Source organism: Kangiella koreensis DSM 16069 (assembly GCF_000024085.1).
Classification (GTDB): Bacteria; Pseudomonadota; Gammaproteobacteria; order Enterobacterales; family Kangiellaceae; genus Kangiella; species Kangiella koreensis.
Map to the genome: position 1 here is coordinate 2,363,244 of NC_013166.1, position 57,671 is coordinate 2,420,914.

The following is a 57,671-nucleotide window of genomic DNA, read 5'->3' on the forward strand; positions in this document are numbered from 1 at the left end:
TTTACCAAGAAGAACAAGTTCGCCTGACTGAAATCGTGACTGGCTTTTCTGACGGAGAAGAAGCAGAGTTTGTTCAGGAAGAGTCAGAAGCAGCCCAGATCGCAGCCAGTGCCAGCGAGGAATTGGACAGCGATGATGATGCTGACGACGATGACGACGACGAAGAAGAAACCGAAGTCGATACTGGCCCGGATCCAGAAGAAGCAGCTGCGCGTTTTGCCGAGTTGAAAAAGCAATACGACAAAACCGTTAAAGCAGTTGATAAGTACGGTCGCACACACAAATCAACCATCAAGCAGCTAGAAGCCATGAAAGAGTTGTTCATGCAACTTCGCCTGGCACCAAGAATGTTTGATTTTCTGGTTACTAACTTGCGCCAAAAAATGGACGGCATCCGTGAGCAAGAACGTTACATCATGATGTTGTCAGTTAACGGCGCTCGTATGCCGCGTAAAACCTTTATCTCAACCTTCTCAGGTTCAGAGACTGATCCAAGCTGGATCGAGCAACACGTTACAAAGAAAAGCAAATACTCAGAACCTTTGGCTGAACATGCCGAAGAAATTCTCAAAGCACAGCGCAAACTTCAAATAATTGAAGAAAGCTGTAGCTTAAGTGTGATGGAAATTAAAGAAGCTAACCGCGAAATGTCGATTGGTGAAGCTAAAGCCCGTCGCGCCAAGAAAGAAATGGTCGAGGCTAACCTACGTCTGGTTATCTCCATCGCCAAAAAATACACCAACCGTGGCCTACAGTTCCTCGATTTAATTCAGGAAGGTAACATCGGCTTGATGAAAGCAGTCGACAAGTTCGAATACCGTCGTGGTTATAAGTTCTCGACTTATGCAACCTGGTGGATTCGTCAGGCAATCACACGTTCGATTGCCGACCAGGCGCGCACCATCCGTATTCCGGTTCACATGATTGAGACCATCAATAAATTGAATCGTATTTCTCGTCAGATGCTACAGGAAATGGGCCGCGAGCCACAGCCTGAAGAATTGGCAGAACGCATGGAAATGCCAGAAGACAAAATCCGTAAAGTGCTTAAGATTGCCAAAGAGCCGATCTCAATGGAAACGCCGATTGGTGATGATGAAGATTCGCATTTAGGTGATTTTATCGAAGACAGCACTATCGACTCACCAGTAGACGCGGCAACAGGCGAAAGCTTGAAAGAAGTCACTGATGAAATTCTGGCTGGCCTAACGGCACGTGAAGCGAAAGTCTTGCGTATGCGTTTCGGTATCGACATGAACACTGACCACACTCTGGAAGAAGTCGGCAAACAGTTCGACGTCACCCGTGAGCGTATTCGTCAGATCGAAGCCAAGGCACTGCGTAAACTACGCCACCCAAGCCGTTCGGAAAAGCTTCGTACCTATCTTGATGAATAGGCTTGATGAATAAGCTAGACGAATAAAACCAAGCATAAATATTGCAAGCGCAGGAGATTTCTCGTAAACTCCTGCGCGTTCTTTCTCAAGAAACACATCCTAAATTTGTAGAACGATTAGGCACCGCCTGATTCACTACACATGGAAAAATGGGCCTTTAGCTCAGTTGGTTAGAGCACCCGACTCATAATCGGTAGGTCCCCAGTTCAAGTCTGGGAAGGCCCACCATTTTTCCTCAAAATTCTTTACCCCCTCTCACACATTTACTCAATACCAGAATCAGTAAAACTTGTTTTCGTACCCGCTAAACCCTTTTACTTAAACAATATAGACGCCCCTTCTAGGTTTGTTAGCAGAACTTATTTGAGCACAGATAATTTCGAACAAGCCGTAAAAAGTCAAACCAGACATTTCTTGTCCTATTTGTTGGTTTTAGCTACACACTAAAAAAGCATTGCAATTACAAAAGAGCTAATTACTATAAGGTCTGTAGGTCGTTGACCATGGTGTCTGTAAACTTAATATAATAAGAGATACCAGAACAGGAATGTCCGGTTTTATATGGTATTAGCCGTAAAAACGGACATTAAAAATAAATTACTTTAAATCAATAGGTTATCGGAGATGTCCGGTAATATAATGTTAAGTGTAAAAAACATGAGAGCAACGATTTGTGCATTGATAGATAATCCAGGCGAGGTGGAGCTGGCGGAATCCTGGATAGAAGAAAATCGAGATAAGCTAATGTTCATCTCTGACCAAAACGCATGTGGTTGTTGTGTTATGGGGTGGGATGTTGAAGGGCCGGACGAGGTTGTATCTACATTGCCACAACACATATCAGCGAGCAGCGAATGGGCGGACGGTTAATCACACTTAACAAGTTGCTGTTGTCGCCACTTCGTGGCTGGGACAGCCTACACGCCGCTACGCTCTGTTCCGGCTGCCCCAAAGCAAAGCGTTAGTCGCCAAGGAGAGAAAAGTGAATAATTTGGATTTTCATAAACAAACATTTAACAATGTCGGTTGGTTTATACCTCCATATGTCCAGCTAGAATTTCTTGGCAATATCGCCAAACAAATTAATGACAACAACGTATGTGAAAGCACGCTTGCCCCGTACCTTGCGCAAATTTATTCACCTGAAAATTTGTCAGCTATGGTTTCTGAACGTTACCACGCTGTTCCATATATCAATGAGTATCATGAAATTATTGCCGAGTCCGTAGAGGCTCATTTTCTCGGCCTTAATCACATTGCCGTTTCAGGTCTAATGCCTGTGATTGAGGGAGCTGGAAGAAAATTAGCAGATAGTCGTTCGGTTGCAGTTACAAGTATAAAGAGTGTTTTTCAAAACTTAGCTATTGACTGTAAGGACGATGTAACAACTAATAATATCGGAGCTGTGGGTGAAATTGTTTCAATAATGGATGCCTTCATCGAGTTCACAGACAATCATCTTTATATCAACTCAAACAATTATTCACTGAGTGATAATACCAACAGGCACGGGATTCTGCATGGTGCATTCGCAGATGCTGATTATGGTGAGCCCTTGAATTTTTATAAATCAATTGGTGCAATTGATTTTCTTTGCTTTGTTTCTGCATTAAGTGCTCCGATTTCTTGTTTTGCACCATCGCCAACCAGCGAGTCCCAAGCATTGGCAGCTTACTACCGGTTGTGCATTCAGTTAGGGCAAAAGAAACCAGCAGCGGCTAACAAGTCAAGCCAGCAGAGGCGTTAAAGTATATTACGCTATCAGAGTGAATTACAGATTATCCGACTAAAAATACTTACAGAAACTCAATTAGGGCTTACTCTAAGATTCGTCCCTAACCCATTCCCCCTCTTCCTTGTGATATTCATTTTTTACCGCGGACCAGGCGACTTTGTGGGCAACTTCTTCGCGACTGTCGTTTCCTCTTCGGTCCTCGGGATTCTTGTATTCATCCCAAGCAGAGTTAAAGGCTTTTCGGTAAATATCCTGGGCATGCTTGGGCAGGTTATTTCGGACGCTTTCAGGTAGTTCGTCATTTGATTGGTAAGGCATTTCAAACTCCATTTATAATATTAGATTAACCTAACCATTATTAATTACATTCTAATTTCAATGTGAGCCCATCTTTTTGAGCATAGTATTCAATACACTCTTGGCCGTTCTTTATAATGGTACGAACTGCAAAATTACTCACATAATCAATTTCTGATAATGAGACAAAACCGTCCTTATTGATATCAGTTTCTGTATAGGTTAATGGTGTCTTTGAAACCATGTAATAAATTACAGCTGAATAACTCGCAACAACTACAAGTATCAAAATCAGTATAATTGCGAGTTTTTTCATTATACATTCTCACTTATTACCCTTTCTCCAGTTTAGCTAGAGTTCTGCGGGCTTCTTTAATTCGTTCTTCTTTGGACATACTCTTTACAACTATCGGGTGGAATGCGTCACGATTGGTGATAGCAAATGAAATCATTCCCACATCTTTGGCATCTAATGACACGGGAAATCCGACACTATATACGGTATCTGGGTTAGTAATGCCCATTAATGACAACCATTGAGCGATTGATACTGGATGATCAGCGATCATTGGATCAATGATCATTTTATCAACGTTTCCACGGCTTCCTTTAACATAGACGATAGGTGCAACATGATAAGACCAGGGATTTTTATTTATTTTACTTTTGAGGTAACCGGAAGCCCACGCCTTATCAGCAATGATTCCCTCTTTTTCAAACATATCCACCATTAGCTCCGCACGGGCAAAAGCACCATCTTGAGTTTGTGACCAGGCCATATTTTTCATTGCCTTAGCTTTTTTTAAAAGATTTTTAGCCTTGCTTTCAGATATAGCCTTAACGGATCCCGGTTCAAATCTGGACATATCTTCCAAGGCTTCGTGCGTGAAATAGGAATTCCTATTGAGACGAATGCCGGCCGGTAGGAATGCCTTGTTTATGTACTGGCTGGTGATCTTCCCGTTTACTTTCTCAACCAGGTGAACATACGCTATTGCAGAGCGCTCTTCATTAGTCTGAGCACCAAGGGATATGATGTCATCTTTGAAACTTGATGGGCACTGTCCAATGATGTCCTTAAGATACTCGCTAAAGTCTGGATCCTGAAAAGTGAAGTAGGTAGTGACATTATTCTGTAGATTTTCAGGAACCTTACGAGCAGCAGTAAGACGAGAGTGCTTATACTCTTCGTTATATCGTATAAAAGTTGCATACAAGCCCCAAACCTTCATGGCTTCTGGGTCATTTTTAGTGAATTTTGCCTCTCCCTTACTGTTTCGGGTGTAGCTTATAGGCAGAAAGAGCTTTTTATTGCGATCAAATAAAAGATAATGGTTGTCACCACAGGACATAAAAGGACAGGTGCCGGGAGTAAGTTCTTCACACTCTTGATAACCATTTCCCTTCGAGAACAAATACATGGGTTCCCTTGGACCGGCAACCTCCCCTGTAAATTTTCGAGCATTATCAACAAGCAGCTCTTGTAATGCAGTCAGTTCATTGACTATCTCAGGCTGGTATTGCTTTGCCGAAACAATATTCTTGCTGAGACTATTATCCTGCTCCATGAGGCTCTTTATTATTGTTATGGGCGTTTCATATTCGGGAACCTTAACATCCTCGTCAATTTTCTCACTGAGCACATTGAAATAATTTGTTGTGCCATCTTCTGATAAGGGCTTAACAGAAAATGGTTTTGGAGTATTGTTACCAAGGACAATGCCTATTAGTTTACTTCTTTCATCAATCTGAATGATCGCTGTATCTTCGTCTTTTTTACAGTAAACAATAGGAACCTCTTTGGGTGTACTGCAATTGTCGAACTGCAATTCCTCAGAGTAAATGACGGAAGTCGCGTGTGCGTAGAATGGCAAAACCAAAAGAAGAGCTAGAAGGTATTTAGTTTTCATATTGTGTCCTGAATAATTATCCATAAAGCCTGTCAGGCTATATTTCTTCGAATTATTCAAGTCATACTAATCAGTGAATGCCACTTTTGCAAATAACCGGGCTGGCATGCTCCCAAGCTCTTCTTTCTAGAAACCGCAAATTCGTAATTTACTTCTACTGACACAACTCTTTATATACAGCCATGACTCCTTCGGGTGGTTCTGGTTGCCCATAAACTGATAATTCTTTCTTGAGTTGTTTTGCCCAGCGCATTAACCATGATGGGCCGTAGCGTTTGCTAGGAGCTGTTTCGATTTGATAGGCGGGAGCTTGCATAGCTTGTTCTAATGTTATGAATTCATAGCCTCTTGCTTTGAGAAGTTCCAGTTGCTGATCCATTGTTTCGGCATTGATGCTATTGGCGTGTATCAACCAGATTTGTGGGACCTGTCTTGCGAATAATTCATCGCTCATGGTTTGAAATGCATCTAGGGCATCGCTGAGATGCTGAAGATAGTCTTGTTTGATCTGGGCAATATCTTCTGATGCCCGTTTCTTTACAGAGAGTCTAGCTCTATCATAGGCACAGGAAAACAGGTAGTCGGTATGTTCAATGGTGAAGGGTGCAACTTCGAGTCCTTGCTTTTTTAAGAAGCTTTCAAACTCTGCTTTCTCTTCAACACTATTACCAGTCTGGGTGAAAGGATGTCTGAAATAACGGTAAGGTTTGTTATATTTTTCTGATAGCCATTCGCTGACCACTCGACCTTTTATGACGGATTCCTTCATGTCTTGCAATGAGGTTTGATGCATTCCGGAATGATCGAAAGTATGATTACCCAGTTCCATGTCTGCTTCGAGCCATTGTTTCAGAATGGCGATATGCCCATCCGCTTCACCCTCCACTAACAGTTTTTCCTCATTCACAAATCCTACAGCTTCGATATTATGTTTCTTCAGGCTTGCCAGTAACTTTTTAGTCAACTCGGTCTTTTCTTCCAGTGACTTATTGGTGCTTGCTGTGAATGGAAGGTCATCAATAGTGACTGCTATTTTTTTGCTTTCTTGGGATAGACTCTGAGCCGAGTTGAAAGCCATGCAACAACCCAATAACAAAAGACCGATTGTTTTAGTTTTTGTTTTAACTTTAGTTCTCATTGTTTTAATCTTCATTGCCTGCCTCTCTTCCTTATTCTCTTTCTACCGTTTTTCCTAACTGGCCTTCCAAACCTTTGCGTAATTCATGCGGTTGGTATGTGACGCCATTTTTAATGACTAGTTTTATATTGTTAATAGTGTGGGGAGCATTTTCTAAATCACCATCGACCAAAATCAAATCGGCACGATAGCCTTCTTTGACATAACCTCTATCAGCAAAGCCTAACGAGGTTGCGCCATTGGCACTCATGACTTGAATAGCTTCCTGAATGGTAAAGCCACCTTCGACAAGCAGTTTAAAATTACGTTGGTCGGCAAAACCGGGAATGCTGTGTAGCCCTGGATCAGGGCCTATAGTGAGCAGGCCTCCCCGCTGTAGAAACAATCGATCATGTTGCAGGGTTCTATCCAACCATTCGCGTTTAAAGTACCAACTGTCACCTGCTTTCTCTCTCCTTTGCAGATAGTTTTCAGCTCGCTCTAAAAGATGCGGAGCAAGGTACGTCTTAAAGGCTGGATTAATCGGTGTATTAGGTGTTTGCGCTTCAAAGATGGAAGGCGTGGAACTGATAGCCACTTTGTTCGCTATCAGTGTCTTGTGTAACTGTTCTAACTGTTTGCCCTGAATATCCAGAGAACTTCGATAGTTATTGCTGCCATCGCATTCGCCCGCTGTTTTGCCTTCGGCAAAATCATAGGCATGTATAAAGCCATGCTCAATCGCATCAATTCCCAGTTCAGCTGCCTGCTGCATGGTGATGCTACACAGATGACCAGTCACTTTTGCCCCACGTTTATGCACAGAGTTGATGATGGCTTTCAGTTGAGGCTCGGTGGTATGGCGATAAACCTTAAACCAGCTGACGCCTCTATCCACCCATTCTTCAATCTCCCTATCTATTGCCTGCTCATCGGTGATCCGTACCATGGCGTCGTTACCATCAGGGCCGGTAAAATAGGGGCCCGTTGTTACGATATCCGGTCCAGCAACTCTGCCCTGCTCAATGACTTGCTTCAGTTGCAACTCTTTTAAAGGCTCCGCAGCGCCAGTGGTTTGCATGGTGGTGACACCACCAGCCAGATAAAGCTTTGCCCCAGCCTTGCCGAGAAAAGTGGCGCCGGGCATGTGCAGGTGATTGTGAGTGGCTACAAAACCGGGAATCAGCGTTGAATCAGTACCATCTATAACTAAATGAACATCTTTATCATCAATATCGCGGGCTATCTTGCGAATGGCTCCATCGACTATTAGCAGATCAACATCAGTTTGTATTGTCTGGGAATCGATTATCTTAATATTCTTGATAAGAACACTAGATGTAGGATTGGCTAGCGCAGTTGATACACTCACTATAAACAAGATGGCTGTTATAATTCTAGGCATTGCTTATGATACTGTGGCGAAGTTTTTGACATAATGTCAGCTTCCGACAGTGACATCAATAACGGGTATCAGGACAATGAAGAAGTTTTTTTCTCATGGCTTTTAATTTGGAGCCGCGAGCCGAGCAATGGTAAAACATCATTGCCTGGTACCGGTTTAGATATTAAGTAACCCTGAATACGGTCACATTCTAAGTCTGATAACACTTGGTAGGTTTCTCTATCTTCAACTCCTTCGGCTACCACTACTAATCCTAGTGCATGCGCTAACTCTATGGTTGAACTCACAATTTTGTACGCACGATCGCTCTTATGAAGTGAAGCGATGAAACTCCGATCAAGTTTGACTTCATTAATGGATAATTCATTCAAATAGGACAAAGAAGAATATCCAGTTCCAAAGTCATCTGCAGCACAGCTAATGCCCAGCGACTCAAGCTCTAGCATGACCCACTTAGCTTTATCTTTTTCCTCTAACAATTCACTTTCTGTGACTTCGAAAATTAAACTATTAGTCTCTAAATCTTTCACAGCCTTTCTTACAAACTCTATAAAAGAGTCGTCAATCAAGTCTCTGGTAGTAATATTCACACTGAACTTGATGTTATCTGTCTGTGGTTTGTGACCATTTATAAATCTGATGACTTCCTGAATAACCCAGCGAGTGACTTTATTAATATTGCCAGACTCTTCGAGAAGAGGAATGAACAGATAAGGAGAGACCAATCCAAGCGTGGGATGCATCCACCTAATCAGTGCTTCAACATGCGTAATGATTTCCAAATCAACATCTATTTGAGCTTGATAATGCAAAACAAACTGATCGCATCCAACCTTATAAAAATCGCTAAGTAGTTGTAGGTTTCGTCTGTCAGGCTCTATATCAGGATTATAATCAGCAACGAGTATTCGCTTTCGTTCCGCATAGTTCATCGCTGTTATAGCTTTTCTAACCAGTTCAGATGATCTCGGTAAATTTCCATCTGGGGAACCCCCAAATTCAAAGACACCTATAACTGGTACTGGATAAATTTGATTAGAATCCAAGTCAGAATGATCACCTAAAACTTGTATAATACTGTCTACGTCTGACTGGTTTTTTGTAGAGACGATAAAGACGCCATCACCAAAATGTGCAGAAAGAGCCTGATCAAACTTCGAAAGTTTTTTTGCGACACTAACAACAATATCGATAGCTTTGCGATATCCAAACACACTAATGATTGAAACCACATTGGTAATCCTGATGGCAATCACAAATAACTCATCATGATGAATAAACGAATACTTAATCTTTTCATCAAGAAGTTCAAATAGTGCCTTTCGATTTAATAACTTTGTGGTGCTGTCATGGGTTGCATTAAAAACAAATTTCTTTTGAAGGTCTCGGCTACTCTTTAGCTCTCGCTCTAACTGTTTTGTCTTATGCATAACCTTGCGTCTTAGCAGGGTGTTCAACACAAAAACAACGGTAAGAATGACCAGTAAGAAGCCCATCAACCAGGAGAGTTGACCAAAGCTTTTCCAGAAGCTTTGTGGTTTCCATTCGATTTGAGAGTCCCATTTTTTATAAATATCACTGTAAGTTCCATCAACAATGATTTGGGCTAACTGATTTTGAAGCTCTTCTTGAAGTTTTGTATTACCTTTTTTCACACCAAAAGCATAGGGCCTTGGCCAAAAAGGAGGGCCGGCCAACTTCACGTTTAACTCGTATTTCTCAGTAAGCCTTTTCGTTGTAATGATCACCTCAACGCAAGCATAAACTTCCTTTGCAGAAACAAGCTCTAGGCATTCCAGCTCAGAATCAGCCAATACGAGCTCAACATCATAATTAGCATTTTCTATATTTGATTTAGCGTATGCACCTTTAACGACCGCAACCTTCTGGCCCTGCATATCTTCAAGTGAATCTACTTCTTTGGTATTTGTATGGATAAAAAGACCATGTGCCACATAATAGAACGGCTCAGTGAAATCATAATGTTCGCTACGCTCTTTTGAGGCGATTAGAGCAACTGCATCAGCTCTGCCGTTCTGAACTTCCTGCAGAGCATCTTCCCAGCGCATAAGTTTAACTTCTACATTCGTCCCATCTGCCTTACTCATTGCATATTGTATGTCGGTGATAAAACCTTCAGGCTGTTTGTCGGCAGATAAAGATTCAAAGGGCGGGTAATATTCAGAGCCAACAAAAATGATAGAGTCAGACATTACTGAACCATCAACTGATTCAGTAGCCTGGCTTCCTGTTGCCGTTAGGGCTAGATAGGCCAACAGCAAGAAGTGCAGTTTTTTAAAAGAGGTTCCCAATGCACAATCCATTCATATCCCTGTTCAGTTTTTGTACCACACCAGCCACTATTTAGCAATTTCACACTGCAATAGAATGTAACTACTTTTAACAGCTCATATCCATGCAACATAATATATACATGTACTTTTATAATTTTTTTGAAGGACAGCCAACCGTACTTAAATATTCCCCTTCTCTTATCATCCATGCTAGCATTCCTTTGCTTTCACAATTCAGGACTAATTATTCAAATAATTGAAGGAGAAACACATGAAAGCTATTATTGCTTTTTTTATTTCATTAGCTTTTTTTTCTACCACCACCCAAGCTGAAGATTACTACTTTGAAGTACCACACCCATCTGGAGGAGGCAGTCAATCTTATCCTGGGCTGGATCTAAGTAACGCCAAGAAAATAAAAATCAAAGCCTCTAATTCTTATTATGATCCCATGATGAAAATTGATGAGCTTGAAATTGTTTTCGAAAACGCTTCCAACTTTAAAGCTAGCAACTTTAAGTACACCAATGGTTCTTTCAGAGCAATTGTTGAGGATGTCTGGATTTATCGTAAGGTATTTGTTGAAGTCATGGCTCCTGAGCCATTAGCTTCAAACGAAGATATTTATGTGTCACTCAACGTTGTAGAGTTTGAGGGGGTATTAGATGACGTCAATATGAGTCATGGCCAACCGATTTATGATGCTCACGGCTTTCTGGAGGATGTAACACCTGACGTGCTAGTCGATCAAGAGACTATCGTTCTTGATGGTAAGAACATGACCATTCAGTTGTTCAAACGCGCCAAATCGGGCATGGAAGGAGAAGGATTCAAACTGGTTACCAACTGGCACGGCTATGGCCAAAGAACCGTCTACTTGCCAGCTCCATTCCCAACCTCTGAGGCCCATATGTTCAATGCGATTGGAATAGAAATAGAATCTAACCAAATGCCTGATGGATTTATTGATCACCTTATTGCCATTAAATACGAAGATGCGTTCGGTGGCTACAGCCAGACGACACCAATGGAGCCTTTAGCTCCACTTATTGATCAGGCCTACGGTTACTACCCCTGGCCTTAATTTAAACCACCTTTTTTCAACCACCTTAAATTGTGAAAGCAGGCTGAGCACTAACCGGTGCTCAGCTCCCTCCCCTAACTCGAATCTATCAATTATGTAACGCTCATTTTGTCGTTCTTGGCATAAATGTCCCTATTTTGGACTTTTTAACTTTAACGACTTTTAACAACCTGCACTAAAATCCCTATCCAAGATTGGTCCCAAGCGCAATCGATAGCGGTTAGCGTAAGCAAAATCATTCATTTGTATAAATCTTCCACTTCCATGGATTAACTATGAAAACACTGCTCACTTTACTTGTGATAGCCATTTCAATTCAGGCCTATTTTATATTTGAATTAAGCCAAGAAATCAAAAATATCGACATGCATGTTCATGAGAATATCAGTCAATATGAACTGACAAACACCTCAGCAAGCAGTGCTTATAAGCACGCTGTTGGGCCCCCCCTAGTAACACGTAGTCAATCAACTACTCAAGAAACAAAAAAGGAGGATGTACAGCACCCTGTAGAGAATACAACAGCAGAACTGATCACAAATGAAGCGGAGGCTTTGGGAAGACTAGAACTCTCTGAAAAAGCGACCGACACGTTTAATCAATTTCTTGGTCTTTCTGAAAGCAGCTCACTTGAACAGATACAAGAAGTGAGTGGTAAATTGCGCCACCTTAGTCGCGAAGACTATCAGGCAGTTATGCGAAAGCTCATTATTGAATCTAACAAAGGCAATATCAATTTCGATATCGCATTTATCCATTAAATCATAGGACAAACACCATGAAGAAAATTCTAATATCAATATCACTATTACTATCATCATTTGGAGCATTTGCTAATGGTGGGGTTTATATTTATGACTATTACCTTAGCGGTACCAAATGGACCACTGCGAAAGGCTCAATAACAGATATAGCTCAGAGAAAACAAGGCGCTTACCTTACATGTAAAAGTAATTTATATGATGGTGGTATATCTTGTTATGCCAGAGACTCTTATGGAAAAAGAATCTCCTGCTATGCTGCTCTAGATTACGCGAAAGTATCACGTATATTAGGGACTATTAACGCGGCTAGCTCTGTCAGTTTCGATGTAAGCCCAGGTGGTGCCTGTTATAACATCACGGTAACCAATGGTTCATCCTATCTAAACGGTTTTTTCCGTTAATACATCTAACTTAAACTTTTGACTCTCTAAACTCGGCCTTGTTTGTTTGATCAACGATAGGGCCGCGTTTTCCTCTACGTTTTGAAAAACTCCATAGTTTACTATTTATCCAAGGTGATGCAGATGACTAAAAAATTCTTGATACTTCTTTATGCAATAGGAGGTTACCTTGCTGGCATAGCAAGTCTTTTATATTTAATGGGATTTATTATTAATATCGGCGTTCCCAAGGGTAGTGATGATGGAGAATCCTTTTCATTATTGTGGTCGATTGTAATCAATGCCACCCTTATTACTTTATTTGGTTTACATCATTCTCTGACTGCCCGGGCCTCGTTTAAAAAATGGATTAGTACCTATATTCCAGTTCCAGCACAAAGAGCAACCTATCTTTACCTTACAGGCCTGATGACTGCTGTATTGGTTTTCTTCTGGCAGCCAATAGACTTCACCATTTGGCAAGTTGAGAATCCAGTCATTACAAAGACTATTCTCTCTTTATATCTTTTATTTTGGGTAATCATGGTACTCAGCTCCTTTCCTATTGGTCATTTCCACTTGTTAGGTTTGGCGCAGGCCTGGGACAATTTTCTTAATAAGCGCAATGCCGAGCCACCCTTTTCACGGAAATTCCTATATGGGCTTGTCAGACATCCTATATCAAGCTGCTGGATCTTAATTGCCTGGTGCACTCCAGTGATGACTCTTGGACACCTTATTTTCTCTTTAGGTGTTACAGCCTACATTCTTTTAGCAACACCACATGAAGAGAATGATCTGGTTAAAGCTATCGGTCCCCAGTATGTAAAATATCAGAAAGAAGTGCCACCTTTTCTACCCTCATTATCGCGTTCCGCCAAAACAAATCATCAGGATAAAAGATAATGAAAGGTTTATCTCTTACACTTATTTTTGGCATAAGTAGTTCTGTAATTAACGTTAACAATTATGCGAAAGAATTATCACTGGAAGTATCTTTTAGCTCTGAAGATGCAATCAATAAAGTCATCGATTTAGAGGTATCAGGTGTACGTCGTCAGTATCAGCTGTATACCCCAGAAGGACTGAGCTCTCCCAAAGCACTAGTGTTTGACTTTCATGGTTCAGGAAGCAACCCACAGCAACAATTGGCTATCAGCAACTCACAACAGATCGCCAATCATTTGCAAGCCGTGCTGGTTGCTCCCAAGGCCGTACGCCCTTTTGCTAGAGGCGGATTTACCTGGAACACCCCTTATCACAAAAACTTTGCTGATGACGTCATAATGAGCCAGACCATCATTGAACAAATACGTCTTAGATTTAAATTATCAGAACTTCCGGTGGTGGTCACTGGATTCTCAGGAGGGGCCAGAATGGCATCACTGCTTGCCTGCAAGCTTCCTGACAAAATAACAGCCGTAGCCTTGGTGGCAGGAATGCGTCAACCCGAACTGGACGGTGAGAGTTGTCCAGATACCGGTGCAACACACATCCTGTCTATTCACAGTATTAAGGACACTATTAATCCTTACAGATTTTACGACGGAGCAGCTACCTCCTCTTATTGGAATTATGGGGTGGAAGAATCACTCAAAGCCTGGGCCGGTCGTTATCAGTGTGAAACAACACCCAACCATATAGAATTGAATGACACTGTTGACGTGTTTAGCTACCAGCAGTGCCTTAATAATAAACGCATAATCTCATATCGATTAGCAGAAGGCGGCCATACCTGGCCTGGTAGTTCCTTTGAATTTCCTGATTATCTTGGTTCAGTTAATAAGTCCATTGATGCGAGCAAAATAATCAGTAAATTTTTTGTTGAGTCCTTGTCTGACAAATAGATCTCAGTTAACGGTCTAGCTCTATTTTTTTCTTTACAGCTCTTAACCACAAATGCTCTGGAGTTGAATCATGAATAAAGTAATCAGGCTGTATGCCAATATCATCAATAGGGAAGCCAGGTAGCCTTTCAGTTAGAGAGGTTGCATACCATAACCTGAATTGTCCATCGGGAGAGTCAACCTGGTGCACGTTTGACACATCAAGAACTCCCATAGTGGTTCGGCCAAATAACTTCACTTTATGGCTCTGTTTTGCAGCTAATAGAAACTGCTCTGCAGTACTTCCGTTAGCTTCATCAATAATAATGGCAACCTTGGCAGGTTTTGCCATGATCTTTTCTTCTTCATGCACGCTGATGGCATATTGGTTAGGTCTAATAAAACCACCAACATTCTGGATTAGCTTGTCATGAAGACTTTTAATCCATTTTTTATCTTCGTCTGACCAATCATCACTATTTAGAATCTGCTCATACTTTGAGTTATTCAGAGGTGTTGATAGTAGCTTAGTACCAACTGTTTCAATAGGGTTTGTATAAAGCAAAGGAATCAATGAAGAATAACTGGCATCACTGCCACCGCCATTACCACGAATATCTATGATCAGGTTTTCACGAGCATTGATAAGATCTAAGTTATCCTTAACAAGTGAATCAATCTTAACTTTATTTTCATAAGCAAAAGATGGAATTCTGATATAAGCAGTGCTATCAGAGAGTATCTTAAAGTAAGGCTCGTCTTTTTCTATAAACTCAATGTATTGTTTTTCTTCCTTGGTTAACTTCACTTCTGGTTGTAGACGATACCAGGTCGAGATACCTGTCTTTAAAATGTTGTTGGAAAAAAGCTTTACAGAATCGATTGCTCTAGGACTATGATCACGCATATAAAATTGTCCTGACCAGTTAGAGTTTGACTCTTTGAAGTGCAGTTTGATTTGTCCGGGGTGCCAATACACGCCATCAGCCTCAATAATAAATCCTATGTATTCATCATCGGCTTTGGTGATTCCAATAGTATAGTTACCAGATTTCCATATTCCTTCAAAATCTTTGTTTTCTTGCTGAATTATGTTTTGCTCGAACTTCGCAATATTAATTGGATGCTTTGCATGACTCTGAAATTTAAGCTTTAATTGTTCATTACTCATTGGCTCTGTAGAAGAGCTTTTTGCCTGATAGCGAATTCCTATATGACCTGTGCGAAAATAATCTAGCAATGATTTCATTAACTGCTCACACTCTTCAGGCTGCTCAATCAAGGAAGCATGCTCAAGGTGCTTGGTATTATGTTCATTAATTGAGTGTGTGCCCTTCTTGTCTACAATATGTTGATAACCTGCATCATTTTTTGAGAATGTTTCTATCAGCCATTTCATATTTTCATGACAGTTGTTACCACTTTTAGCTGTTGCAACAGAAACCCCGCTACAGATAAAACAACCCACAACACAATATAAGATAAATCGCATGCTAACTCCCGATATACTAAATTAGTTTATTATTCTGAGACCTTTATTAATACACAAACCGACCTGTCTTAAATAGCCAGATAATGTCCTTTTTGACTGGATTACTTGAGGTGTTTTCGTAACATGGCAAATTTTTTGCGGTACTGCGCTGGAGTTATACCAACCATCTTGTTAAATTTTCGCCCAAAGAAACTGGCGTCCTGATAGCCCACTTCATTTGCAATTGCTTCAACTGGTAGTGTCGAAGTTTCCAGCATTTGTTTGGCTTCTTCTATTCGAAGTGTCAGTACGTATTCAATTGGGCTCATGCCAGTTGCCAGCTTGAAGCGACGCTTGAAAGTGCGCTCGGTTAGCCCACTTCTTTTGACGGCTTCCGTGACCGGTGCAGTATGTTCGTAGTTTTGTGCCAACCACACCTGGCTATCACCTATAACAGCATCTTCAGACTGCCTTGCGCGATTCAAATAGACGTAAGGTTGCTGGCCATGCTCATGCCATTCAATGATTTGAACTTTTGCTGTCCTAATCGCTTCCTCTACTCCAACGAATCTTGAAATCAAATAGAGCCCAAGATCCATCCAGGACGTTCCCCCGCCTGCCATGATAAGCCGTTGCCCCTCGCCCGAAGTGACTAAAGCACGATTGGGTGAAAGCTGTATCTTAGGATAGTTATTTTGAAAAAACTCACAATATGCCCAGTGTGTCGTAGCTTCCTGATCTTCAAGTAAACCCGCAGCCGCCAATAGCAAAGAGCCTGTACAGGCAGCAGCGATAGTACCACCTTTCTTCCAGTAATTTCTCAACCATTGCAACTCTCCCTTAAAGTCTTCGGTCAGCTGTGAGGGTTTGACCTTAGGGTCTACAAATACCTCCAACACACATACAGCGTCGGGATGATAGTCATCGGCCAATTTACGGTGTGGATGAATATAACCATGATTAACCGAATTAATTGGTTGGCCTGTCAGAGAGACGATGGAGGGTTTGATTAAGGAAGGGCCTAGCTCTCCGCGAGTGACAAATGGCCAGTCACGCCCTACCGAACATAAAAGATCATTCATTCCATAAACTGTAGATGGCGTTGCCTGTGATATGGCCAGAATCGCTACTTCCATTGGGCGCTTTGATTCTTGAGAACTTTTAGAAATTGCATTCTTAGTCATCATATCCATCCTAAAGACTCAATTTAATCTTATTATGGCACATTTGTCTGGAAATTGTACTTTTCAACTTTAATGGTTTCATTCGTACTGGAATAAGATTACCACTCATTATTGGAACTCAAAGGATACTTTATGACCATCCAAGAATCTTATACTCCTGAGATGTTCGCAGAACATCTCGTCTTAATGTTAAACCATGCATCCACTACAGTGATGATTGCTTTAGGCCATAAGTTAGGTCTATTTGACTCTTTAGAAGAATTAGAATCTGTCTCTTCAAGGGAGCTGGCCGAACATTCCGGATGTGACGAGCGCTATATCCGTGAGTGGCTGTCTGTAATGGTTACTGCAAAAATTATAAGTTATGAGCCAATGCATAAAACTTATATCTTACCTAAAAACTACGCGATGTTTTTGTGTCGCAAATACTCACCAGATAATATTGCAGTGACCAGTCAGTTTATTCCACTCATGGGCCAAATGCTTCCACAACTTGAGAAAAGCTTTAGAAGTGGTAATGGCCTGCAATATTCTGACTATCCATGCTTCCATTCTGTAATGGCTGAAGATAGTTACCAAACCGTTGTCTGTGCTCTGTTTGATCACATTCTTCCCTTAATGGATGACATGACAGAGAGATTACAATGGGGGATCCGGGTTCTTGACGCGGGATGTGGAAAAGGTCTTGCCTTATTAAAGTTGGCACAAGAGTTCCCTAATAGTCACTTTGTTGGTTATGACCTATGTGAAGATGCGTTTGCTGAAACGCTTGAGCATGCCAAAGCACTTCGCTTAACGAATATTGAGTTTCAAGCTCGTGATTTGAGAGATTTTCATGAGCCTGAAAGTTTTGATTTTATTGCATCATTTGATGCTGTTCATGACCAGGCAGATCCTCAAGCTTTACTGGACGGCATTTATCGTGCTTTACGTCCAAGAGGCACATATTTGATGCAGGATATTGCTGGCTCAAGCTACTTGGAAAACAACCTTGATCATCCTCTTGGACCACTTCTATACAGTATTTCTTGTGCGCATTGTACCCCGGTGTCACTTGGGCAGGGAGGCCCGGGCTTAGGTACCATGTGGGGAGAGGAACTAGCTACTGGCATGCTACAAGCTGCTGGTTTCAACAAAATCCAAAAGCATAAACTAGAACATGATCCATTTAACGTGTACTTTATAAATAGGAAGTGATAGGTATGCGCCCTCGTTTGCTCAAATTTTTATTAAACCTTTTCCCCCCGTACCTTGGTGCGGGGATTCGTATCAAGCATATCAGCAATGACTTTAGAACTTTTGAAGTTGAGATGAAACTTCGCTGGTACAACCGCAACATGATGGGTTCCCATTTCGGTGGCAACCTATCGAGTATGACCGACCCTTTCTTTGTTTTAATACTGATGTACAACCTGGGAAGAGGATATATTATCTGGGATCAGGCAAGCTCCACCACCTTTAAAAAGCCTGCTACAGGAAAAGTCACGGCCAGATTTCATCTCTCCGAGCAGCAGATTCAAGAAGTAAAATCGAAGGCAGATTCAGACTCTAGTTATCGTCCGACATTTACGGTCGACATTCTGGATGAGCAAGGGACGATGGTTACACAAGTAGAAAAAATCATCTATGTTAAGAAAAGGGAACCAAAAATTGTGTTACACAATCTTAATAGCGCCAACGGTTAATATAAATTGTTACATCCTGGCTCATATTTCCCAATAGCTATAGTTTAAGCTGTAACTTTAAAGCAATGAGGGCATTATTATGTTCGTAAGTAAAACTAGACTCGATTATCAATTAGGCTTATTCATAACCAGTAAACAATTTGTCCAGCTTATTCGGCTTATTATTATTACGACCTTATTTTCATTTCATTCATCGGTCCATGCCAATATCAATATATCAATCGATGACTCATTTCCGAGTAAGGTCATTGCGCTATTTGAAGCGGAGACTGTCACTGAGAAAGCCTTAGATGAGATTGCCGCTACCGAAGGTGCTAAAGCACTTATCAATAAAGTGACACAATACACTGAAGAATCAAACGAAGAGCTTCTGAAGCATGCTTTAAAGAGAGCTGCAAAGGGAGAAACTTGGGAGAAGGATCCTTATTACTTCTGGTACACCAAGAAGCACAACAAGGAGTTGTCAAAATTGATTGATAGCATTTCTTCAGCGGAGTCTGCCAATAAAAACGTTGTAGAAAGGCTGTCCTCCTATCTTCCAGAGAATTTTAAACTGAGCACCAAAGTTATTCTAGTGGTTGGTGGCTCCTCTTCGGGCTGGACCAATAACAGCGGTAATTTCCAGCTCGGCCTCGACCACCATATAAATGATCCAATAGAAGTAATCGAGAACACAATGGCCCATGAAGTTTTTCATGTTGCACAGGAACAGTTGATGCCCGATAGTCAGGGTGATTCTGCAGTATCTGCAGATCGAGTGGATGCATTACTTGCGGCCTTGATGATGGAAGGTACGGCGAGTTTATTTGATGACTTTACAGGCATTCAGCAGGAAGGCGAGTTGTTAAAATCGACGGTTGCAAAGCAGGTTAAAAATAGGGAAAGGATTCAATCAGCCTTTCTACTATTTGAAACATTGATTTTCAGAACTGCCCATGACGCAGACGCAGATCTTGGTCAACTTTACCAAATCGGTTTTATGAGCCAATGGGATAACTTTGCATATGAGGTTGGTAAGGTGATGTCAGAAGCCATCATTAAATATGACGGTAAGCAAGCAATAGGGAAACTTCTACAGAAAGGGCCCCGACACTTTGTTGGCCGCTACCTTGAGCTCTGTGAAAAAGACCCACAACTCACCCAATTTACTTCAGTGTTTCAGACACTGGTAAGCACTGAGGGCGGCTCCATTAGGGAGGCTGAGTAAGTATCTCACAAGATCTTACTGGCCGTTCTGAAGATGCAATTCGACCAGTATATTTATTAAGTTAAAATTATTTACATTATGTACGCTAGCGCACAGATAATTGCTGTAATTAGGAACACATTATATCCATCAGTTTCAACATGGTGTTGAGCTGATAACTCATGACCTTTAAGGAGAATCCTATGAGCAATAAAGCGAAGCAAGCTCCAGCTAGCAAAAGCGCCCCTAAACAAGCTGCACCAAAACAAAATGCAGCTAAAGGTGCTCCTAGCCGTAGCGGCAAGAAATAATCCCGTCACAGCATAGTTCAAACATTCAACGCCTCGAATCTAATATTCGGGGCGTTTTATTTTCTGGGGTGCTTAGTTCGTTGAATATAGATTGTGGTAGCACTCGCAACTGAGTTGCTCAAGCTGCTTTCTATTGATGATTTTGATATGTCCGCGTTTATAATCAATCACCCCTTTTAGCTGCAATTTATGCGCAGCTTCTGAAATCCCTTCCCGCCTCACCCCTAATAGTCCAGCAATATGTTCATGGGTAACATCAATGACTTTATTTTGGATCTGATCAGATAGCTCCAATAACCAAAAACATAACTGCTGCTGAATAGTGTGGAAACGGGTACAGGCGACCTTGGCCATTATATGATGCTCAATCCTGCCGCAAGCTTTGAGTAATGGCTCTCGAAACTCTCGTTCGTTATGAAACCAGTACAAGGCTTCTTTAGCCGGCATCAGCATGGCAGTACCAGCATGTAGAACTTCAGCCCTTACCAGCGACTTTCTACTTCCTGAAAAAATGGCGCCACCACAAACATCACTCGCTCCAAGACTGGCAACCTGGACTTCATCACCCTCATCCAGTTCGTAAATTAAGTGAATCACACAGCCTATCGGAAAATAGAGGTAGCTAATAGTTTCTTGCGTTGAGAAAAGCGTTTTGCCAGCTGCTAGGTTTAGTTGCTTTACACTTGTGCACAATCTTTTTTGTAACGATACAGAAAAGGAAGAAAAAATGTGATTGGAGACATCATCCGTGGTTTTAAACATTGCTATCCAAGACCGCTAGGGAAGGAATACCTTATACTACGCCTGCTGCTTTTGCTTAGCTAGAGCCCGTCTAAAAATCAGGTAGCTCAAACGAGCTACCTGAATTCATTTATGCTAACTTACCTTTGAAATAGTGCTTCACCTGCGCCGCTTTGTAGTATAACAATGGCACTAACACTAGCGTCACCATAGTGGAAAATAAGATACCAAAGCCCAGTGAGACGCCCATTGGAATAAGGAATTGTGCCTGTGTTGATTTTTCGAAGATCAAAGGCATCAAGCCAGCAAAGGTTGTCAACGAAGTTAGCATCACCGGACGCAAACGCCTGACCCCTGCATGCAACACCGCGTCCAGCAGACTTTCTCCATGCTTACGTCGCTGCTGATTAATATAGTCGACCAGCACCAAACTATCGTTGACCACCACACCCGTCAGCGCCAACATACCCATGATACTCATCACACTTAGCGACATACCCATAATCCAGTGGCCGACAATAGCCATACAGGCACCAAAGGGAATCACCGACATCACAATAAAGGGCTGGATATAAGATTTGAACGGAATCGCCAATAGAATATAAATGGCAAACAGCACAAAATAGAGGCTGATGGTCAGGCGACTGGTTGATTCTTCTTGCTCACGCGCTTCACCTTCGAGCGAATACGTAACGCCAGGGTAATTCTCGAGAATCACACTGGTTTCCTGATGTATTCTTCGTTTAATTGCTTCAATATCTGCGGTTTCTTTCTCCACATCAGCCGTTATGTTTAAAGTACGTTGACGGTTAATGCGAGTAATACTTGAGGGGCTGTTGCCATAAGATAAGTCTGCGAGCTGTTCCAGCGGTACTTTTGCGCCGACCGGTGTTTCAATCAGTAAACCATTTAGACCATCTAGAGTACTCCGCTCTTCCTTGGCTAGACGCAACATCACGCGAACATCTTCACGTCCCCGCTGAATACGCTGCACCTCAACACCAAAATAGGAACTTCTAACCTGGCGCGCGAGATCACTTAAGGTCAAACCCAGGGTTTCCGCTTGTGGCTTCAAGCGGAATTGGATCTCCTGTTTACCTTTCGAGAAGCTGTCTGAAACATCAAATACTCCCTTAATATTTCCCAATATGTCCTTCACTTCCAGCGCAGCACCACTTAATCGCTGAATGTTAGAACCACGCAACTGCACGTCAATGGGATCGCGGTTACGGCCAATTTCAGCGCGGAAAGTTAAGCTTTCGACACCCGGCAATGGTCCAATCAATTTCCGCCACTCGTTAACTAACTCTGCACTGGTTATTTCACTTTCCCGCTCTTCTGGAGCAGTAATTTCAAACATCACCAAACCATTACTGGAGCTGACTGCTCCACCGCCACCACCATAACCACTGACTGAAAAAATATGCTCAACGATGCTATCTCCATCCTCTTCGCGATATTTTTCTTTCAACTCAAGTGCTGCTTCTGTCATGCGCTCAACATAACTATCGGTTAGCTCAAAAGGCGTTCCTTCTGGCATCACCACCGTTGCTCGAGCAATTTCAGACTGAATGCGGGGGAAGAAAATAAAGCGCGTTAAACCACTAGAAACAGCAGCCCATACGAACAAGAAAAATGCCAGGAAGATAGCTAACGACAACTGCCAGTGAGCTAAAGCAAACTTCAATGCGGGCTTATAAAACTTCATCACAAAATCTTCGAAGCCTTTTGCGAACTTTTGTTGATACTGAACCAGCTTATTATCATTTTTTGCGTTAAGCTTTTTCATGTGACCAATGTGAGCCGGCAAGATAAGTTTGGATTCAACCAATGAAAAAATCAGGACTGGAATAACAATGAGAGGAATAGACGAATAGAATGAACCCCAGCCACCACCAATGAAGCTCAGAGGTACGAAGGCAACCATAGTGGTAATGACGCCAAAGGTGACCGGTACCGCAACTTCCTTGGTGCCATTTATGGCTGCATCTAATGGGTTATCCCCCCGGTTTAAATGACTATAGATATTTTCACCGGTGACAATAGCATCATCAACTACAATACCGAGAACCAAAATAAAGGCAAACAAGCTAATCAGATTAACAGTCACACCCATCTCTGGCATCAATGCCATGCCACCAGCAAAAGCAATCGGTATACCTAGGCTAACCCACATCGCAATACTGGGACGCAAGAACAGCGCAAGCAGTAGTATAACCAATAAGCCACCTTGAATAGCGCTTGTAACCAAAGTGTTTAGGCGCGCATTAACGCTCTTCGAGCGATCACGCCAAATCGACAAGCTGACCCCGGCTGGTAACTCAGATTGTTTAGCAGCTACATAATCTTTGACCCGTTGCGCTACATCTATCGCACTCTGATCACCAGTTCGAAATATTTCTAACTCAACCGAAGGCTTGCCATCAAAACGGGTATTTAAACTTTCTTCCTCAAAACCATCTTTGATTATGGCTAAATCACTGAGCATTAAAATAGTGCCATCAGGCCTTGTTAACACCGGAATTTGCTCGAAATCATCCTGAGTGTATGACTGAGCCTTAAGTCGTAATAAAATCTCACCACGTTCTGATTTTACTTGCCCCGCAGATAAATCCAGGGAGCGACTATTGATCGCATTGCCCAACTCTTGCAATGTTAAGCCATATTCATTCAGTAGGTTCTGATTCACCTCAATGGCGATTTCAAAAGCTCGGGCACCCGATGTTTCAATTTGGGTTAAACCGGGTAAGGAGGATAATTCTTCTTGAATAATTTCTGAGTATTGTCGCAATTCTTTTTCAGGTAGATCACCACTAACCACAACACTGATCGTTTCTCTGCGACTTTCAATCTGTTGAACAATCGGCCTCTCCGCTTCAACAGGCAAAGTATTGATGGCGCCTACTCGACTCTTTATTTCATCCAGCAACTCTTTAACTTCAAAATCATCTTCAACTTCAATTGTGACGCGAGAAACATTTTCTGAGGAGCGAGAGGTGAGCTGTTTAATACCATCCAGATCATAGATGGCCTCTTCGATTCGAGTTGAAATAGTTTGTTCAACTTCTTCCGGAGTGGCTCCACGAAAAGGCACCGTCACATTAATATACTGAAGTTCAGTAGTCGGAAAAGTTTCGACTGGAACGCGTTGTGAAATAGTGAAGATACCAGCAACTAAGATCACCACCATCAATAAATTGGCAGCAACAGGATTGCGGGCAAACCATGCGATCATAGCTTAGCCTCCTGCTTTCCTGCTGGTGGTTTTTCATCACCCTTTTTTACTGACTCTCCACGAACCTGAGCCTTAGCCCCATCGGCTACAAAACTCAGTAAACTGGTGACCAATAAGTTACCTTCTTTGACTAAGTCGCCCGAGTTCTCTGGGTCAACAACACTTTTATCTTCTCCCTTCCACAGAACCGCCACTTTCTGTCTCCGCAACTGACCTTCGCTAAAAATAAACACCTCATTATTTTGCGAAATCAACTTAGATGGAATGACAAATACGTCCTGCAGTAGGCGACCCTCAATTTGTGCACTAACGAATTGTCCAGCTTTCAGATACGGCTCATCTTTCAAGATTGAACCTGGTAATTTGGCGGTGACAAACCATTGACGCGTCGTATCATCGATGACACTGTCAGTCCGATCTAAGTCTGCCAACCAAACTTTCTGCTCACCGGCGAAATCCGCAATCAAACGAATTTTAGGTTTATTCTCTTCATCACCAAACTGCAAATAACCCACTCGATTGCTTGCAACCGGTAAGCGCACTTCTAATGAATTGCTGGCGAAAATACTGGCTACAGGCATGTTGGAATTAACCAACTGCCCCAAATCAGACAGCTTTTGCACCATATAACCATCATAGGGCGCTTGAATATTGGTACGACTTAGATTTAACTTTGCTTTAGCCAGCCGCGCCTTGGCTGCAGCGAGCTGTGCTTGCGCTGAAGCCATTTGTGGTTGGCGCAATACCAGGGCAGAGGCCTCACGGTTGGGATTAATTTTCTTCCAGTCCCTTAGCGCCTGATCGGAGCGTGCGATTTCTTCATTCAAAGCCAATTGAGCATTGGCAACTTCTGACTCTGCTATAGTCACCTCTATCTCATAATCACGACGATCAATTTTGAGTAGGATATCGCCCTTATTAAACAAACGACCACTCTCGAAATTAGGCGCGACCCAAGTGACGACGCCAGAGGCTTGTGCAACTAAGTTACCCGCAGTCGTCGGCTCAATTATGCCGTAAGAGTCAACAAATATTTGATGGTCGACAAGTTTTAATGCCTCAACATCCACCACTTCAACTTGCTCAATATTGGGCCGATTAAAGGCAACAGGCTTACTGCTAAGCATCTTATAAGTAACAAAAGAAGCAACGACTATAATCGCTAGCGGAAGTACATAGGTTAGCAGGACTTTCTTTTTACGCTGTGGGGTCTGTGTTGTCATAGTGGTTTCGTGCTGAGTATGAAGATATCAATCAGCGATTACTAAACGAGTGTATAACGCCAGCAAATCGCACCTTTTGAGAATTGTGAGTCACTATAAGCCACATTTATGAATAAAACGTGAAGTGCGGCATCTGCGCAACCCCGTAAGACATTGAATTTTACTGTAAATCCCTTATGTCATACGTAGGCTATCAGACAAGAATTGTAACAGGATATTAAGAAATCTCTCTAATTTAGCTATCTTTAGAGTATTATGCTGACAAGAGAGTCTGGCTAAACCCACAAAAAGTACCTAATAATAGTGAGTTAGCCACAAAAAACGAGGTTGATAACACTTAAGGGGATAGTAATGAGTAAATCATGTTTGGCCACTATTTATCTGTTGGCTAGTTTTTTAATATTTGGCTGCCAACCCGATGACAAACAGCAGCAAGAAGATGCTCGCAAAACTCAGGTTTCCGAACATGAAACCGTCATTAAGTCTATCGCAGAATCTGAAGCTTCAGAACAAGTCCCAGACCTGTCTGATGGCGCAGATTTTGAAAGCGATTATCCTGTCGAGATTCCAACGGGTCGCCTGCCCCAGCTGGCACGCCCGACAATGTATTGGCTTGATTTAACCATCGACCCTGACCAAGATACATTTACTGGCTCGGTTAAAATCAATGTCGAACTGGAAACCACAACTAAACATCTTTGGATACATGGTAAGGATATCAATGCTCAGTCGGTAGAGGCCAAACTCAGTAGTGGCAAGTCTATCAGCGGTACTTATCAAGAAGTCGATCCAACCGGTGTTGTTAAACTTAGTTTTAACCAGCCGCTCCCAGCGGGTAATTTTAACCTGATTATTAGCTATCAAGCGCCTTTCAACGAAGCTTTAGAAGGTTTATATCGCGTTAATGATGGAGGTCTTAATTATGCTTTCACTCAGTTCGAAGCTACTGCGGCACGTCTTGCCTTTCCAAGCTTTGATGAACCCGCGTTTAAGGTTCCTTTCAACTACACTATTACCGCTCGTACTAACCATAAAGCCTTTACTAATACGCCCGCCGTCACAGAAACTGATCTCGACAATGGCTGGAAGAGAATTGTTTACGCTCGCTCCAAACCACTACCAACTTACCTGATTGCTTTTGCAGTGGGTGATTTTGATGTCGTTGAATGGAAGGCCGTTCCAGTCACTAAGGTTCGTGAGCGAGAGATTCCATTGCGAGGCATTGCAACCAAGGGCAAAGGGAAAAAACTAACCTATGCGCTGGAAAATACTAAAGATATTTTGATATCTCTGGAAGATTACTTCCAAATCCCCTACCCCTACGCCAAACTCGATATTGTCGCGGTACCAGACTTCAATGCTGGCGCCATGGAGAACGTTGGCCTAATAACTTACCGCGAACAGTTACTATTATTCGATGACACTATTTCATTGGATCAAAAGCGTGCTTATATGAATGTTCATGCTCATGAGTTGGCACATCAATGGTTTGGCAACCTGGTCACTCCTGTGTGGTGGGATGATATCTGGCTTAACGAGGCTTTCGCGACCTGGATGGCTCACGTATCCAATAACAACATTTATCCTGAACAAAAATTTCGCCAGACACTCTTGGAGCGCTCGCTGGGCGCCATGCGTCAGGACAGCTTAATCAATGCTCGCCAGATCCGTCAGCCCATTGCCAGCAACCATGACATTCAGTCCGCGTTTGATGGCATTACCTATTCCAAAGGTGGTGGCGTTTTAAGCATGATTGAATCATTCATGACACCGGAAGAATTCCGCGCCGGTATTCAGCATTACATGAAAAAACATGAGTTCGGAACCGCCACTGCCAATGATTTCATTACCGCAATCGGCGAAAAATCCACCAAAGTGCCAGTCGAAACCATTCGCTCAGCTTTTAACAGTTTCCTGGAGCAACCTGGTATTCCTTATCTGCAAGTGGACGTTAGTTGTGAAAACGAACAAGCCACGGTTAATCTGACTCAGTCACGTTACCTGCCCATAGGCTCGAAAGGCTCCAGCCAACAAAGCTGGGAAGTTCCAGCCTGTATTGAATACGCTATTGATGGTAATCAACACGAATATTGCAACGTGATTGATAGTGCTGAATATAGCTTTGAGCTCCCTGAAGCGGGTTGCCCTGATTACGTTATGCCTAACTCGGAAGGTGCGGGCTATTACCGTTTCTCAATGTCTGGACAGAACTGGCAAAATTTGTTGAAGCACAAAGACATGCTGTCTACAGAAGATATGATTTCGGTTAACGACAGTTTCTCTGCTGCAATCAACGCGGGCAAGTTAAGCTTCCTCGACTTAATTGAAATTGCACCTCAAATCATTGACTCAGAATCGCCTAGAGTTGCCATGGCGCCAACGGACATGCTGAGCTTTGCCTATGAAAAAGTTGCCAGCTCAGAGGAAGAAAAATCCGTATTGGCACAATTAAACCGTGAGCTATATCTGCAGAAATTAGATCAGCTTGGCTTAGTGACTCGCAAAGAAGACTCTGTCGATGAAGTTCAAATGCGTAATGCTTTAGTGAGCTTCTTATCACAGGTAGGACAGGATAAAAATCTACGCCATTATTTAACCAAAATGGCCACAGACTACACCGGCTATCAAAATGATAATGGGCTGCACCCAGAGAAAGCTGATAGCAATGTCATCAATACGGCCATGGTGGTTGCAGTAGAAGACCTGGGCGTCCCATTCGCTGAACATTTGCTATCGCAGCTCAATGAGTCTAACGATGGAACCGTACGTGGTCGCATGTTAGCTGGGCTAGGCTCTGTTCAAGATGCTGAGTATGCCGCAGAAGTACGTGAGCTGATTTTGTCCGAGTCATTGCGTGATAATGAAATTTATTACATTTTGATGGGCCAAATGAACGATCCTAAGCTACAAGATGCTATGTGGGATTGGTTTAAAGAGAACATCGAAGGTGTGAAATCACGCATTCCTCCATTTGGCCAAAATCGATTACCAGTAATTGGTAGCGGTTTCTGTTCAGAAGAGAAGAAGAAAGACTTTGTGGCTTTCTTTGAGCCAATTGTTCAAGAGCTTGCTGGCGCACCTCGCCCGTTTAAGCAGGCTGTTGAAAGCATTGAACTCTGTATTGCAAAAGTTGAGCATCACTCTGAAAGTGTTCAACAATATATCAAGCAAGAGTCTGAACAATAACTTTCAACTCAGTCATTAAAAAGGCGCTCAATTGAGCGCCTTTTTTTATGGCTTCTCAGCCAGTATTCGTTTTTGTATTAAGACAATACAAACAACACCATAAGCAAACGCAAACGCCAGGAAGTGATTAATATCGTCAAATAACGAGAACAGATACGGCGCAATGCCCGTTGAGATAATCATAACGGCAGAGACCAATGCTCGGATGGCGCCTAAATGCGTATTACCAAACACTTCGGCATAGAAAGAGTTAACAACGGGTCCGTTAGCCGCAACGGTCATCCCCGCTAAAATCATAAAGGCCATCAGCCACCAATCAGTTTGACCGTACCATAAGCAGGCAACGCCCAAAATTAATGGCAACAAATACCAACGTAAAAACTTGCGTGGATGACTGGCATCAACCAAAGGCCCAGTCAACAAGGCACCAACTACATGAATGACACCATAGATTGCCAAAGTAACGGATAGCCATTCAATCTGCCAACCCTTACTATCAACTAATAATGTCTGATGAAAAAATATCCCAGTAATTAAAAAAGCTGGGGCAATAATAGCGGGCAAAATTAACCAGAAACGCCAATCAGCCATCACCTGCTTGCGAGTCCAGTCATTATTTTCTGCTAACTCATGTACACCCTCAGTATCACGCTTAATGGGCTCTAGCTTTGCTTTGTGTAAACAAAGCATCATCAACGGAAACATCACCAGGCTACTCACTAAGGCATAAAGATGCCAGCTACTGGTATGCCCATAATTGAGTAATAAATGCACCGCCATAATCGGCAACACAATTTCACCGGCACCCATGCCCTGTAGCGCTAAACTCACGGCCTTACCACGATGATTCGGCATGTAGCGCATCAAAGTAGTGACTGCAATATGGGTCATAAGCCCTTGTCCGCAGAGTCGAATGCCCAGGTAAGCAATAAATAACATCCATAAATTGGTGCTACTGGCAAAGACTACGCAGGCAGCCACCAAGCCAATCACCACCAAAGTAGTGAATTTCTTCACTGGAATATCATCAATCTTGGCGCCGACAAAAAACAGTGTAAAACCGCTTATCAAGGTTGCAACCGAATAGACTAGGCTCAGATTATCTTTCTCTAACAATAAGTTAGCGATCAAATCCTTATTAAACAAGGAAATAAAGAAGGTCTGCCCAAGGTTGCCTAAAAAGACACAGAGAAAACCGAATAACAGTAAATATTTGTTGGATTTAACAAACTGAAGATAATTCATATAAAGCGAACACTAAGTTCTGGAATGGCTGTGGTCGCGTATTATAGTGTTTGTTGCCTAAGAACTCTAATCAACTGTGATTTGCCACAACTGGTGAATTTGATAAATTCCCATTCTTTAAAAATTGAACCAGTATTGGATTCGCCCATTCAATCAATATAGTTTAGAGTATTATCGCACAGGGGATTTTAAAATCTCTTCGTGAAATTCGAACAATACACAATAAAAAATTAACCACCATATATTAAAAGCTGATGGAGAAATATAATGAAAACCAGATATCTAATCACTATCTGTTTATTAATGATCTTGAGTATTTATTGCTTACCGCAGGTTGTTAACGCAAATAACCAAGAGCAACATTTTGAGCCATTAAAAGCATACCCTGAACAACCACCTCTTGGCCGTTTACCACAATCAGTCCGCCCCACTATGTATTGGCTAGACTTAACCATAGACCCAGACAAAGGCAGCTTCAATGGCATTGTTCGTATTAACCTTGATATTGATGTAGAAACACAGCATATTTGGCTTCATGGAAAAGATATAAAAGCACAATCCATCCAATTGCTGCTCTCCGATGGAAGTACTGTTAATGGGCAATATGTGCAGGTTGATAACACAGGGGTAGTTAAACTAACTTTTGAACAAGCAATTTTTCCTGGTAGCGCCCAGCTTCAAATCAATTATGAAACGCATTTTAACAATAATCTTGAGGGACTATACCGAATTAACGAGGCCGGGATAAACTATGTGTTTACACACTTCCAACCCATTTCTGCAAGATTAGCTTTCCCAGGATTTGACGAACCAGCATTCAAAGTTCCTTTTAATTATACAATCAAGACTAGAGTACAGAATAAAGTTTTCGGTAATTCTCGCGTCACTTCTGAAACAGCTGTTGGTGATGGTTGGAAAGAGGTTCGTTTTGCGCAGACCCAACCCTTACCAACATATCTAGTAGCTTTCGCAATTGGTGATTTTGATGTGGTGGAGTGGCAAGATATACCAACTACCGACATCCGACACAAAACCATACCTTTACGAGGAATTGCCACAAAAGGTAAAGGAGACCAATTGAACTATGCGCTAGAAAATACAAAAGGGGTTCTCATCAACCTCGAGCAATACTTCGAGATCCCCTTCCCCTACGAAAAACTTGATATTGTTGCAGTACCAGAAATGGCTTTTACAGCGATGGAAAATGCGGGGTTGATAACTTATCGTGAACAACTTTTACTGCTGGACAATAATGCACCGCTCCAACAAAAGCAAGCTTACCTCTCGACACATGCTCATGAAATAGCCCATCAATGGTTTGGAAACTTAGTAACTTTGGAATGGTGGGATGATCTTTGGCTTAATGAGGCTTTCGCTACTTGGTTGTCTTATGTTTCAAACAGCCAAACTTATCCTGAATATCAGTTTGATCAGATGTTACTTAGCCGCTCTTTAGGTATCATGACCGCCGATAGTTTAATGAATGCACGCACCATCCGCCACGACATCAATAACAATGACGAAGTTCAATCTGCTTTTACTGGGATAACCTATATAAAAGGTGGTGGGTTATTAAGTATGCTAGAGGCATTTATTGGGAAAGAGAACTTTCGTTCAGGCATAAAAAATTATCTCAAGAAACATGCGTTTAAGAATGCTAATGCTGATGACTTTATAACAGCATTAGGAGAACAATCTAGCATAAAATCTTTAACACAAATCAAACAATCTTTTTCTAGCTTTCTTAACCAGCCAGGCATCCCTCTTCTTAACCTCAAGTTTAGCTGTAAAGATACACTAAAACCAAGCATCTCTATAACACAGTCACGCTATCTTCCATTAGGGTCAAAAGGCTCCACCACACAAACATGGGATGTTCCTGCTTGTATCAAATATTCAGTTAATGGTCATCAGAAGACACTGTGCGATATAATAAAACAAGAGCAACAGGTTCTAGTATTGCCAGAAGAACATTGCCCTTCATTTATCATGCCAAATTCGAATGGTTCTGGTTACTATCGTTTTAGTCTTTCAAAAGATGGCTGGCAATCGCTATTAAAGCATAGCGCTCAGCTTAGCGCGGAAGATATGATGTCTATAACGAATAATCTTGAAGGTGCCATAAACGCTGGGAAGCTCAAATTTAACGAGCTTATTGAAATTACTCCAACTATCATTGACAATAATTCGGCAGCTATTAGCTTGCAACCAATTTATCTACTTAGCTTTGTCTATAATAATATAGCTGAGAATAAACAGCAGAAAGCAAAGCTCGCCAAACTTTATCGCAGCCTTTATGGCCAACGTCTCAAAGAGCTTGGTCTTGTCAATAAAGATACCGACTCCATCAACGCTATTCAGCTTCGCACTCAACTAATAAGTTTTTTGTCTAATGAAGGAGAAGATAAAGCCATTAGGAAATTCCTCTTAGATATGGCAATCGCCTATACAGGATATATGGGCGACAACAAAGTTCATCCAGAAAAAGCTGATAGCAATGTCATAAAAACTGCCATTAAAGTCGCTGTAGAGGACCTCGGAAAACCTTACGCACAACATTTAAGGAATCTTCTTGAGAAAGCAAAAGAGGGATCTTTACGTAATCAAATACTTAGCGGCTTGGCATCTATAAAAGACCCAGAGTACGCAGCTGAAGTTAGAGACTTAATATTAACCCCATCTATTCGTGATAATGAAATTGGGTTACTGATCTTTGACCAACTAAGCAGCAGTGAAACACGCGCACCTATGTGGAAATGGTTTAAAGAGAATTTTGAGCACATCAAATCTAGAACCCCCCCTTCCTATCATGCTGATTTGGTTATTGTAGGCCAGTCATTCTGTTCTGCTCCTGAAAAAGAAGAGTTTATTTCATTCTTTCGACCGTTAGTAAAAGGTAATGCTGCAGCAGAGCATAAATTTCAACGACAAGTTGAAGTGATTGAACTATGTATTTCACAAGTTGAATTTCATCAAAAATACGTCGACAAATACCTCAAATTGCAGTAGTGGTGATATATTAATAAAGAAGGCGCCTATAGGCGCCTTTCTCATAACAGATTGCCTATTAATAACTAGGATAACCAACCTCTGCTTTTACTAAAGTTTGAGAACCATAATAGGAATATACCCACAATCGACAATACCGCTGGTAATGCTGCGGCTTGCGAACCTAAAAGTTCTATACTGTTACTCATAAACAAAATGTAACTGGCTTGCACCAGAATCGCCAGTAATGAGATAAGGAAAAACAATTGAGCAACACTTTTTCTGAGTAGTAATAAAATGCTGCCTAAAGCTCCAGAGAATACAGCCGTTGCGAAAGCACCGGTCACCCAGGCAGGAGTGGCATTATGCAGCTGCTGCATTACCTCATCCATTTGAGCAAAAGCTTCTGGTGTGATTAAACGCATACTAATGTATTGATAGACTCCAACTAGATTCCAAGCCAAAGACAATATGGCAATAACCCAGAACCACATAGGTAACTTATTCATAGTAATTTCCCCCATTGATGTAACTTTTATTTTAATAACACTCTTGTTATACCTTAACTTTCATCGAAACATCAATTGGTTATTTTTCTTGCTGCACCTCTTGTAAGCCCACCGCAATCCATGATGACAACAAACACATGATGGTCATTACAATCATCACCGCCCGCAAACCAAAGTATTCTGCGATGACGCTAAACACGGCTCCGGCTAACAACAAAAGACCAATAATAGTGTTTGATAGTGCGGTATAGGCTGCACGATTGTCAGCATCAGCCATGTCCACTAAATGAGTTGAACGGCCCAATCGGACGCCATGATAAGCAATCATTAAGATGAACAGTAGTGCAGGGAGGACAATGAACTCCCGCAATACATTTTGCCAGTCGAATATGGCGGTCATAGCCAGCGCCAAGGCCGCAAAAAGCCCAGAATAAATCAAGACTCTACGACTCGATTGATCCGATAAATGACCCCACACGTAACTGCTTAATAAACTAGCCAATGCCGAGGCTAGCACCAGGGAACCTAAACCACTTAACCCGTTGGCTACCCCACTTTCACCGCCTAAGGTCACCATAAATGGCGGGGCCAACGCAGTAGCAATCAACAACCCTCGCACCGCAATAAATCGAACTAATTGCTTATCCCTGACCAGTAAAGATAAATTTTCACGTGCTACCGTTAACGGATTGCCACCACCCTCGGTTGCGCCTTTTTCTTCAGCTAAGCTGGTAAACATCACACTGGCAAAAATCCATAAAGCGCCAGCAACTAATAAACCGCCGAGCACTAAAATTTGCCTTTCCAGCCAGCCTGAACTTAATAACAAGGCATAAGCAATCACAGCACCAGCAGCAATCGACGCAGCTAATCCTGTGGTGCGTCCGCGCATTGATTTTGAAACCGTTTTACCCAGAACATCTTTGTAAGAAACCGAACAGACACTACGCGCCACAGCCAGAACTGCCAGCAAACCTAAAATACTCCAACCTGCGAAATCTGGCGCCAGAAATAGCGCACTTAACGCCATACCGATGGCGCAAGCTCCCTGCACAAAACTTCCCACTACCCATGCCCATTTACGCTGCGGCATGCTTCGTAACGCACCGGCAGTAAACAGTTGCGGCAACAAGGCGCCTGCTTCGCGGATTGGAACCAATAAACCAACCATAAAAGAGGAAGCCCCTAAAACCGACAGCAACCAACTCAAGATCAGTTTCGGATCAATCAAACCATCCGCTACCTTTGTGGAGGTTAGCGAAATGACATGAGTAACAACGTTTTGGGGTTGATGACGACAAGCTGCCTCGGGAATGTCTTTACAGACCCGACCATCGTCTTCTGAGGTGAGGGATTGATAAACCGCCTCCAGAGTGGAGGCGGTTTCATTTGAGTTTGATTGAGCTTTTGATGACTCAGTCATAAAACTCCTGTGATGGATTAATATTATAAGTTGTATTCATTCAACAACGATTATGAACTGACCAAATACTTTGACTATATTCATTCCAGTGCTCATGGTTTCGCTACTCAGCGAGTTACTTTTCTTGCGTGGTCAAGAAAAGTAACCAAAAGAAGACCACCCCGTGATTGAGGTTTCGCTTCGCTCAACTACCTTCGTATCCGTCAAGCCATTTTACGCACCGCAAAATACGTTCCATCCATGGCCCGAATTTTGCTATTCAAATCATCCACGATTTGAATTGCTATGTCTTGCCTTCAACTCAGCTCAATCAAAGGGGATATATTGGTGCAAACTTCAATAGCCCTACTAAACTTACATTTCTGGAGTTAAATCCACTTATTTAAGTTTATAGGATGGGTTAGGCGTTAGCCGTAACCCATCAAATTAGTTTAAGCCTGATTAATAAACTGACGTAACACGTAATGCAAAATACCGCCATTTTTGTAGTATTCAAGCTCTACGCGAGAGTCGAGTCGCGAAACCGCTTCAAACTTGATAACTTTATCGGATTCGTCATTGGCGACAGCTTCTACCTGAACGGTTTGTCCGGTAGAGATACCTTTATCCAAGCCTAGAATATTGAAAGTTTCATCACCACGTAAGCCTAAAGTCTCGGCGTCTTCTCCTGGTTTAAACTGCAGAGGAAGCACACCCATGCCCACCAGGTTGCTTCGGTGGATACGCTCGTAGCTTTCTGCGATAACCGCTTTAATACCCAGCAGGGTTGTACCTTTTGCTGCCCAGTCACGTGATGAGCCACTACCGTATTCTTTACCGGCCAGCACCACTAATGGCGTATTCGATTCATGGTACCTTGTCGCTGCGTCATACACTGTCATCGTTTCGCCGGTTGGAATAAAGCGCGTATAACCACCTTCTTTATCCACCAACTGATTTTTGATGCGCACGTTCGCAAAAGTACCACGCACCATCACTTCATCATTACCACGGCGCGAACCGTAAGAATTGAACAGTCGTTTTTCAACGCCCTTCTCCGTGAGATATTGACCGGCAGGTGAGTTTTCAGAAAAGCCGCCCGCTGGTGAAATATGGTCAGTGGTAATTGAATCGCCCAATTTAAGCAGCACTCTTGCTCCTTCAATATTACCGGGCTGCTCAATTTCAGGTTTTAAGCCCTGGAAGAATGGCGCCTGCTTGATGTAAGTTGATTTATCATCCCATTGATAAACCTTATCTTTTGAAACTTCCATATTGCGCCATTGCTCGTTACCCTCGAAAATCTCGCCATAACTTTTTGCATAATCGGCGGGCGTTAATACTTCACTCATCACTGCGCCGATTTCTTCATTGGATGGCCATAAATCCTTAAAGTAAACCGGCTTATCATCAACGGTATAAGTTACCGGTTCACTCTTGAAATCAATATCCACTCGTCCGGCTAGCGCGTAAATAACCACCAGCATGGGCGACATCAAGAAATTCATTTTGACATCAGGATGGACTCGAGCCTCGAAGTTACGGTTACCCGATAATACCGATGACACGATCAGGTCATTCTCTTTCACCGCTTTAGCAACAGGGTCTGGTAGCGGTCCTGAATTACCGATACAGGAAGTACAGCCATAACCCACCAGGAAGAAGTTAAGCGCTTCCAGATCATCCATTAGCCCCGAATGTTCCAGATAATCTGTTACCACTTTCGAGCCAGGTGCTAATGAGGTTTTAACCCATGGCTTCACTTTCAAACCTAAGTCATTGGCTTTTTTCGCGACCAGACCGGCGCCTAACATGACGCTGGGGTTTGAGGTGTTGGTACAGGAGGTAATGGCCGCAATCGCAATCGAACCATCGTGCAACTGATAATCTTCACCCGGTACATCAACCGTTTTAATCAAACCTTTTTTGTTATCCGCAGTAGAGCGGTCTTCCAGCAATTGATACTTACGACCATAATTCAGCTCCATCAAAGACTGGAACTGAGTTTTTAAATTGGTCACTTCAATTTTATCTTGCGGACGTTTCGGACCAGACACGGTTGGCACCACAGAACTCAAATCCAACTCAACCACACTGCTGTATCGGATCTGATCTTCATCAGCACGCCATAGCATATTATTTTTGCAATAGGTTTCAACGCGCTTAATCACTGATTCATCGCGATTGGTGTCACGCATGTAATCCAAGGTGCGATTATCAATCGGGAAATAAGTCACGGTACAACCAAACTCTGGCGACATATTGGAAATGGTTGCGCGGTCAGTGACTGCCAGCCCATCCAAACCATCACCGAATACTTCTACAAACTTGCCAACCACACCATGCTTACGCAGCAATTCGGTAATGGTTAACACCAGGTCAGTAGCAGTTGTTCCCAATGGCAAATTACCAGTGAGCTTCAAGCCAACCACTTCTGGCATCAGAAAATAAATCGGCTGTCCTAGAATCGAAGCTTCAGCCTCGATACCGCCAACACCCCAGGCCAATACGCCAATCCCGTTCACCATAGGCGTGTGCGAATCAGTACCGACCAAAGTATCCGGAAATAAAGCGCCATCACGCTCAACCACGCCTTGCGCTAGATACTCAAGGTTTACCTGGTGGCAAATCCCCATGCCCGGAGGCACTACTGTAAAGTTATTAAACGCTGTTTGTGCCCACTTGAGGAATTGATAACGCTCACGGTTTCGCTCATATTCCATATCAATATTCTGTTCGAGCGAGGTTTTGCTGCCGAAGAAGTCAACCTGAACCGAATGATCCACTACCAGATCCACCGGAATCAGCGGATTGATTTTCTTGGCATCGACACCATGACGACTGGCTTCCTGACGTAAGGATGCCAAGTCGACTACCGCCGGCACACCAGTAAAATCTTGCATCAGCACGCGCGCAGGCTTAAAAGGAACCTCTTCCTGCTTCGGCATCGGTTCCCAGCCGAGTAAGGTTTCAATATGTTCATCGGTAACGCCCAAACCGTCGTGATTACGTAAGGCGTTTTCTAAAAGAATTCGGATTGAGAAAGGAAGTTTTTTGATGCCATGACCTTTCTGGTCCAAAGCAGCCAAACTCCATACATCAAAGTTTTCACCACCTACTTTGAGTTGCTGCTTACTATCTTGTGCTATGTTGCTCATTCGTGTCTCCCTATCCAGTAACTAATTGTTAAATCAGACAGTTATATGCATATCACTATAGCGCAATCAGACCCTACTTTGGAAATAAACCCTTGTAAAATGTGTGCTTATTGGTGCTTTATCATAGTTTAAATTTATCAAATGCAATGTGAGCGAAAACTAGCCTATAACAGAGATTCTGGTATCATATGCGCTCTAAATTAACCCTGTCAGCCGCAACTCGGGCTGGCTTCGTAATTTCTGGAATAGGACACCTTGGTATGAGCCTTGCACAAAAAGTTTTAGCCGTTAATAACGACCTCCCCATTCGTACAAACCAACCTGTCCATAGCGGAAAAGTTCGCTCCGTTTATTGGCTCACAGAAGAAGACAGCAAGCGTCTGATTCAAGAACGTGGTTATAACGTAGCAGCTGACGCGCCATTGGCCATTATGGTAATCAGCGATCGTATCTCTGCCTTCGATGCCATCTGGCACGGTGAAGACGGTTTGAATGGCGTTCCCGGTAAAGGCGCTGCGCTAAACGCTATCTCTAACCACTGGTTCAAATTATTCCGTGAAAACGGTTTGGCCGACAGCCATATTCTGGAAATTCCCCATCCTTTCGTCTGGATCGTACAAAAAGCCCGTCCAGTGATGATTGAAGCGATTGCCCGCCAATACATCACAGGTTCCATGTGGCGCGCCTACGCCAAAGGCGAGCGTGAATTCTGCGGAATCCGTATCCCGGACGGCCTACAGAAAGACCAGAAACTTGATGAGTTGTTAATCACACCATCAACCAAAGGTATCTTGAAAGGTATTCCAGGCGTACCAGAAGCAGACGACGTCAACATCACGCGTCAAAACATCGACGATAATTATCAAGCCTTTAACTTCAACAGCAAAGACGACATCGACTTGTACGAAAAATTGCTCAAAGAAGGCTTCGACGTCATCAGCAGCGAGCTGGAAAAATTAGACCAGATGTTCGTCGATACCAAATTTGAATTTGGTTATGTCACCGACAAAGACGGTAACGAAAAATTGATCTACATGGATGAAGTCGGCACCCCAGACTCATCACGCATCTGGGACGGTAAAGCATTCCGCGAAGATGGCAAAGTGGTCGAAAACTCAAAAGAAGGCTTCCGCCAATTCTTATTGAACCACTTCGAAGACTCAGACATCCTGCTCAACAAAGATCGCATGGACGAACGCCAGGCGCTAGCCCGCGACAACGCCCTGCCAATTGACGCACTGATGGATGTTTCCAGAACCTACATCGGTATCGCAGAAAAAATTACCGGCAAGAAAATTGAATTGTCTGATAATCCAAAAGCAGAAATTATTCAGATCTTAAAAGACGAGTTTAAACTGGTTGATTAACTCAGTTTATAAGCTATAAAGAGAAAGGCGGGTTATCCCGCCTTTTTTATACTCTGTTTAAAGTCACTGGATCCCGCGGTAAGTGACCTAAGGAAATGCCCGTGGTACGACCGAAGGAAGTACCTTTAGGTACCGCGGATACAGTCACAAGGGATTATTTTGGTATCTCAGAAAGTCGCTCCTTATCAACTGAATTCAGCCATAACAAATAACTCTCATTCCACCTTTTTTATATCTTCTTAAAGTCACTGGATCCCGCGGTCAAGCCGCGGGATGACTTATCGGTAGAGAGTATCGTATTAATTAGAACCGGCACTGTTTGAAGGTATAGATGTAAACTTCCTCTAAATTCAACTCAATCATAATAAATACCTGTCATCCCGCGGCTTGACCGCGGGATCCAGTGACTTTTCTTTTAAAAAAACTTTTAAGTTATTTTTGGATAAAGATCATTCCAGTAGGGATTCTTTGATTCAATTAAATCGACCTTCCATTGTCGTTTCCATTCCTTGAGTCTTTTCTCTCGATTAAGCGCAGTTTCAATAGAGTCACATTGCTCATAATAAACTAACTGATGAACCCGATACTTTTGAGTAAAACTTTCTACAACATTATTCTTATGCTGCCAAACTCGCTTAATCAAGTCTGAAGTCACTCCAACATATAAAGCGCCATTTCGTTTAGTCGTCATAATGTAAACGTAATAATTATTTTCCATAACATTCCCTGTTATTTTACCTCTATAAAAGCTTCTCCATTACCTCGCCCGCCTTTCCTGCTATCTGATAATCCACCACCGAACTGTTAGTGGGCTCTGGATTAATTTCTATCACTGTTGCTCCCTGACTTTTAGCGAGTGCGGCAAGGCCTGCAGCGGGATAGACTTGGCTGGATGTTCCAACGGATAGAAAGAGGTCACAAGAATAAGCGGCACTTTCTGCTTCGCTCCATGCTTGTTCAGGAAGTGCTTCGCCAAACCAGACGACTGAGGGTCTAACTTGTCCGCCACAATAAACGCACTCTGGTACTTGCTCTATTCCTTTTACGGGTTCATGGTGGGTTTTGCTGCACTGCAGGCAGTGATTGCGCCAGATATTGCCGTGTAATTCGGTGACGGGATCCGAGCCTGCTTTTTGATGTAAACCGTCGACATTTTGGGTAATCAGGCTGACGGTTTGTCTGTGGTTGCTTTTTTAATTTTCTTGCCATTGAGCAATCGCAAGGTGGGCGGGATTGGGCTCTTTATCTTTATTGACGTCGCGACGCCATTGATACCATTGCCAGACGGTTTGTGGATCTTTGAGGAAGCCGTCGATGCTGGCCAGCTGTTGCGGGTCGTACTGAGCCCAGAGTCCTTTACCTTCCTGGGCATCACGAAAGGTGGCGATACCACTTTCCGCGGAGACACCAGCGCCTGTTAAAATACAGACGCGTTTGGCGCTTTTGATATGATCGAGAACTTCCTGCTCGATGTGCATTGAGCTTTTTTACTATTAAAGCTTATTTGCTATCAGGACGCGGATAGTTATCGGCTAATTCTTGATACAGCTGATGTCTGAAGTCTTCTTCTGAAGAATCTAGTTTATTCAGAATTTCTACCAACACTTCATTGTCTTCACGACCATCCCACTCTTTGATGTAGGTGCCTTCTTTGTAGCCTTTATCCTGACGGAAAAAGTTTAAGGTATTTTTACCGACGTAACTTTTAAATAACTCTTCGAAGGGCATCTCCATTTGCTGCATGCAACCGGCGAAACTGGCGCCATCAAAATGTTGATACATCACTGCCTGTCCTGCCATCACTTCGAGCGTTTGTTTAAAGTCATCTTTTAGTGTTGGTTCAAGCATTTCGTTGGTAAGTTCTTCGGCGATAGCTTCGAAACTCGTCTCACCATCAATCCGTGAACTTAAACCAAAATGAAAAATATCCACTAGTTCCATCTTCACTTGTTCCGCATCAGGCTTTTGATGCTTCCACCACTTCCAACCATAGTGTTCCAACATTTCAGCACATTCGATCCAAATCGCGCGATACCACTCGAAATTTTGGTCAAACCATTTTTCATTAACTTTCGAATTCATGGCGTTCTGCATTTCCAGCATCACTGCAATTTGTCTAATCATTGTTTCTTTGTTTGGCATAATGGTTCCTTAAATACTTTATAAACTCCCCACTATTGGGGAATGACAATACTTAACTGTTTATTATAAATTTAGACTACCAACTTTTATGACGTTTAACCAATTCGTAGGCTGCTTTAATTTCCTGGGTCTTTTCGGTGGCCATTTTGATCATCTGTTCTGGCAGCCCTTTTGCTACCAGTTTATCAGGATGATGCTGTGACATCAGCCGACGGTAAGCCCTTTTTACAGTTTGCTGATCATCGCTGGCTTTGACGCCGAGTACTTGATAGGCCTGTTCTACGCTGGGACCACTGGCTGCTTGATAGCCTGGGCCACCATGCTCGCCACCCTGTTGTTGTGAATGCTGATAAAATCGTTGTTGAGCCTGCACCATTTTAATCAGCTGGTCGATCATAAAGACGGGGAAACCAAGTGATTTTCCAACGTCATGCAAAACTGCTCTTTCGCGTTCGTGGACAATGCCATCGGCCATCGCCATGCTGATCTGCACTTCCATGAACATCTGCATCAGGTTACGACGTCTATGACATTCGCGCTTAAATTGCTCAAGCACGCCGTCCAGATCAAAGTCCTGATTTTTGCCCTGATTGAATAAATCTACCGCTAATTTGCGAGCAGTTTGATCGAGGCCCATGCGACGCATAACTTCTTCTGCATGGCGAATTTCAACATCAGTCACTCGACCATCGGCTTTCGCAATATGCCCCATGACTGAAAAGGTTGCGGTAAAAAAGGCTGCCTGCACGCGCTCTTGCGAACCCGGCTCCAGGTCTTCCCCTTTCTTATCAATTTGATGGCCAACCACACCACCTAAAATCGCACCGATTGGCCCGCCAAAGGAAAAGCCAATCACGCCGCCTAATAATTTTCCAAACCAACTCATACGTTTTTATCGTTCTCTAGGTTAAATTCATCAGTTAAATTCAATGGTTTTCAGTTTACGCTGAAAACTCTCGTTTAGTGACTGCAAGCGCTCAGGGGTTCCAATATCGTGCCAACGCCCCTGATATAGTTCATAGGTCACGTCATCCTGCTCCATCAACTGACGCAAGATTGGGCCTAGTGGAATAGCCTCATCTTCAGGCAGATCTGCAAACACCTTGGGCTGATAGACGCCAATACCAGAAAAAGTCAGTTTAGGCTCACCTTCTGATTTAACCTTGCCGCCTTCTGTGACACAAAAATCGCCCTCTGGATGGTGCTCAGGATTAGGTACCAACACAATGTGCGCGCTGCTCTCTGGCGCTTTAGCAATACCCGTATAGTCAATATCAGTCCACACGTCACCATTAACTACGATGAATGGTTCATTCTCGAAAAAATCCAGTGCCTTCCGGATTCCGCCAGCGGTTTCCAGCGCCTGCTCTTCGGGTGAGAAGCTCAGGTTCACGCCCCAATAGGCACCGTCGCCAAGATATTCTGGGATTAGCTCACCCAGCCATGAGGTGTTGATAATGATATCGCTAATACCGGCCTCTTTAAGCGCTTCGATATGCCATTCGATGAGCGCTTTACCATTCACTTTCAGCAATGGCTTAGGCCGCTCGTCAGTCAGCGGACGCATTCGCTCGCCACGACCAGCAGCCAGAATCATGGCTTTCATGCACCGACTCCCAGCGCATCTTCCTCAACACGCTTGCGATAGAGCGGCATGATGGTGTCTTGTAGCCATTGGTGAAAATTAGCCATTTCAGGATAGTTTTCTGATTGTTGAAGAATATAGTTGAGGGTTAACGGGATATCTTTCAAGTAACCCGACTTGCCGTCGCGGAAATTGAGTCGAGAGAAAATACCCGCGACCTTAATATGGCGCTGCAAACCCATCCAATCAAACCACCTCAGGAAAGTCTGCTTTTCAAGTGAGAAGGGCGATTGTTCAATAAAGTAGTCAACCCACTCAACGACCTTATCCTGTGGCCATTGGATATAGCAATCACGCAATAAGGACAATAAGTCATAGGTTATCGGGCCATAGACCGCATCCTGAAAATCAATAATGCCGGGGTCCTTGCCCTCGATATGCATGATATTTCGTGAATGATAGTCACGGTGTACGAATACCTGCGGTTGTTCCAATGCATTAGAGGTCAGCTGTTTGAAGGTATCATCCAATAACTGATGCTCCTGTTCCGATAAGGGGTAGTTCAGATAGCGGCCTAGAAACCACTCTCGGAACAGCTCCATCTCGGTATTCAACAGAGTGCTGTCGTAAGGCGGCAGTGAATCCGCGTTATCAATCGACTGCATGGTGACCAGGCTATCGATGGCGCTTTGATAGAGTGCGTCGGCACTTGAAGCGGATTCAGAAGGATTAAGTAGTAGTGGTAAGTACAACTGGTCGCCTAAGTCCGAGAGCAACATAAAGCCATCGGTAAGGTCATAAGCTAATACTTGCGGGGCATTGACTACTTTGAGCATGTTAGCGACTTTGATGAATTGTTCGGAATTTTCATGCTCGGGAGGGGCATCAACGCAGATCCAGCTGGTATCATCATCTTGCCAGCGGAAATAACGGCGGAAACTGGCGTCACCGGACACCATGCTCCATTGCAATGCCCCAATATCGGGATTGATATGACGGATTTTGGCGTATGCCCAGTTTTTAAGAGCTTCTTGTCGGCTATCTTTTTCCATTATAGGTTTTCATTTGTGCAAATAAGCGTTTATCATTGTGCCATTCTATCACTTGGTCACTTTCCGCGCCTTGAAACCTATGTAACAAAGCGTTGGTGGCGAATAGCGGAAGGTAAAATAACGGATACATGGTAAGCAAGAAAACTCCTTGGGTACACCCTTTTTTAGCGACTGGCTTCCTGCTTGCGGCATCCTCTGTGCCAGCGACCGGTTTGTCTGCTGAAAACCAAACCATAAGCCAACCAGCAGCCTCTAAGGAAAGTCTTTCTGAAGAGACTGATAAAAATGAGCTTGTCAGTAAAGACATTGGTTTTAAGTTCCCCGAGTTCTACACCTGCCCCAGCGAGCCGATGGAGCCAATTCGTTATCAAGCAGTTCGTAGCGAAGAACAAGGCCCGATTAAAGTCTATTCGGATAACGCGGTACGCGAAGGCGATAGAGCTTATTTGAATGGTAATGTGGTGGTCACTCAAGATGGACAGCAACTTACAGCCAAAAGCCTCACAGCCGATAACCAAACCCAAAGCTATCGAGCTGAAGGTGACTTATTATTTACTAACCAGAATTTTGTCGTCGGTGCTGATAGCCTGAGCTACCAAGCCCTTGAGGGCAAAACTGAAATTAGCAATACCCGCTTTCACCTATACAGCAACAATGGCAATGGTTCAGCAGAGACGATTACCATAGATAACAACCAGGTTTTAACGCTTTCTGACTCTGAGTTTTCTACCTGCCCAACCAATCAGCGAAGCTGGGCTTTTGAGTCCGACGAGATTGTTATTGACCGGGAGAGTGGCTGGGGTAAAGCCTATAACAGTGTGGTTAAAGTAGCGGATGTGCCGGTATTCTGGCTTCCTTATTTTACTTTCCCGATTGATGACCGTCGCAAAAGCGGCATCTTACCACCCTCTTTTAGTAACTCGGATCGTAATGGCCGTGATGTTAGTGTGCCCTATTACTTCAACTTAGCACCTAACTATGATTTAACGCTCACTCCACGCTACATGACATCACGTGGTTCCATGTTGGGCACCGAGTTCCGCTATTTAACTGAAGCCAGTCATGGTGAGCTATTTTTTGAAGCCTTACCAAACGACAAAGACCCAAATGCTCTGGGTGATAAACGCTGGCAATACAATGTGCAACATCTGACCGAAATAAGCGATAACTGGAGCACCGGCATCAAGGCTCGCAACGTCAGCGACGATGGCTATTATCAGGATTTTGGTGGTAGCCTGGAAAACAGCAACCAAGATATCCTCTCGCAGAACCTATATGTTCAACATCGAAGCAAAGACTGGCTGTTTCGTACCGAATATCAGGACTGGCAGTTACTGAATAGTCCGGTAGAGCGCTATACCATTGCTCCACGTATACAAATGACTCGCTTTTTTGAACCCGATGAAAATGGTTTTCATGCACAAATTCACAGCGAACTGACTCGATTCGATAAAGATAACGCTATTACTTCCAATCGCTATCATTTTGAGCCATCTATTGGCTGGAGCCATGAAACCTTATACAGTTTCTTCCGCCCTCAGGTACGTTACTCGGTGACTCATTATCAACAGGAAGAACTCGCTGGTAATGTTGAGCACCTCACTCGAACACTGCCTACAGCCTCACTTGATACAGGCCTTTATTTCGAGCGTTTCATAGACGATGAAGATGAACGCTATACCCACACTCTGGAGCCGCGGCTTTTCTACCTTTATACACCTTACGAAGCGCAAAGTGATATTGGTATCTACGATACCAGCTTGCCCACTTTCAACTTTACCCAGTTGTTTAACACCAACCGATTCAGCGGAATTGATCGTATTGGCGACGCCAATCAAATCAGCGGTGCATTAACCAGCCGAATTTTAGATTCTGAAGGGCGCGAGAAGGCCTCCATGTCATTGGGCCGGATTGTTTATTTATCAGATCGACAGGTGCAACTGATAGACACCGTGGGTCGAGAGACCGAAAAGCAATCAGGACTACTTGCCGAGGTCAACTGGCGATGGACCGACGCCATTGAATTCAAATCAGTTATAGAGTGGGATGATCAGACCAATGATACAACTCATGGTTTGATCAATATGCACTATGAGCCCCAACCTAACCACATTATCAATCTAGGCCACCGCTACCGCGAGCGTCTGGATAGAAGACAGGAAGAAGCAGAGCTGGCTTTTGCCTGGCCGATCAAAGATAATTGGCGGCTTTTAGGCCGTTACAACCAAGATTTGGTAGAAAATCGAACCAATGACTCCTTTCTTGGTCTAGAGTATGAATCATGTTGTTGGGCTGTACGCCTAGTTGCACGACGATACTTGAATATTCAGCTCGATAGCGAAGGATTCATCTTGCCGGGGCAAAGCGATGAACATAACTCCGGCGTCTTTTTACAGTTTGTCCTAAAAGGGATTGGTAGTCTGCGCGGCAGCACCACAGAGTTTTTAGAAGACAGCATTTACGGTTACGAAGATTTATTAGGCAAATAATCTATGATTCTTAAAAAAGCATTAATTGGTTTTACTTTATGCCTTGCGGCGTTTTCTCTACAGGCAGAAGTCATTGATAAAGTTATTGCGCATGTTGATGAAGACGTCATTTTGCAAAGCGAGCTTGATCGCAAAGTGATTCAAGCCAAACAACAGATTCGCTCACGTGGCGGTCAATTACCACCAGAAGATGTGCTAAAAAAAGAGCTGCTTGAACAGTTAATTATTCAAAGCTTACAGTACCAGATGGCAGTTCGTTCAGGCATGCAACTACAACCGGCTGAACTTCAGCAGTATGCAGCTCAAGTCGCACAGAGTAGTGGCATGACACTTGATGAGTTTCGCTTGAGTCTAGCCCAGCAAGGTATTGCCTATGAATTATTTCTGGATGACTTACGTAAAGAAATCTTAACCGGCCAATTACGCGATGCTTTTGTATCTCGCCGCATTAAAGTCAGCGATAAAGAGATTGAATCACTCATTCAGTCAATGAATGCACAAAATCAGGTCGAGTATCATCTTGGACATATTTTGATTGCTGTGCAGGAAGACGCTGACGAAGAAACCCAAAAGCAAGCCAAGCAGAACGCTCTAAAGGTGATGAAGGAGCTTAAGGCTGGTGCAGATTTTGCTGAAACTGCCAAAGTTGTTTCAAGTAGCCCTGATGCAGCAGAAGGCGGTGATTTTGGCTGGCGCACAGAAAGCAATATGCCAACCCTGTTCGCTAATGTGGTGAACTTTTTAGATACCGGCGATATTTCTCAACCAATTCGCAGCCCTTCAGGATTTCATATTTTAAAGATTAAAGACAAGCGTGGCGAACAGCAGCACTTGGTTCAACAAACCAATGCCCGTCATATTCTAATCCGCCCAGATGCTATTACTACTGAGTCCAACGCTAAACAGCAACTGCAAAATATTCGCCAACGTGTACTTGCAGGCGAAGCAGACTTTGGGGATGAAGCGAAAAAACACTCTGATGACCCGGGCTCTGCGAAACTCGGTGGTAATCTTGGTTGGAACAACCTAGGTGTGTATGACCCTGTATTCGAACAAACCTTGACAGATCTTGACGTTAATGAAATCAGCGAACCATTCCAATCTAACTTTGGCTGGCATATCGTCCAACTCCTTGGCCGTCGCACCGATGATCAAACCGATGCGATGAAACGCCAACAAGCTATGCGTATTTTACAACAGCGCAAGTTTGGTGAAGAAGTTGAAAACTGGATTCGCGAATTACGTGACGAGGCTTACGTCAAGAAGATTGTGGAAGAAGACGCTTGATCCAACCGGCAAGAATTTTGATTACGGCAGGGGAACCTGCCGGAATCGGCCCTGAAATTATAGTTAAACTGGCCCAAGAGCCTTGCAGTGATCAATTGATTGCCTGCGCCTCTCCCACACTTCTTAAAGATACCGCGCAGCAATTACACCTTCCTCTTGAACTTAGCGTGTTTAATACCAATGAAGAGGCACTAGCTCATCGCATTGGCCACCTTTGGATTGTTCCGGTAGAGTTAGAATCCCCCGTGATCGCCGGTAAACTTAACCAGACGAATGCGGCTTATGTTATTAAGACTCTTGATACAGCACATCAACTAGCCATTAATGGAGCTGTTAATGCCATTTTAACTGGCCCAGTTCATAAAGGGATCATTAATCAATCTGGTTTGGCGTTTACTGGGCACACTGAGTTTTTTGCTGATAAGAGCAACGCCCATAAAGTTGTTATGATGCTGGCGACAGAAGGATTGCGAGTTGCTCTGGCGACGACACACCTACCTTTGAAAGAAGTGTCTGGCGCAGTCACGCCACAGCTACTGCAAGAAGTGATTGAGATTCTCATTCACGAGCTACAGAGCAAATTTTCCCTAAAGCGTCCGAAGGTTCTGGTCTGCGGATTAAATCCCCATGCTGGAGAAGATGGCCACTTGGGTCGTGAAGAAGTTGATACCATTATTCCGACTCTAGAAAAGATGCGTACTCAGTTTGATGCTGAATTGATTGGGCCAATTCCAGCCGATACAGCCTTTCAACCCAAGTGGTTAACGCAAGTAGATACAGTTTTGGCCATGTACCATGACCAAGGCCTGCCGACCTTAAAGTACAAGGGGTTCGGCAAAGCCATTAATTTAACTCTCGGACTGCCTTATATACGAACCTCTGTTGATCACGGTACCGGGCTGGATATTGCAGGACAAGGCCTTGCTGATATCGGCAGCATGCATTATGCGCTACAATTCACTCAGCAATTGATAAATAACAGAAAATCAAACTAATCACTTAAGTTACTAACTCATGGCAAAATCTCGTATGGTTCAGGGTCATCAGGCCCGCAAGCGATTCGGACAGAACTTTTTATCCGATAACCACTATATTCAGCGTATTGTTGAATCGATAGCCCCTCAGGAAAGTGATCGACTGGTTGAAATTGGCCCTGGTCTTGGTGCTATAACCGAACACCTGGTCGATAAAGTATCTGAACTGCATGTGGTTGAACTGGATCGTGATCTTATCCCGCGTCTGGAACAAAAGTTTAGCCAAAACACAAACCTTACCATCCATCAGAGCGATGCTCTTAAGTTTGATTTTCGCCAGCTGGCAAATGATAAGCCCATTCGAGTCGTCGGCAACCTGCCTTACAACATTTCAACCCCACTGATTTTCCATCTACTGAATCAGCGGGAAAGCATCAAAGACATGTACTTCATGTTGCAAAAAGAAGTGGTAGAACGAATTTGCGCCCAACCAGGTACCAGCTCATATGGCCGTTTGAGCGTAATGACTCAGTACTACTGTCAGGCCGACTTGTTATTTCTGGTTCCGCCAGGGGCTTTCCAGCCTCCACCTAAAGTCGAGTCTGCCATTGTTCGGCTGCAACCTTATTGCGACTTACCCTATCCAGTACAGGATGAACAACTGCTTGGACAGATTGTTACAGCAGCTTTTGGGCAACGTCGTAAGACTCTACGCAACAGCTTGAAAAAATTTATTAATGAGACTGGCTTAGAACAGCTGGGCATCAAACCAACAGAGCGTGCCGAACAACTTTCTTTATCACAGTTTGTCGATATTTGTCATCAAGTGGAATTAAACCAAGCGGATTAAGTGCTTGTTTGGTCAAGAATTTTGCCCCTTTACAGCATCGATGACTTTGACTATTATGGAAATTCATGGAAATCACTCAAGGATATGAGTATGAAATCTAACCCAGTACCTTATATGGAAGATGCCCGTCGTTTTTACCGAGTAACCGTTCACCTACCAGTGGCTGTTCGTCAGCATGATTCGCAGGTATTCCTAACTGAAAGCCTCGACATTTCTGAGGGTGGCGTTCTGATTAAAAATAATCTCGGCGACCGAGTTAACTCAGGCGATGTTGTTAAAGTTCATATAGAAGGCATTCTCGGTGAGGATGAAAGCAAAATGATATTACATGCCATGCGCATTGTTCGAATTGATGACGAGAAAATTGCGCTGGAATTTGTATAACCCCATTCCACAACACCTCTTTCACCCTGTGGTTACTACACCTGTTTGTTGAGGACTGATGCTTTTTTTTTTAGCTCGTACGGGCTATCATGCACACATCAACCATTAGTCCTTTGACTCCCCTAATGCAAGACTATCAAAAGCAATTTATTGAGCTGGCACTTAGCAAAAACGTCCTTAAATTCGGCGAGTTCACCCTTAAAAGTGGACGCTTAAGCCCTTATTTTTTCAATACAGGGTTATTCGACAGTGGCTATGACCTCGCACAACTTGGTCGTTGCTATGCACAAACCATTGTTGATCAGAAGATCTCCTTTGATCTGTTATTTGGGCCAGCTTACAAGGGCATTCCACTGGTAAGTACCACCTCTGTTGCCCTGTCAGAGCATCATAATATCAATACCCCATACAGCTTTAACCGCAAAGAAAAGAAAGATCATGGTGAAGGAGGCAATATTGTCGGTAGCGCACTTCACGGCAAAGTCTTAATTATTGATGATGTTATTTCAGCTGGAACGGCAATACGCGAATCTATTGATATCATTAAAAACAGTGGCGCAGAACCTTGTGGCGTTTTAATCGCTCTGGATCGACAAGAGCGTGGTCAGGGTGAACTATCAGCCGTTCAGGAAGTCGAACGTGATTATGGCATCCCAGTCTACTCTATTATCAAGCTCGCCGACCTCGTCAACTATTTGCAGCACAACACAGAATTTGGCAATTTCTATGATAAAGTACTTGAGTATCGTCAAACTTACGGTGTTTAGTCACATCCTTTAATCCCATTGGAGTTATATGAAAAAATACCTGCTTCTTTTTCTAAGTCTGTTGCTTGTTAGCCAGGTTGCTTTGAGCAAAAATTTTTATCGCTACAAAGATAGAGATGGTCGTTTAATCGTTAAAGACTACCTTCCTTCCGAAGCGGTAATGGTTGGTTATGAGGTTATTAACGAAGAAGGTCGGGTACTTGAGAGAGTACCAGCCGCACTGACAGCTGAAGAAAAAGAAGCGGAGCTAATCAAACAGCAGCAACTCGAAGCATTACAAAAGAAGCAAGTGGAAGAAAGACGTCGTGATATTTTATTGATGCGCCAATATAAAACTATCGAAGATATTCAGCGTACTGAAAAAAATCAGACTGCGGCTTTGCGTGCGAACATCGATCTGCTTGATAGTCATAACTCGAGCCTTACCAAGAAGCTTGAAGAACTGCAGGGGCGTGCAGCAAACTTTGAGCGTCAAGGCAAAGCCGTTCCGAAAAACACACTCAAAGAAATTGAAGCAACCAAGTCTCAAATCAAGACCAACAAAGCATCAATAGTTCGGTATGAAAATAAAATAAAAGCGATCGAGGAGCAGTTTCAGAACGACTTGATTCGTTTCAAAGAGCTCCAAGCGCTACAGCTGATTGAGCGTAATCGTACCAATGGTAACAGCGTCAGTAATAGCTCAGTCTACAGTTGCCCTGATAAACCAGCCTGTGATAAAGCTTGGAAGTTTGCACAAATATTTGCTCATGAAAATGCATCAAACAAACTCGAAATTGTCACAGATACATTAATTGTTACCGGCAAAGCGCAAAATGAGAATCAAGTGTCTTTATCTATTACTCGCATACCAGGTGAGGCCGACAATATGCAAATTGTTATGGAAGTAGGGTGTCACACATCAGAAGCAGGAGCTAAACTTTGCAGCAGTCAGGAAGTGATAAATCTTAAGAATCAATTTATCGACTACCTGACTGAAAGAGAAAGCTTATAGCATCGTTATTTAGCCTAGTTAGTCCAAATAAACTAAACCAATCACTAACGGCCATTGCTGCTCCCAACTCGCTAGTGGTGATTGTAAAAAGTCTGTTCTAACGTATTGCTGAATACGGCCTTCAACAATTGCCATCAATAAATTTGCGCGACTAGCAACATCCGGATCAAACTTAGCACTAACCGCAACTTCATGCTGTCGCAATTGTTGTTTAAGTTGCGTTTCAATGCGATTAAATAATTGACTAATACGTCCTCTCAAACGCTCATTCTCACCAGCCAGGGCCTCCCCGGTTAGCAATCGACATATTCCCGGATTACGACTGGCAAAGGTTAGAACCAAAGTCATAATCTGATAACATTGTTCGCGAATGTCTTCTTGCTCTTTGCTAATACGATTTACTCTCGAAAATAATGCTTCTTCAGTAAACTCAATTAATCCTTCAAACATTCGCGCTTTACTTGGAAAGTGGCGATATAAGGCAGCCTCAGAAACACCAACCTCCTGAGCTAATTTTGCGGTGGTAATTCTTTCCCCAGGACCTTTCTCCAACATTAAAGCTAAAGCTTGCAAGATCTCTTCTTTCCGCTTGGAATTCTTTTTGGTTGTCATAATTCTCTCTATATCTTTTCAAACTTATATTAAGGTGTATGCATTAAAAGTTGATTTTTAACTTCGGTGCTATCGCTAATAACTGCTCCCTCAGCAGCGTCTTAACTTGTTCTAGCGCATCGCTGGAATCTGCTTCGAACTTAACCACGATGCTCGGCGTCGTATTAGAAGCTCGAGCTAACAACCAGCGATCAGGATATTCGACACGAATACCGTCAATCGTTGAGATTCTTCCTTCACCGAACTGGGCCTTCTTGATTAAAACCTCAATCAGTTTAAACTTAATTTTATCAGCCACTGGCACATTGATTTCTTCAGTTTCCAGGCTTTGTGGTAATGGTTCAAAAACTTCAGCCAATGACCTCGGATCTTTTCCCAGAATTTCCAACAAACGAGCTGCCGCATATAATGCATCATCAAACCCATACCAGCGCTCTTTGAAGTAAATATGACCACTGCCTTCCCCACCCAATTGCGCACCAGTTTCCTGCATTTTGGCTTTCATTAATGAGTGGCCTGTTTTCCAGATAATTGGATGCCCACCATGTTTCTTGATAATTTCCGGTAAATGGCGCGTGCACTTCACATCGTAAATAATTTCAGCACCATTTTTACGAGACAGCACATCCATCGCAAATAACATCATCAGGCGGTCGGTCCAAATTACATTACCCTGATTATCAATCACACCTAATCTGTCGCCATCACCATCAAATGCTAAACCAACATCCGCTTTTTCCTGCAATACCATCGCAATCACATCTTGCAGGTTTTTCGCATGATTGGGGTCAGGATGATGATTTGGGAAGTTACCATCAATTGTGGTATGCAAGCCGATCACGTCACAACCAAGCGCCTGAAATAATCGTGGTGCAATATTACCGGTCACGCCATTGCCACTATCAATAACCAATTTCAATGGTTTATCAACCTTAACATTAGAAGCAACTTCTTCTAAATATTCTTGTTCAATTTTATGTTCAGTAACCTGACCATGACCACTTAAGAAATCTTGCTCTCTGATTCTGGTATAAAGCGATTTAACATCTTTTCCATGTAGGGTTTCTCCGGCCAGGACAACTTTAAGGCCATTATGGTTACTAGGATTATGGCTACCCGTTAGCATCACACCTGAATGGGTATCTAGTTTATGAGTGGCAAAATAAAGTAGCGGTGTTGGCACCATGCCTAGATCGATGACATTACGTCCGCTTTCAATTAAACCTAGCTTTAAAGCTTCATGCAGTTCGGGACTAGAAAGACGACCATCTCTAGCTACCACTACATTCTGCTCCCCACGCGCATACGCCTCACTACCAATTGCTAGCCCTAACGCGTAAACGACACCCTCATCAAAATCTTTGTCGACTCGGCCGCGAACATCATATTCACGGAAAATATCTGCACTTATTTCGTGGCTGAGAGTTTCTAGGTCATAGTTTCCATTATTTAAAGGAGCTTGTTTTTTCGGTCTTGCTGACTCTTGCTTTTCCCCAGTATCATCTTCAACATTCAGCCCGCTATCAACTACTTCTTCATCATCCTGTTCCTTTTCGGCAGGCTCTTGAAGACCAGCTAATCGACGATAACTGGAAGCCATATCATTGAAAAATTTCAGGCTGAAGTGGTTTGGCATATGCTGATCGTCAATCCCCTGAATAAAGTCACGAGCATCTTTATTCAATAAGCGTTGCAGACTTAGCATAGGCATTAAAGCAGCAATCAATAGCGCTATAACCGCACCAAGCATTAATAGAATGGGAAGTAGCCCCGCAGTAGCCAAAAAGTTACCCGAGCCCTGCCAAAAGGCGATCGTCCAATTAGCACCAAACGCGGGGGAAACAACCAAAGGATTTCCTGCTCCAGGGTTCGTGCCCACAGCAGCTATAGTGTGATGCGATTCGGCAAAACTCTGGCGCAATTCAAAATAGGTTCCTGGATCTGCGGCTCCCAATAGGCTCACCATCTGACTGGGTTGAACAGTGAGCATCAAAGCTCGCTGGTCATTTAATTTATGTACAAATGCAACATAATCCACCTGCCCTTTATTCAAAATCAACTCAGGAGAAACCTCTTCGCCAGCCATCGATTTTCTTAATAAGTCGACCACCACATGAGTCACAATAGGGCGATTGTCCAAGTTAACCTGAAAATCTTCGGGAGAAAAGAATTGAACCTGATCTGCTTGTGGAATGGATGCTTTCAAGTCGCGAACTAATTGGACCTCATCAGTTTCATCACCGGTTTGGCTAGCGACAGCAATAGTGCTTTGAATTTGGTTAATCTTTTGTTCGATGAGATCAGCACGCTCTTCAATCTGTGAACCGATCAATTGCTTTGCTTGTGCTTCAAGTGGTTGCTGGATACCCAGGTAATACAGCACCGCCCCAACTACACATAACAAAGCCAAACCAATAATCAGTGGTAGTAGAAAAAAGCTAACCAGACTTTTACCTTTCCCCATGCATCCCCCTTATAGAACCTTCGCGGTCTCATTGTTTGCATTGATAAAGCAAAGAGCTGATAACAGCACTTATCGGTCACCTCTTGCGTAACGCCCGATGAACTATTTTATACCAGGCAAGAAACTGACTAACTGTTGTGCTATCACTGTTTTCAGCGCAGGTCCTAACCGCTCTACCTGCATTGCTCCATTGTTTTTATAGTAAACACTCACTTCATTATTGTCACTTGAAAATCCAATATCTTTACGGCTGACGTCATTAGCACAGATAACATTGATGCCCTTTTTGGTCATCTTAGCTTCCGCATATTCTTCAATATTGTTGGTTTCAGCCGCGAAACCAACACAAAAAGCTGCATTTTGCTCTGCGGCCCATTTCAAAATATCCGGATTTTGCATCAACTCGATGGTTAAGCCATTATCAGATTGTTTCTTCAGTTTTTGTGGGGCAGCTTCAGTTGGCCGATAGTCTGATACCGCCGCACAGGCAACAAAAGTATCAATGCTCTTAAACTCACTTTTTACGGCTTCAAACATTTGCTGTGCTGTTTGTACGTCAATACGCTTAATTGCAGAGCTGGCAAGCAAATTCACAGGCCCGGTCACCAATACTACCTCAGCACCTGCTTTAGCGGCAGCCTCAGCAATGGCAAACCCCATCTTGCCTGAACTTCGATTCGCTAAATAACGCACCGGATCAATCGGCTCTACTGTTGGGCCGGCAGTGATCAACCAGCGCTGGCCTTGCAAAGGCTTATCATTGAAGTGATCATCAATTCGGTTTAATAAATCGGCAGGTTCCAGCATTCTACCAGGACCGACATCGCCACAGGCTTGGTCGCCCTCATCAGGCCCCCAAATCTCGATGCCTTTTTTAATAAGCTGCTGAATATTATTTTGCGTAGCAGGGTTAGCCCACATTTGCTGATTCATGGCTGGTGCTACGGCAATCGAACTATTGGTTGCTAAGCACAGCGTCGTCAATAAATCATCTGCCATCCCAGCATTCAGACGCGCCAAAAAATCGGCAGAAGCTGGCGCAATAACAATAAAATGCGCCCATCGAGCCAACTCAATATGCCCCATCGCGGCCTCAGCAGCCGGGTCGAGTAGATCATGATGAACCGGATTGCCACTGAGTGCCTGTAGCGTCAAAGGTGTAATAAATGCTTGCGCACCTTTAGTCATAACAACTCGCACTTCAGCGCCTGCTTTTTTCAGGTTACGACACAGCTCCGCACTCTTGTACGCAGCGATACCACCTGTAATGCCCAGAAGGACTTTTTTCCCTTGCAACTTCATGCTAACCGATTGATTTAACTTAACTTATAATGTTTGGCACAGTTTACGCCTTTACGCACAAAATTTATAGCGAAAATCCTAGTTACAGTTTTGCTCTGACTATTTATCATTCCTCACCTTCTAAATTTACAACTAAAACAGGGATGACCATGAAAATAATGGAATGGCCACAGGATGAAAGGCCAAGAGAACGATTGTTACGCCAAGGCCCGCAAAGTCTTTCAGACGCTGAACTTTTAGCCATTTTCCTACGTACCGGAACGCAAGGCCTCAATGCTGTTGATTTGGCCCGCCATCTGCTAGGAGAGTTCGGTAGCTTACGCGCACTGCTTGAAGCAGACCTGAAAAGCTTCACCAGCCACCTGGGCCTGGGAAGTGCCAAATATTGTCAATTACAGGCTTGTTTAGAGCTTTCCAAGCGCTATTTACAGGAGAACTTGCAACACAGCCAATCGTTCAGCAATCCCAATGATGTAAAACTCTATTTAAAAAGCCTGCTCAGTCATCACAAACGTGAACAGTTTGTTGCCCTCTTTCTCAATAATCAACACCAATTGCTAGCTTCAGAAACCCTGTTTCAGGGCACCATAAATAGCTCCGAAGTACACCCCCGGGTGGTTGTCGAGAAGGCCCTGACTTATCACGCAGCCGCGGTTATTCTCGCTCACAATCATCCCAGTGGTTCGCTTGAACCCAGCCCTTCGGATCGGCATATTACGGATAAAATCCAAGAGGCGCTTGGTTTGCTGGACATTCGCACACTGGACCATATCATCGTCGCTCAGGGCGGCAGCTATTCCTTTGCAGAGCATGGACTACTATAATGGCCAAACGACCACAGATACCGAAAATCAGCCGCAAATGACTAAATTCAAGAAATTAAGCTATAAACAGGCCATTTGATCTGAGTTTTGTTGTCAAGCGGGCTGCTTTCTGGTATAAAGTGCGCCCAATTTGAAGAGCTGCGATGTTCAAATATCCAACATCGTGCGCTTAAACCGTTTTTTTGAGTTATTTTTGGAGGCTATCCATGGCTAAGGTTTGTCAGGTAACAGGTAAGCGCCCAGTGACCGGTAATAACGTGTCACACGCTAAGAACAGAACCAAGCGTCGCTTCTTGCCTAATTTACATTCTCACCGTTTCTGGGTTGAGAGTGAGAAGCGTTTCGTAAGATTACGTGTATCTGCAAAAGGTATGCGCGTTATCGATAAAAAAGGTATCGATACTGTGCTAACTGAATTGCGTGCTCGTGGCGAAAAAGTATAAGGAGCGATAGAGATGCGCGATAAAATCCGTTTAGTATCAAGTGCCGGTACAGGTCACTTCTACACTACAGACAAAAACAAGAAAAACATGCCAGGCAAAATGGAGATCAAAAAGTTTGATCCAACCATTCGCCAACATGTTATCTACAAAGAAGCTAAAATTAAGTAATCACGCTTAAACGGTTGTTCATTATACCGTTAAGATATTTAAGTTTTCTGCCTCCAAGAAAACGCTTCGATGTACGTAAAAGCCCAGTTTACTCTGGGCTTTTTGCGTTGTAATCGCTACTATGACCCACCAGTAATGAAACACCCTCATTAAAATCTAATGCCTGAATTACCCGAAGTTGAGACCACTAAGAATGGGCTGGCCCCACATATTGTCGGCAAACGAATTACTGCG

Annotated in this window: 47 protein-coding genes, 1 tRNA gene and 1 pseudogene (2 of these 49 cut by a window edge); 25 read left to right on the forward strand and 24 right to left on the reverse strand. The window is 43.2% G+C overall.

The genetic code is table 11. The features are described 5' to 3' along the window. The 3 genes from rpoD to KKOR_RS10950 form a co-directional block, all read left to right on the forward strand. On the forward strand, positions 1 to 1,397 hold the 3' portion of the coding sequence (rpoD, locus tag KKOR_RS10935) for an RNA polymerase sigma factor RpoD (protein WP_015781191.1). Its footprint begins 454 nt before the window's first position; 1,397 of the gene's 1,851 nt are visible here — the last part of the coding sequence; the start codon falls outside the window, past its left edge; its stop codon occupies positions 1,395 to 1,397. A 151-nt stretch (positions 1,398 to 1,548) separates the two neighbouring features. Beyond that, a tRNA-Ile gene (locus KKOR_RS10940) sits at positions 1,549 to 1,625 on the forward strand. Positions 1,626 to 2,379: 754 nt separating this feature from the next. Further along, positions 2,380 to 3,144: a hypothetical protein gene (locus KKOR_RS10950; RefSeq protein ID WP_015781193.1), complete on the forward strand. Its 765-nt coding sequence runs from the start codon at positions 2,380 to 2,382 to the stop codon at positions 3,142 to 3,144. 75 nt (positions 3,145 to 3,219) lie between these two features. Here the strand turns inward: KKOR_RS10950 and KKOR_RS10955 are convergent, their stop codons facing one another. The 6 genes from KKOR_RS10955 to KKOR_RS10980 all read right to left on the reverse strand — a co-directional run bounded on the left by KKOR_RS10955 (position 3,220) and on the right by KKOR_RS10980 (position 10,185). Then, positions 3,220 to 3,450 carry a ChaB family protein gene (locus tag KKOR_RS10955; RefSeq protein ID WP_015781194.1) on the reverse strand — a complete coding sequence of 77 codons (231 nt, stop codon included), beginning with the start codon at positions 3,448 to 3,450 and terminating at the stop codon, positions 3,220 to 3,222. A 40-nt stretch (positions 3,451 to 3,490) separates the two neighbouring features. Continuing rightward, positions 3,491 to 3,745, reverse strand: coding sequence for a hypothetical protein (locus KKOR_RS10960; protein WP_015781195.1), 255 nt, complete (start codon positions 3,743 to 3,745; stop codon positions 3,491 to 3,493). 16 nt (positions 3,746 to 3,761) lie between these two features. Then, positions 3,762 to 5,339, reverse strand: a complete 1,578-nt coding sequence (locus tag KKOR_RS10965; protein ID WP_015781196.1) for a protein-glutamine glutaminase family protein — start codon at positions 5,337 to 5,339, stop codon at positions 3,762 to 3,764. A 154-nt stretch (positions 5,340 to 5,493) separates the two neighbouring features. Next, entirely contained in the window at positions 5,494 to 6,492 is a 999-nt protein-coding gene (locus tag KKOR_RS10970) for a polysaccharide deacetylase family protein (RefSeq protein WP_015781197.1), read from the reverse strand. Positions 6,493 to 6,508: 16 nt separating this feature from the next. Beyond that, entirely contained in the window at positions 6,509 to 7,861 is a 1,353-nt protein-coding gene (locus tag KKOR_RS10975) for an amidohydrolase family protein (RefSeq protein ID WP_015781198.1), read from the reverse strand. Between the two features lie 68 nt (positions 7,862 to 7,929). After that, positions 7,930 to 10,185 carry an EAL domain-containing protein gene (locus KKOR_RS10980; RefSeq protein WP_015781199.1) on the reverse strand — a complete coding sequence of 752 codons (2,256 nt, stop codon included), beginning with the start codon at positions 10,183 to 10,185 and terminating at the stop codon, positions 7,930 to 7,932. A gap of 241 nt (positions 10,186 to 10,426) precedes the next feature. Here KKOR_RS10980 and KKOR_RS10985 point away from each other — a divergent pair, with 241 nt between their 5' ends. The 5 genes from KKOR_RS10985 (at position 10,427) to KKOR_RS11005 (ending at position 14,230) form a co-directional block, all read left to right on the forward strand. Then, positions 10,427 to 11,239 (forward strand): hypothetical protein, encoded by an 813-nt coding sequence (locus tag KKOR_RS10985; protein WP_015781200.1) that lies wholly within the window; start codon positions 10,427 to 10,429, stop codon positions 11,237 to 11,239. A 275-nt stretch (positions 11,240 to 11,514) separates the two neighbouring features. Beyond that, positions 11,515 to 12,000 carry a hypothetical protein gene (locus tag KKOR_RS10990; RefSeq protein WP_015781201.1) on the forward strand — a complete coding sequence of 162 codons (486 nt, stop codon included), beginning with the start codon at positions 11,515 to 11,517 and terminating at the stop codon, positions 11,998 to 12,000. 17 nt (positions 12,001 to 12,017) lie between these two features. Next, positions 12,018 to 12,404, forward strand: a complete 387-nt coding sequence (locus KKOR_RS10995) for a hypothetical protein (protein WP_015781202.1) — start codon at positions 12,018 to 12,020, stop codon at positions 12,402 to 12,404. 123 nt (positions 12,405 to 12,527) lie between these two features. Continuing rightward, positions 12,528 to 13,289, forward strand: coding sequence for a methyltransferase family protein (locus KKOR_RS11000; RefSeq protein WP_015781203.1), 762 nt, complete (start codon positions 12,528 to 12,530; stop codon positions 13,287 to 13,289). Further along, positions 13,289 to 14,230 carry an alpha/beta hydrolase family esterase gene (locus KKOR_RS11005; RefSeq protein ID WP_015781204.1) on the forward strand — a complete coding sequence of 314 codons (942 nt, stop codon included), beginning with the start codon at positions 13,289 to 13,291 and terminating at the stop codon, positions 14,228 to 14,230. Before KKOR_RS11000 ends, KKOR_RS11005 begins: the two co-directional genes overlap by 1 nt. A gap of 7 nt (positions 14,231 to 14,237) precedes the next feature. Here KKOR_RS11005 and KKOR_RS11010 read toward each other — a convergent pair whose 3' ends face one another. Beyond that, on the reverse strand, positions 14,238 to 15,701 hold the full coding sequence (locus tag KKOR_RS11010) for a S41 family peptidase (RefSeq protein WP_015781205.1): 1,464 nt from the start codon (positions 15,699 to 15,701) through the stop codon (positions 14,238 to 14,240). Between the two features lie 101 nt (positions 15,702 to 15,802). Next, positions 15,803 to 16,867 (reverse strand): GlxA family transcriptional regulator, encoded by a 1,065-nt coding sequence (locus KKOR_RS11015; protein WP_015781206.1) that lies wholly within the window; start codon positions 16,865 to 16,867, stop codon positions 15,803 to 15,805. A 129-nt stretch (positions 16,868 to 16,996) separates the two neighbouring features. On the opposite strand from KKOR_RS11015, the gene KKOR_RS11020 reads away from it, so the two are divergent. The 3 genes from KKOR_RS11020 to KKOR_RS11030 all read left to right on the forward strand — a co-directional run bounded on the left by KKOR_RS11020 (position 16,997) and on the right by KKOR_RS11030 (position 19,756). Further along, positions 16,997 to 18,061, forward strand: a complete 1,065-nt coding sequence (locus KKOR_RS11020) for a class I SAM-dependent methyltransferase (protein ID WP_015781207.1) — start codon at positions 16,997 to 16,999, stop codon at positions 18,059 to 18,061. A gap of 5 nt (positions 18,062 to 18,066) precedes the next feature. Next, the gene (locus KKOR_RS11025) at positions 18,067 to 18,549 is read left to right on the forward strand and encodes a DUF4442 domain-containing protein (RefSeq protein ID WP_015781208.1); all 483 of its coding nucleotides are present in this window, start codon (positions 18,067 to 18,069) and stop codon (positions 18,547 to 18,549) included. 79 nt (positions 18,550 to 18,628) lie between these two features. Then, positions 18,629 to 19,756, forward strand: a complete 1,128-nt coding sequence (locus KKOR_RS11030; RefSeq protein ID WP_015781209.1) for a DUF5700 domain-containing putative Zn-dependent protease — start codon at positions 18,629 to 18,631, stop codon at positions 19,754 to 19,756. A gap of 362 nt (positions 19,757 to 20,118) precedes the next feature. Here KKOR_RS11030 and KKOR_RS11035 read toward each other — a convergent pair whose 3' ends face one another. The 3 genes from KKOR_RS11035 to KKOR_RS11045 form a co-directional block, all read right to left on the reverse strand. Next, positions 20,119 to 20,643, reverse strand: a complete 525-nt coding sequence (locus KKOR_RS11035; RefSeq protein WP_228638622.1) for a Crp/Fnr family transcriptional regulator — start codon at positions 20,641 to 20,643, stop codon at positions 20,119 to 20,121. Between the two features lie 274 nt (positions 20,644 to 20,917). Further along, entirely contained in the window at positions 20,918 to 24,022 is a 3,105-nt protein-coding gene (locus KKOR_RS11040) for an efflux RND transporter permease subunit (protein ID WP_015781212.1), read from the reverse strand. Continuing rightward, positions 24,019 to 25,245: an efflux RND transporter periplasmic adaptor subunit gene (locus KKOR_RS11045; RefSeq protein WP_015781213.1), complete on the reverse strand. Its 1,227-nt coding sequence runs from the start codon at positions 25,243 to 25,245 to the stop codon at positions 24,019 to 24,021. Before KKOR_RS11045 ends, KKOR_RS11040 begins: the two co-directional genes overlap by 4 nt. Before the next feature lie 351 nt (positions 25,246 to 25,596). On the opposite strand from KKOR_RS11045, the gene KKOR_RS11050 reads away from it, so the two are divergent. Continuing rightward, on the forward strand, positions 25,597 to 28,431 hold the full coding sequence (locus tag KKOR_RS11050) for a M1 family metallopeptidase (RefSeq protein WP_015781214.1): 2,835 nt from the start codon (positions 25,597 to 25,599) through the stop codon (positions 28,429 to 28,431). A gap of 45 nt (positions 28,432 to 28,476) precedes the next feature. On the opposite strand, the gene KKOR_RS11055 is transcribed toward KKOR_RS11050, so the two are convergent. Beyond that, positions 28,477 to 29,676 carry an MFS transporter gene (locus KKOR_RS11055; protein WP_015781215.1) on the reverse strand — a complete coding sequence of 400 codons (1,200 nt, stop codon included), beginning with the start codon at positions 29,674 to 29,676 and terminating at the stop codon, positions 28,477 to 28,479. 267 nt (positions 29,677 to 29,943) lie between these two features. Between KKOR_RS11055 and KKOR_RS11060 the strand changes: the two genes are divergently transcribed. Next, the gene (locus tag KKOR_RS11060; RefSeq protein WP_015781216.1) at positions 29,944 to 32,685 is read left to right on the forward strand and encodes a M1 family metallopeptidase; all 2,742 of its coding nucleotides are present in this window, start codon (positions 29,944 to 29,946) and stop codon (positions 32,683 to 32,685) included. Between the two features lie 65 nt (positions 32,686 to 32,750). Here the strand turns inward: KKOR_RS11060 and KKOR_RS11065 are convergent, their stop codons facing one another. The 3 genes from KKOR_RS11065 to acnA form a co-directional block, all read right to left on the reverse strand. Then, entirely contained in the window at positions 32,751 to 33,173 is a 423-nt protein-coding gene (locus KKOR_RS11065) for a hypothetical protein (RefSeq protein WP_015781217.1), read from the reverse strand. 79 nt (positions 33,174 to 33,252) lie between these two features. Then, on the reverse strand, positions 33,253 to 34,596 hold the full coding sequence (locus tag KKOR_RS11070) for an MFS transporter (RefSeq protein ID WP_015781218.1): 1,344 nt from the start codon (positions 34,594 to 34,596) through the stop codon (positions 33,253 to 33,255). Positions 34,597 to 35,027: 431 nt separating this feature from the next. Beyond that, on the reverse strand, positions 35,028 to 37,733 hold the full coding sequence (gene acnA, locus KKOR_RS11075; RefSeq protein ID WP_015781219.1) for an aconitate hydratase AcnA: 2,706 nt from the start codon (positions 37,731 to 37,733) through the stop codon (positions 35,028 to 35,030). A 260-nt stretch (positions 37,734 to 37,993) separates the two neighbouring features. On the opposite strand from acnA, the gene KKOR_RS11080 reads away from it, so the two are divergent. After that, positions 37,994 to 39,100, forward strand: a complete 1,107-nt coding sequence (locus KKOR_RS11080; RefSeq protein ID WP_015781220.1) for a phosphoribosylaminoimidazolesuccinocarboxamide synthase — start codon at positions 37,994 to 37,996, stop codon at positions 39,098 to 39,100. Between the two features lie 427 nt (positions 39,101 to 39,527). Here KKOR_RS11080 and KKOR_RS11085 read toward each other — a convergent pair whose 3' ends face one another. The 6 genes and pseudogenes from KKOR_RS11085 to KKOR_RS11110 form a co-directional block, all read right to left on the reverse strand. Further along, the gene (locus tag KKOR_RS11085; protein WP_015781221.1) at positions 39,528 to 39,818 is read right to left on the reverse strand and encodes a GIY-YIG nuclease family protein; all 291 of its coding nucleotides are present in this window, start codon (positions 39,816 to 39,818) and stop codon (positions 39,528 to 39,530) included. Between the two features lie 22 nt (positions 39,819 to 39,840). Then, a pseudogene (locus KKOR_RS13685) lies at positions 39,841 to 40,578 on the reverse strand (SIR2 family NAD-dependent protein deacylase). A 22-nt stretch (positions 40,579 to 40,600) separates the two neighbouring features. After that, the gene (locus KKOR_RS11095) at positions 40,601 to 41,242 is read right to left on the reverse strand and encodes a dUTP diphosphatase (RefSeq protein WP_015781222.1); all 642 of its coding nucleotides are present in this window, start codon (positions 41,240 to 41,242) and stop codon (positions 40,601 to 40,603) included. A gap of 76 nt (positions 41,243 to 41,318) precedes the next feature. Further along, a complete protein-coding gene (djlA, locus tag KKOR_RS11100; RefSeq protein WP_015781223.1) occupies positions 41,319 to 42,128 on the reverse strand; it encodes a co-chaperone DjlA in 810 nt (269 codons plus the stop codon). A gap of 30 nt (positions 42,129 to 42,158) precedes the next feature. Beyond that, positions 42,159 to 42,848, reverse strand: coding sequence for an N-acetylmuramate alpha-1-phosphate uridylyltransferase MurU (murU, locus tag KKOR_RS11105; RefSeq protein WP_015781224.1), 690 nt, complete (start codon positions 42,846 to 42,848; stop codon positions 42,159 to 42,161). Beyond that, positions 42,845 to 43,879, reverse strand: a complete 1,035-nt coding sequence (locus KKOR_RS11110; protein ID WP_015781225.1) for an aminoglycoside phosphotransferase family protein — start codon at positions 43,877 to 43,879, stop codon at positions 42,845 to 42,847. The genes murU and KKOR_RS11110 overlap by 4 nt, the downstream gene beginning before the upstream one ends. Before the next feature lie 128 nt (positions 43,880 to 44,007). Between KKOR_RS11110 and KKOR_RS11115 the strand changes: the two genes are divergently transcribed. The 7 genes from KKOR_RS11115 to KKOR_RS11145 all read left to right on the forward strand — a co-directional run bounded on the left by KKOR_RS11115 (position 44,008) and on the right by KKOR_RS11145 (position 51,624). Further along, entirely contained in the window at positions 44,008 to 46,368 is a 2,361-nt protein-coding gene (locus KKOR_RS11115) for an LPS-assembly protein LptD (protein WP_015781226.1), read from the forward strand. A 3-nt stretch (positions 46,369 to 46,371) separates the two neighbouring features. Continuing rightward, entirely contained in the window at positions 46,372 to 47,655 is a 1,284-nt protein-coding gene (locus KKOR_RS11120) for a peptidylprolyl isomerase (protein WP_015781227.1), read from the forward strand. Continuing rightward, positions 47,652 to 48,650 (forward strand): 4-hydroxythreonine-4-phosphate dehydrogenase PdxA, encoded by a 999-nt coding sequence (gene pdxA, locus KKOR_RS11125; RefSeq protein ID WP_015781228.1) that lies wholly within the window; start codon positions 47,652 to 47,654, stop codon positions 48,648 to 48,650. Before KKOR_RS11120 ends, pdxA begins: the two co-directional genes overlap by 4 nt. 19 nt (positions 48,651 to 48,669) lie before the next feature. Next, positions 48,670 to 49,479: a 16S rRNA (adenine(1518)-N(6)/adenine(1519)-N(6))-dimethyltransferase RsmA gene (gene rsmA / locus KKOR_RS11130; RefSeq protein ID WP_015781229.1), complete on the forward strand. Its 810-nt coding sequence runs from the start codon at positions 48,670 to 48,672 to the stop codon at positions 49,477 to 49,479. A gap of 90 nt (positions 49,480 to 49,569) precedes the next feature. Continuing rightward, entirely contained in the window at positions 49,570 to 49,863 is a 294-nt protein-coding gene (locus KKOR_RS11135) for a PilZ domain-containing protein (RefSeq protein ID WP_015781230.1), read from the forward strand. 125 nt (positions 49,864 to 49,988) lie between these two features. Then, positions 49,989 to 50,630, forward strand: coding sequence for an orotate phosphoribosyltransferase (pyrE, locus tag KKOR_RS11140; protein WP_015781231.1), 642 nt, complete (start codon positions 49,989 to 49,991; stop codon positions 50,628 to 50,630). A 28-nt stretch (positions 50,631 to 50,658) separates the two neighbouring features. After that, positions 50,659 to 51,624: a hypothetical protein gene (locus tag KKOR_RS11145; protein ID WP_015781232.1), complete on the forward strand. Its 966-nt coding sequence runs from the start codon at positions 50,659 to 50,661 to the stop codon at positions 51,622 to 51,624. Between the two features lie 18 nt (positions 51,625 to 51,642). On the opposite strand, the gene slmA is transcribed toward KKOR_RS11145, so the two are convergent. The 3 genes from slmA to coaBC form a co-directional block, all read right to left on the reverse strand. Next, positions 51,643 to 52,236 carry a nucleoid occlusion factor SlmA gene (gene slmA, locus KKOR_RS11150; protein ID WP_015781233.1) on the reverse strand — a complete coding sequence of 198 codons (594 nt, stop codon included), beginning with the start codon at positions 52,234 to 52,236 and terminating at the stop codon, positions 51,643 to 51,645. A 43-nt stretch (positions 52,237 to 52,279) separates the two neighbouring features. Continuing rightward, entirely contained in the window at positions 52,280 to 54,700 is a 2,421-nt protein-coding gene (locus KKOR_RS13690) for a phosphomannomutase/phosphoglucomutase (RefSeq protein ID WP_015781234.1), read from the reverse strand. Positions 54,701 to 54,802: 102 nt separating this feature from the next. Continuing rightward, positions 54,803 to 56,002 (reverse strand): bifunctional phosphopantothenoylcysteine decarboxylase/phosphopantothenate--cysteine ligase CoaBC, encoded by a 1,200-nt coding sequence (gene coaBC, locus KKOR_RS11160; RefSeq protein ID WP_015781235.1) that lies wholly within the window; start codon positions 56,000 to 56,002, stop codon positions 54,803 to 54,805. A gap of 149 nt (positions 56,003 to 56,151) precedes the next feature. On the opposite strand from coaBC, the gene radC reads away from it, so the two are divergent. The 4 genes from radC to mutM all read left to right on the forward strand — a co-directional run. Then, positions 56,152 to 56,826, forward strand: coding sequence for a RadC family protein (gene radC / locus KKOR_RS11165; protein ID WP_015781236.1), 675 nt, complete (start codon positions 56,152 to 56,154; stop codon positions 56,824 to 56,826). Between the two features lie 206 nt (positions 56,827 to 57,032). After that, positions 57,033 to 57,269, forward strand: a complete 237-nt coding sequence (gene rpmB / locus KKOR_RS11170) for a 50S ribosomal protein L28 (protein ID WP_015781237.1) — start codon at positions 57,033 to 57,035, stop codon at positions 57,267 to 57,269. Between the two features lie 12 nt (positions 57,270 to 57,281). Continuing rightward, complete coding sequence (gene rpmG / locus KKOR_RS11175) at positions 57,282 to 57,437, forward strand: 50S ribosomal protein L33 (protein ID WP_015781238.1); 156 nt, start codon at positions 57,282 to 57,284, stop codon at positions 57,435 to 57,437. A 159-nt stretch (positions 57,438 to 57,596) separates the two neighbouring features. Then, positions 57,597 to 57,671 carry the 5' end (the start) of a bifunctional DNA-formamidopyrimidine glycosylase/DNA-(apurinic or apyrimidinic site) lyase gene (gene mutM, locus KKOR_RS11180; RefSeq protein ID WP_015781239.1) on the forward strand. The gene runs 735 nt beyond the window's last position, so 75 of the gene's 810 nt are visible here — the first part of the coding sequence; the start codon lies at positions 57,597 to 57,599; its stop codon lies beyond the right edge, outside the window.

What these genes read in the sequence shown, in the direction of transcription:
- coaBC (WP_015781235.1), bottom strand. Translation starts at nt 56,002, where the DNA reads ATGAAGTTGCAAGGGAAAAAAGTCCTTCTGGGCATTACAGGTGGTATC.
- KKOR_RS11005 (WP_015781204.1), top strand. Translation starts at nt 13,289, where the DNA reads ATGAAAGGTTTATCTCTTACACTTATTTTTGGCATAAGTAGTTCTGTA.
- djlA (WP_015781223.1), bottom strand. Translation starts at nt 42,128, where the DNA reads ATGAGTTGGTTTGGAAAATTATTAGGCGGCGTGATTGGCTTTTCCTTT.
- rsmA (WP_015781229.1), top strand. Translation starts at nt 48,670, where the DNA reads ATGGCAAAATCTCGTATGGTTCAGGGTCATCAGGCCCGCAAGCGATTC.
- KKOR_RS10955 (WP_015781194.1), bottom strand. Translation starts at nt 3,450, where the DNA reads ATGCCTTACCAATCAAATGACGAACTACCTGAAAGCGTCCGAAATAAC.
- KKOR_RS11115 (WP_015781226.1), top strand. Translation starts at nt 44,008, where the DNA reads ATGGTAAGCAAGAAAACTCCTTGGGTACACCCTTTTTTAGCGACTGGC.
- KKOR_RS13690 (WP_015781234.1), bottom strand. Translation starts at nt 54,700, where the DNA reads ATGGGGAAAGGTAAAAGTCTGGTTAGCTTTTTTCTACTACCACTGATT.
- KKOR_RS11015 (WP_015781206.1), bottom strand. Translation starts at nt 16,867, where the DNA reads ATGATGACTAAGAATGCAATTTCTAAAAGTTCTCAAGAATCAAAGCGC.
- radC (WP_015781236.1), top strand. Translation starts at nt 56,152, where the DNA reads ATGAAAATAATGGAATGGCCACAGGATGAAAGGCCAAGAGAACGATTG.
- murU (WP_015781224.1), bottom strand. Translation starts at nt 42,848, where the DNA reads ATGAAAGCCATGATTCTGGCTGCTGGTCGTGGCGAGCGAATGCGTCCG.
- KKOR_RS11050 (WP_015781214.1), top strand. Translation starts at nt 25,597, where the DNA reads ATGAGTAAATCATGTTTGGCCACTATTTATCTGTTGGCTAGTTTTTTA.
- KKOR_RS10990 (WP_015781201.1), top strand. Translation starts at nt 11,515, where the DNA reads ATGAAAACACTGCTCACTTTACTTGTGATAGCCATTTCAATTCAGGCC.
- KKOR_RS11060 (WP_015781216.1), top strand. Translation starts at nt 29,944, where the DNA reads ATGAAAACCAGATATCTAATCACTATCTGTTTATTAATGATCTTGAGT.
- KKOR_RS11145 (WP_015781232.1), top strand. Translation starts at nt 50,659, where the DNA reads ATGAAAAAATACCTGCTTCTTTTTCTAAGTCTGTTGCTTGTTAGCCAG.
- rpmB (WP_015781237.1), top strand. Translation starts at nt 57,033, where the DNA reads ATGGCTAAGGTTTGTCAGGTAACAGGTAAGCGCCCAGTGACCGGTAAT.
- pyrE (WP_015781231.1), top strand. Translation starts at nt 49,989, where the DNA reads ATGCAAGACTATCAAAAGCAATTTATTGAGCTGGCACTTAGCAAAAAC.
- KKOR_RS10980 (WP_015781199.1), bottom strand. Translation starts at nt 10,185, where the DNA reads ATGGATTGTGCATTGGGAACCTCTTTTAAAAAACTGCACTTCTTGCTG.
- KKOR_RS10965 (WP_015781196.1), bottom strand. Translation starts at nt 5,339, where the DNA reads ATGAAAACTAAATACCTTCTAGCTCTTCTTTTGGTTTTGCCATTCTAC.
- KKOR_RS10995 (WP_015781202.1), top strand. Translation starts at nt 12,018, where the DNA reads ATGAAGAAAATTCTAATATCAATATCACTATTACTATCATCATTTGGA.
- KKOR_RS11070 (WP_015781218.1), bottom strand. Translation starts at nt 34,596, where the DNA reads ATGACTGAGTCATCAAAAGCTCAATCAAACTCAAATGAAACCGCCTCC.
- KKOR_RS11065 (WP_015781217.1), bottom strand. Translation starts at nt 33,173, where the DNA reads ATGAATAAGTTACCTATGTGGTTCTGGGTTATTGCCATATTGTCTTTG.
- KKOR_RS11085 (WP_015781221.1), bottom strand. Translation starts at nt 39,818, where the DNA reads ATGGAAAATAATTATTACGTTTACATTATGACGACTAAACGAAATGGC.
- KKOR_RS11120 (WP_015781227.1), top strand. Translation starts at nt 46,372, where the DNA reads ATGATTCTTAAAAAAGCATTAATTGGTTTTACTTTATGCCTTGCGGCG.
- KKOR_RS11045 (WP_015781213.1), bottom strand. Translation starts at nt 25,245, where the DNA reads ATGACAACACAGACCCCACAGCGTAAAAAGAAAGTCCTGCTAACCTAT.
- acnA (WP_015781219.1), bottom strand. Translation starts at nt 37,733, where the DNA reads ATGAGCAACATAGCACAAGATAGTAAGCAGCAACTCAAAGTAGGTGGT.
- KKOR_RS10960 (WP_015781195.1), bottom strand. Translation starts at nt 3,745, where the DNA reads ATGAAAAAACTCGCAATTATACTGATTTTGATACTTGTAGTTGTTGCG.
- KKOR_RS11080 (WP_015781220.1), top strand. Translation starts at nt 37,994, where the DNA reads ATGAGCCTTGCACAAAAAGTTTTAGCCGTTAATAACGACCTCCCCATT.
- KKOR_RS11030 (WP_015781209.1), top strand. Translation starts at nt 18,629, where the DNA reads ATGTTCGTAAGTAAAACTAGACTCGATTATCAATTAGGCTTATTCATA.
- KKOR_RS11110 (WP_015781225.1), bottom strand. Translation starts at nt 43,879, where the DNA reads ATGGAAAAAGATAGCCGACAAGAAGCTCTTAAAAACTGGGCATACGCC.
- KKOR_RS10970 (WP_015781197.1), bottom strand. Translation starts at nt 6,492, where the DNA reads ATGAAGATTAAAACAATGAGAACTAAAGTTAAAACAAAAACTAAAACA.
- KKOR_RS11025 (WP_015781208.1), top strand. Translation starts at nt 18,067, where the DNA reads ATGCGCCCTCGTTTGCTCAAATTTTTATTAAACCTTTTCCCCCCGTAC.
- KKOR_RS10975 (WP_015781198.1), bottom strand. Translation starts at nt 7,861, where the DNA reads ATGCCTAGAATTATAACAGCCATCTTGTTTATAGTGAGTGTATCAACT.
- KKOR_RS10985 (WP_015781200.1), top strand. Translation starts at nt 10,427, where the DNA reads ATGAAAGCTATTATTGCTTTTTTTATTTCATTAGCTTTTTTTTCTACC.
- rpmG (WP_015781238.1), top strand. Translation starts at nt 57,282, where the DNA reads ATGCGCGATAAAATCCGTTTAGTATCAAGTGCCGGTACAGGTCACTTC.
- KKOR_RS11010 (WP_015781205.1), bottom strand. Translation starts at nt 15,701, where the DNA reads ATGCGATTTATCTTATATTGTGTTGTGGGTTGTTTTATCTGTAGCGGG.
- slmA (WP_015781233.1), bottom strand. Translation starts at nt 52,236, where the DNA reads ATGACAACCAAAAAGAATTCCAAGCGGAAAGAAGAGATCTTGCAAGCT.
- KKOR_RS11135 (WP_015781230.1), top strand. Translation starts at nt 49,570, where the DNA reads ATGAAATCTAACCCAGTACCTTATATGGAAGATGCCCGTCGTTTTTAC.
- KKOR_RS11040 (WP_015781212.1), bottom strand. Translation starts at nt 24,022, where the DNA reads ATGATCGCATGGTTTGCCCGCAATCCTGTTGCTGCCAATTTATTGATG.
- KKOR_RS11095 (WP_015781222.1), bottom strand. Translation starts at nt 41,242, where the DNA reads ATGCCAAACAAAGAAACAATGATTAGACAAATTGCAGTGATGCTGGAA.
- KKOR_RS11055 (WP_015781215.1), bottom strand. Translation starts at nt 29,676, where the DNA reads ATGAATTATCTTCAGTTTGTTAAATCCAACAAATATTTACTGTTATTC.
- KKOR_RS11020 (WP_015781207.1), top strand. Translation starts at nt 16,997, where the DNA reads ATGACCATCCAAGAATCTTATACTCCTGAGATGTTCGCAGAACATCTC.
- KKOR_RS11000 (WP_015781203.1), top strand. Translation starts at nt 12,528, where the DNA reads ATGACTAAAAAATTCTTGATACTTCTTTATGCAATAGGAGGTTACCTT.